The organism is Microbacterium sp. DMC48 (assembly GCF_056313825.1).
In genome coordinates this window covers 405,538-463,208 of the sequence record NZ_JBQUZN010000003.1, presented here as the reverse complement: position 1 = coordinate 463,208, position 57,671 = coordinate 405,538, and the positions used below count along the sequence as shown (strand labels likewise).

The window sequence follows — 57,671 nt, the reverse complement described above, 5'->3', positions numbered from 1 at the left end:
GCCCGTCACGCCCCGCTTCGTGAGGTCGGCGACGAGGGCGTCCCAGCGGCTCTGGGGTACGGCGATCGCCGGCCCGCTCGGGCCGATCGGTCCCGGTGTCGTCGTCTGCAGCGGCGGGCGCGTCGACGGGGAGACGCCCGGCAGCTCCGCAGCGGGATCGGTGCCGCCGGAGCTGCACGAGGTGAGGGCGAGCGCCGCCAGGGCGATCACGGTCAGGATCGGGGTTCTGCGCATGGGGGCCTCCTCGCGCCGACGGATGCGGTGTGCCGGATGAAGTGAGGGTAGGCCCTGCGCCTGCGAATGCGCGGAGAGAACGGGGAAGTCCTGCGTCGACGCGACGGCGGGAGTCGAACCCGCAACGCACCCGGTTATGAGCCGGTGCCCGGGTCCGCCCGGATCGCCGCGATGCCCCGGTGAGGGGACGCCCCCACGCTAACCCGCCGCGACCGCCGGGAACAGGTGTGTGACCTGTGGTTGCGATATGTGTCCGCGCGTGACGCGGGCGATCGTCGGGGTCACAGCGTCCGATCGAACGCGCCCTGGCGCGTGGAGACGATGTCTTTGCCGAGGGGCATGAGAGAGATCGGGATCATCTTGAAGTCCGCGATCGCCATCGGAATACCGATGATCGTGATGCACAGCGCGATGCCGCTGACCAGGTGTCCGAGCGCGAGCCACCACCCGGCGAGGATCACCCAGACGACGTTGCCGAGGAACGAGCCCACGCCCGCCGTCGGCTTCGGCACGATCGTGCGCCCGAACGGCCAGATGACGTAGCCCGCGGTGCGGAACGAGGCGATCGCCCAGGGGATCGTGATGATCGGAATGCACAGCACCACACCGGCGACCACGTAGCCGACGAACAACCAGAATCCGGCGAAGATGATCCAGACGATGTTGAGGATCGTGCGCATGCGTCCATTCTCCCGGCCGCGCGGGGCTACGCGCGACGCCGGGTCGCCGCGGCATCCCGCATGCGGTGTCAGAGCCGCGACCTAGACTTGACGGGTTATGAGCGACCCGATCAAGCCCGTCATCGTCGGCATGCCCACGGACGCCGCGCGCGGCTCGGGAGGCCGGGCCGACGAGGACCTCCTGGTCGGTCTCAACCCGCAGCAGCGAGAAGCGGTGACCTATCGCGGACAGGCGCTGCTGATCGTGGCCGGTGCGGGTTCGGGAAAGACGAGCGTGCTCACGCGCCGCATCGCATCGCTGCTGCGCGCACGCGAGGCATGGCCGAGTCAGATCCTCGCGATCACCTTCACCAACAAGGCCGCCGGCGAGATGCGCGAACGCGTGCAGCAGCTCATCGGCGACACCGCGCAGGGCATGTGGATCTCGACGTTCCACTCGGCATGCGTGCGCATCCTGCGCCGTGAGGCCGACCAGTTCGGCTTCACCAAGAGCTTCACGATCTACGACTCCGGCGACTCGCGCGCTCTCATCAAGCGACTCGTCAAGCAGTACGAGGCCGACGCGTTCGGGTTGACCCCGGCATCCGTCCAGGGGCGCATCTCGAAGCTGAAGAATGAGCTCGCGGATGCCGAGTCGTTCGCGCGCACGGCCAACATGAGCGACCCCGCCGAGCGCCTGTTCGCAGAGATCTTCGCCGACTATCAGCGTTCGCTTCAGCGCGCCAACGCGTTCGACTTCGACGACCTCATCGCGCAGACCGTCTACCTCTTCCGTGCGTTCCCGCACGTCGCCGACACCTACCGCCGACGCTTCCGCCACATCCTCGTCGACGAGTACCAGGACACCAACCACGCCCAGTACGCGCTGATCCACGAACTCACGCGGCCCATCGAAGACGTCCGTGCCCTGCTCGACGAGACCGACGGCGCGTCGCTGACCGTCGTCGGCGACTCCGACCAGTCGATCTACGCCTTCCGCGGCGCGGACATCCGCAACATCACCGAGTTCGAGCGCGACTACCCCGGCGCCAAGGTCGTGCTGCTCGAGCAGAACTACCGCTCGACGCAGAACATCCTGACCGCGGCCAACGCCGTCATCAGCAATAACTTCGACCGCAAGGACAAGAAGCTCTGGACCGACGTCGGCGCCGGAGACAAGATCGTCGGCTTCACCGGGTATTCGCAGCACGACGAGGCCCAGTTCGTCGCCGACGAGGTCGAGGCGCTCCACCGCGCCGGTCTGCCGTACGGCGAGATGGCCGTGTTCTACCGCACCAACTCGCAGTCCCGCGCGCTGGAGGAGATCTTCATCCGCGCCGCCGTGCCCTACAAGATCATGGGCGGCACGAAGTTCTACGAGCGCGCAGAGATCAAAGACGCGATGGCCTACCTCATCGCCGTCGCGAACCCCGCCGACGAGCTGAGCGTCCGCCGCATCCTGAACAAGCCCCGCCGCGGCATCGGCGACGTCACGGAGACCTCGATCGCCCGTTACGCCGCCGACCAGGACACCACCTTCCGCGATGCGCTCGCCAACGCGTCGGCGCTGGGAGTCGGCCCCAAGATCCAGGCCGCGATCGCCCAGCTCGACGCCGTGCTGGTCGAGGCGACGGCGATCATGCTGCCGGCCTCGGGCGAGGCGCCGCCGTCGACCGCCGTCGCCGAGGGTCTGACGCTGCTGCTGAACAAGAGCGGCTACCTCGATGCCCTCCGCATGTCGAAGGATCCGCAGGACGAGGCGCGTGTCGAGAACCTCGACGAGCTCGTCGCCGTCACCCGCGAGTTCGCCCGTAACAACCCCGACGGCACGATCCTCGACTTCCTTACGGAGGTGGCCCTCGTCTCGGATGCCGATGACCTCGCCGACGCCTCGGGCTCGGTATCGCTGATGACGATGCACACCGCGAAGGGCCTCGAGTACGACGCCGTGTTCGTCACCGGTGTCGAAGAAGACCTCATCCCGCATCGCATCTCCGCGGGAGAGCCGGGCGGCCCGCAAGAGGAACGCCGCCTGTTCTACGTCGCGCTCACGCGCGCCCGCAAGCGCCTGCACCTCTCGCTCGCCATGACCCGCGCCCAGTTCGGTGAGGTCTCGGTCGCGATGCCCTCACGCTTCCTGCAGGAGATCCCCCACGAGCTCATCGACTGGCGCCAGTCGCCGGGAGACATCAACGCGCGTGGTCAGGGAGGATCGCGAGCACTGAACGGACGGAGACCTGGCGGCTTCGGCGGTGGGGGCGCATCGGGCGGCTCTCGTTACGGCGACGACCTCGTTCCCCTGCCGCGGCGGGAGAAGCCCGCGGGCGACCTCGCGAAGTTCGCCAACCGCATTCCCGCGAAGGTACGCGACAACGGTGACATGGAGCTGGTGCCCGGCGATCGCATCCGCCACGAGGACTTCGGAGAGGGGCGTGTCGATCAGGTGACGGGCGAAGGCGCCAAGCGCGTGGCCCACGTGCGCTTCGACCGCGCCGGGCAGAAGAAGCTGCTCATCAAGATCGCCCCGATCGAGAAGCTGTAGTCCGGCGGTTCGCGCTGTCGAATCCGGCACGCGCGATGCGTGTTTCGGTAGCGCGAGACGGAAGGGAGCGCGCGAGGCGGATGCCGCCCCGCCGCGGGCCGGTGGCGGTCCCAGCTAGGCTCGGACCCATGGCACTCTTCTCGCGTCGCGACCGTTCCGACAAGGGCGACGGCGCCCCGGCATCCGAGGTCGAGTCCGTCGACACCGTCGCGGAGACGGACGAATCCGCCGAAGCGGCATCCGTTGCGGCCGAGGGGGTGCCGCAGGTCGGCATCTCGGTCTCCACCTTCGGCGCCGACCCGACGGCTCCGGCGCCCGCAGCGCCGACGCGCCCCGCGGCGACCGCACCGGCTCCGCGCGAGATCGTGCCCGGCCTGGTCGACAACGCCCTGCTGCAGGCGGCGCTGGCGGGCCTGTCGGCGGAGCCGCAGAACACAGAGATCATGAACGTGATGCGCCAGGCGCTGCAGGGGCAACTGTTCCTGCGGGCGCAGGGCGACGTTCAGGCGCTGATCGCTGCGGGCCAGCAGATCAACCTCGCGATCGCCTCCGTGGAGGGAGAGCGCTTCCTCCTCGCCTTCAGCGGCGGCGCCGCACTGCAGGCCAGCGTCGACTCCGAAGGCGGGGCGGCCACCTCGGTCATCGGGCAGCCCGCCATCGAGGTGCTGCGCAACGCGGTGGCCGGGGGATACGACGGCATCTACCTCGATCACGCCACCGCCGGCGCCCGCGTCATCCTGCCGAAGGAGCTCATCGCCCGCGCCGTCGAGGAGAGCGAGCCCACGTTCGAGATCAAGACGCTGCTGTCGGCGCCGCGCGATGAGAGCACGGCCGCACGCGTCGCCGACGCCCTCTCGCGCCTTCCCGTCTGGGTGGCCGGCAACAGCGACGCCGAGGGGCGCATGGGCCTCGCCGAGGCGCGCACCCCCGACGGTCAGCGCCGCATGGAGGTGTTCTCGCACCCGTTGGAGGTCGTGGCTCTCGGCCGTGGCGACAGCCCCCTGCCGGTGCAGCCCGAGCAGCTCGGCCGCGCCCTGGCATCCGAGCCCGGCCTCACCGGCGTCGTCGTCGACCCGGGCGGCCCCTGGATCGAGCTCGACCGCGACGCGCTGGCCGGTGTCATGGCGCTCGCCGGCTGACGCGCGGACTGATACTTGCGGACGGACACGCGCCGCAGGCCCCGCAGATTCGGATGAATGCAGCGGATTCGGATGCCGCGCGGCATCCGGTCCGCATCCGTTGCCGGCCACGGAATCTGTGGCGACCCGCGCGAGCGCGGGATCGCCCCCTTTCGCGACCGGCGCCCGGCCCGTAGGGTCGGGGCATGGCCTCGGAGCGCATCACCTTCGACGTCGCCGGGCGCGACGTCTCGCTCTCCAGCCCGCACCGCGTGATCTGGCCGGAGCTCGGCATCACGAAGCAGGAGCTCGCCGAGTACGTGATCGCCGTGTCCGAGCCGTTCCTGCGGGCCAACGGCCACCGCCCCGTCTCGCTCGAGCGCTTCCCCGACACCGTCGACGGCGAGCGCTTCTTCTCCAAGAACCCGCCACGCGGTGCCCCCGACTACGTCCATGAGGTGATGTGCACCTACAACAGCGGGCGCCGTCACCCTCAGGTGGTGCTCGACGAGGCCGCGGCCATCGTCTGGGCAGTGCAGATGAACACCGTCGTGTTCCACCCGTGGGCCTCGCTCGCCGCCGACACCGACAATCCCGTCGAACTGCGCATCGACCTCGACCCGCAGCCGGGCACCGACTTCGCGGATGCCGCCGCCGTCGCTCCAGTGCTGCGCGACGTGTTGCGCGAGGCCGGGCTCGAACCGTGGCTGAAGACCAGCGGCAATCGCGGCATCCACGTGTTCTGCCCCATCGAGCCGACGCACGAGTTCCTCGACGTCCGCCATGCCGTGATCGCGGCGGGGCGAGAGCTCGCACGACGGCTGCCGGATGCCGTGACGGTCGACTGGTGGAAGGAGGAGCGCGGTCGGCGCATCTTCGTCGACTTCAACCAGGCCAACCGCGATCGCACGATGGCCGGTGCCTACAGCCCGCGCGCTCTGCCGTCGGCGACGGTCGCGACGCCCATCACCTGGGCGGAGCTGGCCGAAGGCGTGGATCCGGCCGCGTTCACCGTGCGGACCGTGCCGCAGCGGCTCGCCGCGGTCGGGGATCCCTGGGAGGGACTGCAGGAGAACCCCGGACGCATCGATCTGCTGCTCGAGTGGTGGCAGCGCGACCTCGAAGCGGGTCTGGGCGAGCTGCCATTTCCCCCCGAGTTTCCCAAGATGCCGGGCGAGCCGCCGCGCGTCCAGCCCAGTCGCGCAAAGAAGGACTGATCGGGTTCACCAACCGGTCGCTCGGCGGCATCCCCTCCGTCACCGGCGACGGCTAGCGTCACCCGTGATCGCCGCTCGGGTGGCGGGACAGGAGAGCGCCGGCATGCGAACGAGGATGATCGCACGCGTCGTCGGTGCGTGCCTCGTCGTCGCCGCGGGCCTCGGCCCTATCGACATCGCGCGCGCGGCGGACGACGACTCGTCGGGCACGTCGCCGTCGAACGCGCAGATGGTGATCGCCGTCGTCGTTCCGCCGCATGAGCGCGGGCCCGCGACGCCTGCGCCCACCCCCTCCACCGTTGCGGGCGGCCCGGACGACGGTGCCGTCGACGGGCGTGCGCCCGGTGGTCGGCTCGCGCCGACGGGCGACCAGCTCGCCGGAGCGCTCGTGTTCGCCGCCGCCGCTGCCGCGCTGATCGGCGGCGGCGCTCTTCTTCGCCGCCGCGCCGCGCGCGACTGAAGCGCGTACGACGCGCTCCCGCCTCAGGCGCGCCCGTCGGAGACCGTGCGCAGCGTGGTCGTGCTCGGCGTCGCGCCGACGACCACGTCGCCGGCCGTGTCGTCGGGTGCGGGGGCCGGCTGGGCGCTCGCGAGGGCGTCGGCGACGGCGCGGGCGACCCGCTCATCCTCGTTGCGGCGTCGTGTCGCGCCGGCGCGACGCCGCCACCACAGCGCCGCCACGACGAGCGCGATCGCGATCATCGCGATGACCATCAGCAGCCACGGCACGGCGAAGCCGATCGCCTGCGTCGTGACCGGGGTGAGCCCCGTGGTGGATCCCGACGCGTCGACCACGATGGGGGTGATCGTCGCCGAGCCGATCAGGGCGAGCATGCCGGCGACACCGGGCACCGTGATCTGCACGTCGCGCGTCTCACCGGGAAGGATCTGCACCTCGGGGGCGACGTCGCCGGCATCGGTGGGAAACCAGCCGAGGGGCCCTGCGATCGTCGCGCTCTGCTGCGCGCCCATCGTCGTGTTGCCGGTGTTGTGCAGCGTGTAGCTGAGCGTGGCGGCGCCCGTGCCGAGCGACCACGTGCCACCCCAGGTCACCTGCGGGTTCTCGATCGCGAGCGAGGGTGCGAGTGCGCCCGAGACGCGCAGGCCGATGCGGATGCCGAGGCGGCGGTCGACCGAGATGCCCTGGTCGGCCGACGAGCCCAGCGAGGTCACGATGCCCCCGACGTAGTCGCCGGGGGTCGCCGTCGTGGGAACGGACACCACGAAGGGCACCGTCGTGGACTCGTTCGGCGCGACGGTGACGGTGGCCGCCGCCGCGTGCGTCCAGGCGCCGATGCCGGTGGAGCTCTCCGCGGGCGTCAGCAGGTCGAGCTGCCCGCCCGCTCCGGTGTAGCCGTCGGCGGCGTACACCGCCAGCTGCAGCGCGGCGGCGCCGTGGTTGGCGATCACGAGGGCATCGCTGACGCTCTGACCCGGGTCCACCGCATACGTGTAGGACGTGCGCTCCGCGCCGAATCCGTTCGACTCCGTGCGCACCGACCACGTCACGTCGTCCGCGCTTCCGGCGTCGTCGGCGGCGGCGTGGGCGGATGCCGCGGGAAGCGCGAGGGGCCACACCAGCGCCACCGCGGCGAGGGCCACGGCGGTCAGCGCGGAGCCGCGACGGAGTCGGAGAGAACGGAGCATCGGATTCCTTCGGAGGACGAGAGACGGGTGAGGCGCGAAAGGGGTGCGTCCCGGGACGCACCGACCGGGTGGGTCGACGCGTCCCGGGTCGCGGGACGAGCTGTTCAGTTGTCGGTGATCATCAGTTGCTGATCGCGGTGAGGGTGAGGGTGCCGCGGTAGCTGCCCTTGTCGACCTCGACCGGGATCTTCAGATCCAGGTCGGAGCCGAGCACGGCGGTGCCGCGGTCGTGGCCCTGGGCCGCCGAGCCCAGCGCCCGCGAGTCGGACAGGCCGGTGCCGCCGTCGTAGCCCGAGCCGACCGGCGCACCCGCGACCGCGCCGCCGCCGGCGGCGACGATCTTCGGGGTCCAGCCGAGGTACTTTCCGGAGAACGACTTGCTGCCGTCGGTGAAGTCGCCGACCTTCGCTGCGATCGACCAGGGGGCCACGGCGCGGCGGGTGTCGGTCACCGTGATCGGGTTGATCTGACCGGTCGCCTCGAAGTAGCTGTTGTTCTTCTCGGTGGCCGTGCCGAGGTCGACGAGGCCGTTGTGGCCGTTGATGGTCCAGCCGAACTCACCGGGAGCGGCGTCGGGCACGTCGACCTGGATGTCCTGGCCGTCGCCGTGGTTGGGGTGGATGGTCACCTCGTCCTGCACGGAGCCGACCGGCAGCGCCGCCTCGGTGCCGTTGGCGGGGCCGCACCAGACGACCTTGCGCAGCTCGACGGCGGCGTTCGGCGCGTCGCACGTGCCGGAGCGCACGTTCTGCACGACGAGGGCGTCCTTCTGCACCTGCACCTTGACGAAGGTGCGCACGTGCTCCTGGTTCTGCACCGAGTTGTACCAGTAGTTCGACGGGTTCAGCGGGTCGGCGCCGTTGCCCCGGCCAGAGGTGGCGTCGCCGGCGACGGGCGTCGTGAGGTCGTAGTACTTCGAGCCGGATGCCGAGTTCGCCGTGACGTAGACGACGCCGCCGGGACCTTCGAAGACCTCGTTCTGGCCGGGCTTCTCGTCGGCCTTGGCCTTCTCGCCGTTCTTGATCTCGTACGAGCGCGAGTAGCTGTGGTCGTGACCCTGGAGCACGAGGTCGACGCCGAGCTTGGAGAACGTGGTCGGGAAGTCGACGCGACGCGTCTTGTTGTCCTCATCCTGCGCGTGGTCGGCGGGGGAGTAGATGGCGTGGTGGTAGACGAGCACCGTGTACTTGGCCTGGGCGCCGTGCGCGTTGATGACGTCGGTCACGTACTGGATGTGCGCCGCGTCGCCGCCGCCTCCCGTGGAGGTCTTGTAGCTGTTCGAGTTGAGGTCGATGAACAGCACGTCCTTGTGGATGAACCAGTAGTCGCCGCCCGACGAGTTGGACGTCGGGTCGCCGTTGACGTAGTACTGACCGGAGCGGTCGGTGTTGGGCGTGAAGAAGTGCTGCTCGTAGGCCTTGCCGCCCACGTCGTGGTTGCCGATCGTCGCGACCCAGGGGTAGCTGCGCAGCTGCGCGGGCGCGAGGAAGCCGTCCCACTGCGCCTCGGTGTTGGCCTTGTCGACCTGGTCGCCGCCCGAGACGAGCAGCTCGGCGTTCGGGTTGGACTGCAGCGAGACGTTGACGGTGTCCACCCAGCCGGCGGTGTCCTTCGCGACGTCGCCCGACGAGCCGATCTGTGGGTCGCCGTAGAACAGGAAGTCGAAGTCGCCCTCGAAGGAGTGCGTCTGGAACGTCGTCGTGGTCGACCAGGCGCCCTCGGAGCCGACACGGTAGGAGTACTGCGTGTTCTCCTGCAGTCCCGTGATCGTCGCGTGCCGGTTGAAGCCGCCGCTGGTGGCGATGTTGGCGGTACCCGTGGCGGCGAAGGTGACGGCGGATGCCGGGAAGGCGTCACCCACGAGCGAGGCGGTGGGCGCGACCTGGACGACCTGGGCGGTGTCGGCGGAGGAGTACCAGCTCACGATGCGCTGGGTCTCGTCGGCGCCGACGCCCAGGATCACGCCGGTCAGCGTGGTCGGGGTGTCGGCGAGAGCGGGAGTCGCGACGACTCCCGCGAAAGCCGTCGCGCACAGCGTGGCGGCGGTGATCCAGGCGATCGTCCGGCGCGCAGGGCGGGGCGCTCGCGGTTCGGCGGAGTGCGGCATGGTCTGTCCGTTCGTGAAGGAGGGATGCGCGGCGAAGGCCGGTCGCAGGCGCCGCGGAGGGCGTCACCTGGACGATCCGCCTTCGCGGTGACAAGGCGGTGAACATCCCGCCCAGAAGCGGTGACGTCCCGGCGAAACTCTGAGGGTTCGCCCAGAGCCGGATCAGTCCCAGCCGAACACGCGCTGGACGAACCAGATGAGGCCGGCGAGGGTCACCGCGACGGCGAGTGCGCCGCTGGCCCACATCGCGACCCGGGGCGCGCGGCGGCGCAGCAGCACCAAGACGGGGAACACGATCGCGATCAGGCCGATCTGCACGGCCTCGATGCCGAGGTTGAACACGAGCAGCGACCACAGCAGCGTCCACGACCAGGGCTCGTCGATCCCGAGGGCGGAGGCGAAGCCGAGGCCGTGGATCAGGCCGAAGCAGAACACGACGAGCAGGCGCAGCCAGCCCGCCCGGTCGAGGCCGAGCGGGCCGGAGTCACGGGTCAGCTCCGTGGCTGCCTCGCCCTTGCGCCACAACCGGAACAGGTACCAGGCCGCGACGACCGAGATCGACAGGGCGATCGCCGGCTCGATGATGATGCTCGGAAGGCTCACCAGCTTCGTGGCGGCCAGGATGAAGGTCACCGAATGAGCGAGCGTGAACACGGTCGCCGCGAGGACGATCTCGCGGAGCTTTCGCGAGCCGGCGATGAGGGCGAGGAGGAACAGGATGTGGTCGATGCCGGTCAGGAGATGCTCCGCGCCCAGACGGAAGAACTCCACGAACCGGTCCCAGGTGCTCTGCGCCGTGGAGAACTCGGGCGCGGAGGCGTCGAGCGCGGCGGAGCCCGAGTGCAGGTCGATGTCGTAGGTCAGGATCGTCTTGGTTCCCGTGACGTAGCCCTCCTCGTCGGCGAACAGGGTGCTGCGCACGATGTGCGCCTCTCCGGCCGGGCAGGTGAGGGTGCGGGGGATGACGACGTAGGGAACACCCTCCTGCACCGTCATCGATACGGCATCCAGGGGGCTGAGCGTGCAGCCGGCGGCATCGCCGCCGCTGGTGCGGATCGTGAACCGCTCGTCGAGGTAGCGGGAGACCGTGTCGCGATGATCCGTGACCGCCTGCGCCATCGCGGTGTCGTCCCGGGCGTCGAAGGCGGCGGTGCCCGAACGGAAGAACGCATCGTCGTGCTGCGTGTCGGCTGCGGAGACCACGAGGAGGTCGTACTCCAGCTGCAGGGTCGCGACGGTTCGTCCCTGCTCGTCGCGGGAGAGGTCGGCGAACACGACCGAGCTGAAGCCGTGCGCGAGGGCGGCGGATGCCGAGGCCAAGGGGGAGAGGGCGGCGATCGCGACGGCGAGCAGGAGCACGGCGCGGAGGGAACGACGGTGAAGGGTCACGGCGTGAGCGTGCGCGTCGTCGGTGAACGGGGATTGACTCGCGCGTCAATCTTCGAGGAACGACGGTCGCCGCGTACCGCCGCCGCGGACCCGCGACGCGATGCTGGAGGAGTGCGTGTCGCCCGTTCCCGTCTCACCGTGGCCGTCGCGGTGTCCGCGGCGGTGATCGCTGCGGCATCCCTCGCCGGATGCGCTGCCGACTGGACCGCGCCACACCCCGCGCCCAGCCTGATCGCGGCCGCCGATGCCGGCTTCCTTCCGCCGACCCCCCTGGCTCCGGCGGCGACGATGACCCCGAGTCCGGGATCGTGGGTCGGGGCGCGCCCGACGGCGGGACTGCGCGTGGTCCTGCTCACGATGGGCGACGAGGCGGCGACCGTCACGATGACCGACGCGGTGCGCACGTGGGCGCGTGAGGTGGGTGCCGACCTGCGCGAGGTACGGGCCGGGAACGATCCGATTCCCGCGATCACGCAGGCCATCGACATGCACGCCGATGTCGTCATGTCGGCGGGTGACGCCCTCGTGGACCCCCTCGCGATCGTCACCGCGAGCCACCTCGACCAACCGTTCCTCGTCTTGGGCGGCGAACTGGCCGAGCCGACCCAGAACGTGCTGGCCGTCGACTGGGCCGGTGCCGGCTTCCGCGGTGAGGATCTCGGTCAGGCCGCCCACCACGATCCGGCGAGCTTCACGCCCGAGCGCTGCAGCAACGCCGTCGCCGCCGGGGTCGCCGCGCTGCTCAGCGGGCAGAACGGCGTCGTCGTCTGGATTCCCTGACGCCGTCCCTCAGACGCTGGCGATCGCCTCGCGGCGGTGCGGGCGGGCCCACCTCGCCGGGGTGTGCGGTCCGTCCCACACCTGCACGATCCCCCACGCGACCGCGGTGATCGGCACGGCGAGCACGGCCCCGACGATGCCGCCCAGCACGGTGCCGGCGGTCAGGGCGATGAGGATGACGAAGGCGTGCAGCTGCATGGAGCGTCCCATGAGCACCGGCTGCAGCAGGTTGCCCTCGAGCTGGTTGACGAGCACGACCACGCCCACCACGAGCAGCGCCACGACCCACCCGTTGGCCACGAGGGCGACCAGTGCGGCGAGGATGCCGGCGAGGGTCGCCCCGACGATCGGGATGAACGCGAGCAGGAACACCAGCACCGCCAGCGGCACGGCCAGCGGCACCTGCAGGATCAGCAGGCCGATCAGGATGCCGACGGCATCCACGGCGGCCACGGTCGCCGTGCCGCGCACGTACGAGCCGAGCACCGTCACCGTCTTGTCGCCGACGCGCAGGGCCCGCTCGTAGGGCTCACCGCGGAACGGCCGCAGCAGGAACGCCCACATCTGCGGGCCGTCCTTGAGGAAGAAGAAGAGCATCACGATCATCAGCACCAGGCCGGTGATGAAGTTGGCCACGGCGCTGACGCCGGCGAGAGCGCCGCTGCCGAACTGCGCGCTCGTCACGAAATCGGTGAGGGCTTTCAGCCACTCGTCGATCTGGGCGTGATCGATCTGGAAGGGCAGGGTGCCCGCCCAGGCCATCAGATCGGTGAAACCGCCCTGTGCCTGCGTCGCCAGCTCGTCCCACTGGTCGCGCACCGCCCAGACGATCAGCCAGCCCACCGCGGTGAGCACGAGGGCGATGGCGAACAGGGTGATCAGCGTCGCCACGAGGGAGGGGATGCCGCGCCCGCGCAGCCAGGCCATGAGCGGCGCGAACGCCGAGGCCAGGATCAGCGCGATCACGAGCGGGATCGTCACGACGGTCAGCTGGCGGATGCCCCAGATGATCCCCGCGGCGAGGGCCACGACCACGATGATCTGCACCGCCCGGATCGCGAGGGCGCCGAAGGTGTCGGCCCAGAGGCTCCACGGTCTGCCCACGGCGCGCACGTGGACGCCGTCCGTGCCGTGCTGGTCGATGCGGACGGTGCGGTCGCGGAACAGTCCCATGCCTCGACCGTAGACGACGCGTCGCCTCCGCGTCGGTCACCGGGCCGGACGCGACCACTCCCGCTCGGTGAGCACGCGCGCCACGGTCAGGCCGATCGCGAGCGCCACGACGACGAACAGCGCGGTCGTCGCATTCTGGATCGCCGCCACCGTGTCGCCGCCGATGACACCGGCGATCGAGCGGTATGCGGCCGCCCCCGGAACCATGATGAGAACGGCCGGTACGGTCAGGGTCACGCGCGCGGCGCGCAGCCGATCGCCGAACAGGTAGGCGCCCAGGCCCACGGCGAGGGCAGCGGCAGCCGCGGCGACGGCGGGATTGACGTGGGCGTCGACGAGCGCCAGGCGCCCGACGTTCGCCACGGCGCCCAGGCTCGATGCGGTCAGCGCGATCGCCCACGGCGTGCCGAACAGCAGGGCGAAGCCGAGCACGCCGACGAAGCCCGCGGCGAGTCGGACGAGCGACAGGAGAGGCTCGGCGAACTCGGGCGCGGCGACCTGGGTCACGGTCGCGTCGAAGACGGTCGCGACTCCCCAGACGGCGGTGCCCGTCGCCAGCAGCACCAGGACGGCATAGGTGACCCGGGCGATGCCGGCGTTCAGATCGAGGCGGGCGAGGTCGAGGGCGCCGGTCACGAGCGGGAAGCCGGGAACGAGGTAGAGCACGGCGCTGGTCAGTGCCGCGTCGTGCTGCCCGCCGGGCACGCCGAAGGCGACGAACACCTGCGCGGCGGCGAGGTAGACGAGCAGCGCCGTCATCGCCGAGGCGAACACCAGCAGGAACTCGTTCGTCCGGAGGCGATGGATGAGCATCCGCACCCACTGACCGGCCGCGGCGGCGATCCCGACGGCGACGAACTCCTGCCACCCGCCGTTGTTCAGCAGCGCGAAGGCTGCACACGCCAGCGCCGCCGCGAGCACGCGCGTCAGATCCGAGTAGCGCCGCGGCATGCGCTCGATCTCACGCAGCGCCCCCTGCAGCTGTACCGGGGTCGTCCCCGGTTGCAGACGCGCCGTCAGCCGTTTGAGCGCCGTCATGCGGTCGGCGTCGACGGTCGGACGGGGAACCTCCGCCACGCGCGTGCGAAACATCTGACCGCGCCCGGCCGTGAGCACGATGTCGGTCATGCCCACCCGGCAGTGCACGTCGTCGATGCCGACCGCCTCGGCGGCACGCACCATGCTGTCGCGTACCCGCGCGGACGACGCGCCCGCGCCGAGCATGAGCGAGCCCAGCCGCAGCACCGCGTCGGTACGCGCGATGAACTGCACCGGTTCGAGTGCGAGCTCCTGCGTCACCGTGGGTTCCGAGGGCTCGGACGGCGCAGCGGACGGCTCGTCGGGCGGGGCGGGGACCATGGTCCGATCCTCGCACCGGCGCCGCCGCAGGGCGAGGATCGCGAGCCGGAACAACGGATGCCGATATTCACGGTCGCCGACCGATCAGCGGTTCTTCGCGCGCCCGTAGGCTCGGCATCACGGAGGAGGGGAGAGCGCCCCTCACCATCCGCACCAACGGATCGCATGTCCGGCCGCCGGAACCCGGCGCCGATGCGAGCGTGGGCGGGAGAGCCGGATCCGGCCCGTGCGGTGCTGCGCGGGTCGGATCCGTGCGCCGCGGTTTCAGTCCAGGACGTCCGCCAGGTCGTATGCGCGCACCTGTTCCAGCTGGGCGAAGGTGCACGAGCGCGGGTCGCGGTCGGGCCGCCACCGCTCGAACTGCACCGTGTGGCGAAAGCGTGCGCCCTCGAGCTGGTCGTAGCGCACCTCGAGCACGCGCTCCGGCCGCAGCCGGACGAACGAGGTGTCCTTCGTCGCCGAGAAGCGCGAACGGTCGGTCTGTCCGGTCACGGCGGTGCCCTCGGCATCCGTGACGACGAGAGGCGCCAGCTCGTCGACGAGCTCCCGTCTGCGCACATCGCTGAAGGCCGACGCTCCGCCGACGTTGCGGAGATCGCCGTTCTCGTCGTACAGCCCCAGCAGCAGCGAGCCGACACCGTGGCCGCTCTTGTGCACGCGGTAGCCGAGCAGCACGACGTCGGCCGTGCGGGCGTGTTTGATCTTGAACATCGTCCGCTTTCCGGGCGCGTAGGGCAGGGCGAGCGGTTTGGCGATCACCCCGTCCAGCCCGGCGCCTTCGAAGCGGGCGAGCCACTGCGTCGCCAGGTCGTGGTCACCCGTCGTGCGCGTCACGTGCACCGGGGCGGGGACCGTCCGCAGGAGGTCTTCGAGTTCTGCGCGGCGCGTCGAGAACGGCTCCTGCTGGAGATCGCGCTCGCCGCGGGCGAGGAGGTCGAAGGCGATGAACATCGCGGGCGTCTCACTGCTCAGCAGGGCGATGCGGGAGGCGGCGGGGTGGATGCGCTGTGACAGCGCCTCCCATGACAGCCGCCGACGCCCGTCGGATCCGGCGAGCGCCACGACGATCTCCCCGTCGAGCAGGCATGGCTCGGGCAGCAGGGCGGTGCACGCGGCGACGAGTTCGGGGAAGTAGCGGGTGAGCGGCTTCGCGCCGCGCGAGCCGATCTCGACGTCGGTGCCGTCCCACGACAGCAGGGCGCGAAATCCGTCCCATTTCGGCTCGAACGCGAGGCCCCCGGGGGTGCGGGCGGGGTCGGGAACGGCGCTGACGGCCTTCGCCAGCATCGGTGCGGGGATGTCGAACGGCATGGCTCTCATCATGACGGCGGGGGCACGCGGGCGACAGGGGACATCCGACGACTCGCGATGAGACTGAGTATCACTTATGATGGTCCGCAGTCTCATTCGCATTCTTCATCGGGATCGATCACCGAGACGCCGCGAGCATCCGAGGAGTTCCCATGGCCGCTGAGTACCAGGCCCCCACCGCCGACTACGCCTTCCTGTTCGGCGAGGCGTTCGGTCTCGACATCGTCGCCCGGGCGACCGGCGGCGAGCTCACCGCCGCCGACGGCGCCGACGTGATCGCCGGAGCCGGTGAGTTCGCGGCATCCGTCCTCGCGCCGCTGCAGAGCATCGGCGATCGCGAGGGCGCTCGCCTCGTCGACGGCCAGGTGCGTCTGCCCGACGGGTTCGCCGAGGCCTACGCCGCGTTCGTGGAGGCGGGGTGGATCAGCGCCGAAGCACCGGTCTCGGCCGGCGGCGACGGACTCCCCGGGGCGATTCGGGCCGGCCTCGGCGAGATCTGGAACGCCTCGAACGCCGCGTTCGCGCTGTGCTGGCTGCTCACCGCGGGGCAGATCCACGCGCTGGATGCCGCGGCATCCGATGAGATCCGTGAGACGTACCTGACGAAGCTGGTCTCGGGCGAGTGGACGGGCACGATGAACCTCACCGAACCGGCGGCGGGCACCGACCTCGGCGCCATCCGCACGATCGCCACGCCCCGCGGCGACGGCACCTACGCCATCCGCGGTCAGAAGATCTTCATCACGTGGGGCGACCACGACGTCGCCGAGAACATCGTCCACCTCGTCCTCGCCCGCACTCCCGGTGCCCCCGAGGGAGCCAAGGGGCTGTCGCTCTTCGTGGCTCCGAAGCACCTCGTCAACCCGGACGGCTCGCTCGGCGAGCGCAACGCCGTCACCACCGTCGCGGTCGAGCACAAGCTCGGCATCCACGGCAGCCCCACGTGCGTGCTCTCCTACGAGGACGCCACCGGGTACCTCGTCGGCGAGGTCGGCGGGGGACTGGCCGGCATGTTCGTGATGATGAACTCCGCCCGCATCGCGATGGGGTTCCAGGCGACCGGAATCGCCGACAGGGCGCTGCAGCAGGCCACGGCCTATGCCGCCGATCGGGTACAGGGACGCGTCCTCGGCCGCGAGGGCACCGCCCCGATCGCGGAGCACCCCGACGTGCGCCGGCTGCTGCTGTCGATGCGCAGCGAGGTGTACGCGATGCGGGCGCTGGGCGTCTACGTCGCCGACCTCTTCGACCGTGCCGAGCAGACCGACGATGCCGCGGTACTCGCGATGGCCGAGTTCTTCGTGCCGATCCTGAAGGGCTGGTCGACGGAGGATGCCGTGGCGTTGACGAGCGACGCCATCCAGGTGCACGGGGGCATGGGCTTCATCGAGGAGACCGGTGCGGCTCAGCACTACCGCGACGCCCGCATCATGCCGATCTACGAAGGCACCACCGCGATCCAGTCCAACGACCTCATCGATCGCAAGGTCATCCGCAACCAGGGGGCCACCGCCGAGGCGCTCTTCGCCGACATCGAACGCACCGTCGAGGCCCTGCGCTCCGCCGGCGGCGAGGTCGCCGCGCGCACCGCCGACCGTCTCGAGCGAGCCCTGGCCGCCGCCCGCCGCGCCACCGCGGCGATGGTCGCGTTCGGCTCTTCGCCGCGCGACGCCCACGCCGTGAGCGTGCCCTACCTCATGCTCCTCGGCGTCCTGGCCGGTGGCTGGATGCACGCGCTCGCGGTGGTCGCCGTCGCGGCGCACGAGAGTGCGCACGAGGCGGATGCCGCGCGTCTCACGGCCGCCGACTTCTACGGAGCCCACCACCTGCCGCGCGTGCACGCGCTCGCCGAGACGGTGGCCTCCGGCGAGACCGTCTGAGCCGCCACCCGGCGCTTCGCCCTCCGGGCGTCGAGCGAGTGCAGCGAGTCGAAACGCCGCGCGCTCAGAGCTCGTCGCGCAGGCGCCGCACGACCTCGGCCATCGGCATCCGACGGGGGAAGGTCGCCACGACGACATCGTCGTTCTGCGCCTGCTCGCCGTCGGGGTGCACACCGAAGCGGTGCATGAGCTCGTCGTAGGCGTCGGTCAGCACCGACTCGGGGATGTCCTCGGTGCCCCGCAGCAGACGGCGCAGCACGTGGTTGTGCACCGCCGTCACGGCGGCAGAGAACGCCACGGCGTCGATCGGATCGAGACCCGGGAGGGCCGAGCGCAGGTAGTCGTCGAACAGCCGCTCGTACTGGAAGACCGTGACGATCTCGCGGTCGCGCAGCGCCGGGACCTGGCGCACCACGGCGTAGCGTCGACGGGCGAGTTCGGGCTCGGCGGCGAAGTGGCGGAACACGTCGACCGAGGCCGCACACGCCGCCGCCCACGGGTTTCGGCCCAGGCCATCGCCGCTCGTCAGCTTCTGGCGCAGGTGCGCGAGCAGCACGTCGTGATCGCTGAAGACGACGTCGTCCTTACCGCCGAACTGACGGAAGAAGGTCGATCGCGACACTCCCGCCGCCTGCGCGATCTGCTCCACCGACGTCGCTTCGAAGCCCTGAGCGGCGAAGAGATCCAGCGCAGCGGCGACGACGGCGTTGCGGGCGGAGGTGGGTGCGGCGTCGGTCATGCCCGTGAGCCTAACGCCCCGCCGAGCGCACGGCACCCCGCCCGCGCGCGGTCGGATCCGCACGGAGGGTCGACTAAGCTGGGGGATCGGTCGATCTCTCGATATCGAGATTGTTTCGGCACTTTTGTTCCGATACCGAGAACCCTTCGGCACGACACCCACTGACGCCCAGCGAAGGATTGCACGTGGATCTGTACGAGTACCAGGCACGAGACCTGTTCGAGAAGTACGAGGTGCCGGTGCTCCCCGGCATCATCGCCGACACACCTGAGGAGGCGAAGGCGGCGGCCGAGAAGCTCGGCGGCGTCGTGGTCGTCAAGGCTCAGGTCAAGACCGGGGGCCGCGGCAAGGCCGGCGGCGTCAAGGTCGCCAAGACTCCCGAAGACGCGTACGAGGCCGCGAAGGCCATCCTGGGCCTGGACATCAAGGGCCACGTCGTCAAGCGCGTCATGATCGCCGGCGGCGCCCAGATCGAGAAGGAGTTCTACTTCTCCGTGCTGCTGGATCGCGCGAACCGCTCGTACCTGAGCCTGTGCTCGGTCGAGGGCGGCATGGAGATCGAGCAGCTCGCGGTCGAGAAGCCCGAGGCGCTGGCCAAGGTCGAGGTCGACCCGCTGACCGGCATCGACACGGCCAAGGCGCTCGAGATCGCCAAGGCCGGTGGCTTCGACGACGAGCTGGCCCCCAAGGTCGCCGATGTGTTCGTCAAGCTCTACAACGTCTACACCGGTGAGGGCGCGACCCTCGTCGAGGTCAACCCCCTCATCCTGGATGCCGCGGGCAGCATCATCGCCCTCGACGGCAAGGTGTCGCTCGACGACAACGCCACCGAAGTGCGCCACCCCGAGCACGAGGAGCTCGAGGACAAGGACGCGGCCGACCCGCTCGAGGCGAAGGCGAAGGCGTCGGGCCTGAACTACGTCAAGCTCGACGGCCAGGTCGGCATCATCGGCAACGGCGCGGGCCTGGTCATGTCGACCCTCGACGTCGTCGCCTACGCCGGCGAGAACCACGGCGGTGTGAAGCCCGCCAACTTCCTCGACATCGGCGGCGGCGCCTCGGCCACCGTCATGGCGGCGGGCCTGGACGTCATCCTCGGTGACCCGCAGGTGAAGTCGGTGTTCGTCAACGTCTTCGGCGGCATCACCTCGTGCGTCGCCGTGGCGGAGGGCATCGTCAAGGCGCTCGAGATCCTGGGCGACACCGCCACCAAGCCGCTGGTCGTCCGCCTCGACGGCAACCAGGTCGAGGAGGGCCGCGCCATCCTCGCCGCCGCGAACAATCCGCTCGTGACCCTCGCCGCCGGTATGGACGAGGGCGCCGACAAGGCCGCCGAGCTGGCCAACGCCTGAGCCGACGAGAACAGGACTGCAGAGAAATGTCTATCTACCTCAACAAGGACTCCAAGGTCATCGTCCAGGGCATCACCGGCGGTGAGGGCACCAAGCACACCGCGCTGATGCTGAAGGCGGGCACCAACGTCGTCGGCGGTGTCAACGCGCGCAAGGCCGGCACCACCGTCTCGCACGTCGACAAGGACGGCAACCCCGTCGAGCTGCCCGTGTTCGCCTCGGTCGCCGAGGCCATCGCCGCCACCGGCGCCGATGTGTCGATCGCGTTCGTGCCGCCGGCGTTCACGAAGGACGCGATGGTCGAGGCCATCGACACCGAGATCCCGCTCCTGGTCGTCATCACCGAGGGCGTGCCCGTCGGCGACACCGCCGAGGCGTGGGCGTACGCGAAGAGCAAGGGCAACAAGACGCGCATCATCGGTCCGAACTGCCCCGGCATCATCACGCCCGGCGAGGCGCTCGTCGGCATCACGCCCGCGAACATCACCGGCAAGGGCCCCATCGGTCTCGTCTCGAAGTCGGGCACCCTGACGTACCAGATGATGTTCGAGCTGCGCGACCTGGGCTTCTCCACGGCCATCGGCATCGGCGGCGACCCCATCATCGGCACGACGCACATCGACGCGCTCGCCGCCTTCGAAGCCGACCCCGAGACCAAGGCGATCGTCATGATCGGCGAGATCGGCGGCGACGCCGAGGAGCGCGCGGCGGAGTTCATCAAGGCGAACGTCACCAAGCCGGTCGTCGGCTACGTGGCCGGCTTCACCGCCCCCGAGGGCAAGACGATGGGCCACGCCGGCGCGATCGTCTCCGGCTCGGCGGGCACCGCACAGGCCAAGAAGGAGGCCCTCGAGGCCGCCGGCGTCAAGGTCGGCAAGACCCCGTCCGAGACCGCCGCTCTCATGCGGGAGATCATCGAGACGCTCTGACGTCCGACGAGAGAGGGGGTGGATGCCGCGGCATCCACCCCCTCTCTCTGTCTCCGCCCCGTACGTAGCGGCTCGCGGGCGGGGGAGGGGAGGGGGTCAGCCTCCCAGGAGCATCTCGATCGGTCCGCGGGCGAAGTAGATGAGGAAGCCGGCGGCGACCACCCACAGCAGCGGGCTGATCTCCCTCGCCTTGCCGGAGAGCGAACGCACGACCACCCAGCTGATGAAGCCGGCGCCGATGCCGTTGGCGATCGAGTACGTCATCGGCATGACCGACACCGTCAGGAACACCGGCAGCAGCACGCTGAAGTCGCTGAGGTCGATGTGCTTGACCTGCGCCATCATCATGGCGCCGACGATCACGAGCGCCGCCGCGGCGACCTCCGTGGGAACGATCGAGGTGAGCGGTGTGAAGAACATCGCCAGCAGGAAGACCACGCCGGTCACGACGTTGGCGAGCCCCGTGCGGGCGCCCTCGCCGATGCCGGAGCCCGATTCGATGAACACCGTGGCCGACGATGAGGACGTCGCGCCTCCCACGACGGCGCCGACGCCTTCGACGACGAGCGCGGACTTGATGCGGGGGAAGTCGCCCTTCTCGTCGGCGAGCCCGGCCTCTTTCGCGAGTCCGGTCATGGTGCCCATCGCGTCGAAGAAGTTGGAGAACACGAGCGTGAACACGAGCATGATCAGCGCGACGATGCCGACTTTGCCGATGTCGAAGCCGAAGTCGACGGCGCCGAGCAGGCTCAGGTCGGGGATGCTGACCGGAGAGCCGGTGAGCGCGGGGATCGTGAGCCCCCATCCGCCCGGGTGATCGGTCGCCGAGCCGAGGTGCCAGATGGCCTCCACGATCACCGACACGACGGTGCCGCCGACGAGGCCGATCAGCATGCCGCCTTTCACCTTGCGGGCGACGAGCACCCCGGTCACCAGCAGCGTCAGGACGAACATGAGCGTCGGGATCGACGCGACCGAGCCGCCGATGCCGAGGCCGACCGGCGGTGAGTTCGATCCGGTCGCGGTCACGAAGCCGGAGTTGACGAACCCGATGAAGGCGATGAAGAGGCCGATCGCGACGGTGATGGCGAGCTTCAGCTGCACCGGCACGGCGTCGAAGATGAGCTTGCGCAGCCCCGTCGCCGCCAGCAGCACGATGATGATGCCGTTGATCATCACGAGGGCCATCGCCTCGGGCCAGGTGACCTCGTGGATGACGCTGAAGGCGAGGAACGCGTTGATGCCGAGTCCCGCCGCGAAGGCGAACGGCAGCCGCGTCACCAGGCCGAAGAGGATCGTCATGACCCCGGCGGTCAGCGCCGTCGCCGCCCCCACGGCGGAGAACGCCAGCTCGTTGCCGGCGATGTCCGCCTTGCCCGACAGGATGATCGGGTTGAGGATCACGATGTACGCCATCGTGACGAAGGTGACCAATCCGCCGCGGATCTCGCCCCCGATCGTCGAGCCGCGACGGCTGATCTCGAAGAAGCGGTCGAGCGCCCCGAGCGGGGCGTCGGCGGAACGGGTGGCGGACGTGGGTGTAGCGGGCATGGATCCTCCATCCAGAACCGTAGTGGATGCCGCGGCGTCGGCGCCCCGCGCGCCCCGCGCCCGCTCATCACCCGGGTAGGTAGGGTCGAACCCGCATGAACCGCCTGCTCGTCCTCCTCCTCGCCGCCGCCGATGCCCTCATCGCGGCGGCCGTCGGTGTCGCCGTGGTCCTCGCGCCCCTCACCCTCTTCTGGGTGATGGCGCTGGGAGGCACCGCCGACTGGGCCGCGCTGTGGCCCGCGGCCGTGCGCATCTGGCAGCTCGGCCAGTTCGTCCCGCTGCACATCACGCTCGGGGACGACTACCTCGTCGCCGCCGGCATCGCGCCGCAGGCGGCGTCGTTCGTCGTCTCGCTGGCTCCGCTGGCGCTCGCCGTCTTCACGGCCCTGTTTGCGGCACGTTCGGGCGCCCGCGCGGCCCGCTCCGGGGCCTGGGCGGTGGGAGTGGCCGCCGGCACGCTCGTGACGCTGCTGATCGCCGCCGGGCTCTGGGCGACCTCACGCACTCCCGTCGCCGCCGTCTACGGGTGGCAGGCGCTGCTGCTTCCCGCCGCGGTCTTCGGCATCCCCGCCCTGGTGGGCGCCGTCGTCGAGGCGTGGCGCATCGGAGACGACGGTCTCATCGACGCTCTTCGCGACCGGATCGACGGTGCAGATCCTCGGCGCGGCCACCCGTGGGTGAGCGCCGTCTCTGCCGCCGCCCGGGGACTCGCCGCCGCCGTCGCCGGCGTGGTCGGCGTCGGCGCGCTCGTCGTCGCGGCGGCCGCGGTACTGCGCGGCGGGCAGATCGTCGCACTCTTCGAGGCGGCGCACGTCGACGTGCTCGGCGGTGCCGTGCTCTCCCTCGGGCAGCTGGTGTACCTGCCGACCCTGATCGTCTGGGGCGCCTCCTTCGCCGCCGGACCGGGTTTCGCGATCGGCGCCGGCACCGCGGTGTCGCCGGCCGGCACGACTCTCGGGGTCCTTCCCGGCATCCCCGCTCTCGGCCTCATCCCCGACAACCCCTCACCGTGGCTGTTCGCACTCGTACTGGCGATCGTCGCGGTGGGTTTCCTCGCCGGCGCGATCGCCCGCACCCGCCTCGCGTCCGCCGGTGAGATGGATGCCGCGGCGACGTCGACCACGGCGGTGCGCCTCGTCGTCTTCGGCGCGATCGTCGTGCTCGCCGCCGCGGCCGCGGCGCTTCTCGCGGTCTGCGCGTCGGGCGCGGTCGGGCCGGGCCGCCTGGGCGCGGTCGGTCCGGCGGCCGGTCCGTTCGCGTTCTGCGTCGGCGTCGAACTGGCCGTCGGCGCCGCGATCGCGCTGTTCTCTCCGGCGCGCACCAGAGAGCCCGCCGCTGCGCCGGTAGACTGACCGGGTGCTGACGGTCGCCGTTCTCATCTCGGGCACCGGCTCCAATCTCCGAGCCCTCCTCGAGGCCGCCGCCGACCCCGATTTCCCGGCCCGCATCGTCGTCGTCGGCGCGGACCGCCAGGCAGACGGCTTCGCCCACGCCGAAGCGTTCGGCATCCCGACCTTCCTCGTGCCGTTCCGCGAGTTCGAGACCCGCGAGCAGTGGGGCGAGGAGCTCGACCGTCAGCTGCGAGTGTGGAATCCCGACCTCGTGGTGCTCAGCGGTCTCATGCGCCTGCTCCCGGCATCGGTCGTCGACGCCTGGGCGCCCCGCATCATCAACACCCACCCCGCCTATCTGCCCGAGTTCCCCGGCGCGCACGGCGTTCGCGACGCGCTCGCCGCCGGTGCGACCCAGACCGGGGCGAGTGTCATCGTCGTCGACAACGGTGTGGACTCCGGGCCGATCCTGGCCCAGGAGCGCGTCGCCGTGCTGTCCGACGACACCGAGCAGAGCCTGCATGAGCGCATCAAGCCGGTCGAACGTCGCCTGCTCATCGATGTCGTGCGCGCGGTGGCGTCCGGAGAGCTCGAGCTGTCCGCCGCCGCTTCCGACGCACCCGCGTCCTGAAGACCCGATCCACCTCGAACACTGGAGCCCCGCATGGCCGGTCCTGCCGTCGATCCCGCCCTCTACCGATCCCGTGACCTCGTGCCCGTGCGCCGGGCCCTCATCTCCGTGAGCGACAAGACCGACCTGCTGCCGCTCGCTCAGGCCCTGGATGCCGCGGGCGTCGAGATCGTGTCGACCGGCGGGTCCGCGGCGCTGCTGCGCGACGTCGGCCTCGCCGTCAAGGACGTCGCCGAGATCACCGGCTTTCCGGAGTCGCTGGGCGGGCGCGTGAAGACGCTGCATCCCAGCGTGCACGCGGGACTGCTGGCCGACCTCCGGCTCGAAGACCACGAGACCCAGCTCGATGCCCTCGGCATCCTGCCCTTCGAGCTCGTGGTCGTGAACCTCTATCCGTTCGTCGAGACCGTGGCCTCCGGCGCGGTGGGGGACGCGGTCGTGGAACAGATCGACATCGGCGGGCCGGCCATGGTGCGCGCCTCGGCCAAGAACTTCGCGAACGTCGCAATCGCCGTCTCGCCCGAGTCCTACCCCGCGATCATCGAGGCGCTCGGTGCCGGGGGCACCTCTCTGGCCCAGCGCCGCGAGCTCGCCGCCCGCGCCTTCGCGCACACGGCCGCCTACGACCGCGCCGTCGCCACCTGGTTCGCGGAGGAGACCCTCGAGGCGGAGGGCGATCTGCCCCAGCACCTCACCATCAAGGCCGAGCGGCTGAGCACGCTGCGCTACGGCGAGAACTCGCACCAGCGCGCCGCGATCTACACGCGCGCCGGCGCGCACGGCATCGCGCAGGCCGAGCAGCTCCAGGGCAAGGAGATGTCGTACAACAACTACGTCGACGCCGACGCGGCCCTGCGCGCAGCCTTCGACATGGTCAAGCCGGCGGTGGCGATCATCAAGCACGCCAACCCGTGCGGCATCGCGGTCGCAGCGCCCAACGCACTCGACCCCATCGCCTCGGCGCACCTGCGCGCGCACGAGTGCGACCCCGTTTCGGCGTTCGGCGGCGTGATCGCGGCCAACCGCACGGTCACCCTGAAGATGGCGGAGAACCTCCGCGACATCTTCACCGAGGTCATCGTCGCCCCTGACTTCGAGCCGGAGGCACTGGAAGTCTTCGCCCTGAAGAAGAACCTGCGTGTGCTCCGCCTTCCCGCCGACTGGCGGCAGGAGCCGATGGACGTGCGGCTGCTGTCCGGCGGGCTGCTGCTGCAGGACGCCGACCGCTTCCCCGACGACATCGAGTCTGTCGCCAAGAACTGGGAGCTCGTCTCCGGTGAGCGTCCGGACAGCCCCGAGGAGATGGAGAACCTCATCTTCGCGTGGAAGGCCTGCCGCGCCGTCAAGTCCAACGCGATCGTGCTCGCCCAGGGGCTTGCGACCGTCGGCATCGGCATGGGACAGGTCAATCGTGTCGACTCGTGCCGCCTGGCCGTCGAGCGCGCGGCCGAGCGCGCCGCCGGTTCGGTGGCCGCGTCCGACGCGTTCTTCCCCTTCGCCGACGGTCCGCAGGTGTTGATCGACGCCGGCATCCGCACGATCGTCCAGCCCGGAGGATCGGTGCGCGATCAGGAGGTCATCGACGCGGCACGCGCCGCCGGAGTGACGATGTTCTTCACCGGAGAGCGCCACTTCTTCCACTGAGAGGGTCTGCGGCATCCGGCGGACGACCGGCCCCGATAGAGTGAGCGCACTTGGGGAAGGGAAGCGGATGTCGGGTGCGAACGAGGGCACGGCGGGCAGCGTCCAGACGAGGCCGCGCTGGCGGTTGAGCATCCAATCGCGGCTGCTCGTGATGCTCTTGGCCGTCGGCATCGTCTCGGCGGGTGTGGTCGGCACGATCGGCTACGTCAGCGGACAGGAGTCGCTGCGCGACGCGATCGTCGACAAACTGACCGCCGCGCGCGAGCTGCGCACGGGCGAGGTGTCCGCGCTGGTCGGCGAGATCCAGCGCGAAGCCTCGCTCGCCACCGACAACTCCAGCGCACGCGAGGCCTCGGTCGCCTTGAACGCGGGGTGGGACGCGCTCGCCGGCGCGACGCTGTCTCCCGCTCAGAACTCCGCGCTGGAGGGGTTCTACCGCGACGAGTTCCTGCCGAAGCTCGAGAAGCAGACCGGGGAACGGTACGCCGACCGTGCGTTCGTGCCCGACAGCGCGGCGGGCGCGTACCTGCAGTACTGGTACACCCGGCAGAACGGGGGCAGCCCGGCATCCCTCACCCTGACCGATCCGGGTGATGGCAGCGCGTACAGCGCGGCTCACGCTGCGGCCCAGGGCTACTTCGCGAACCTGGTCGAGACCGTCGGCTACCAGGACGTGCTCGTCATGGACCTCGACGCCAACGTCGTCTTCAGCGCCTACAACACCCCGGCGCTCGGCACCAACCTCGACGACGGTCCCTTCCGCGACAGCAAGCTCGCCGACGGCTTCCGCTCGGCGATGACGACCAACTCGATCGACACCGTCGTGACGACCGACATGGAGACCTGGGCACCCTCGGCAGGGGCGGCGACCATGTGGGTCGTGTCGCCCATCGGCGACGCGGGCGGCATCACCGGGGCGATGGCGCTGCAGGTGCCGGTGTCGTGGATCAACGATGTGACGACCGGGTACGGGCAGTGGCAGGCGCAGGGCCTCGGCGACACCGGCGAGATCTACCTCGCCGGCACGGACGGGCTCATGCGGTCGAACTCGCGGCAGCTCATCGAAGACCCCGGCACCTACGCGCAGAGCGTCATCGACAACGGCACGACGGCGGCGGACGCCGACCGGATCGTGGCGGTGGGCGACAGTGCGATTCTGCAGAACGTCGACCAGGAGCCGGTCCGCCGCGCGCTGGCCGGCCAGTCCGGCACGATGACCTCGTCCCAGTACATCGGCAGCGAGAGCATCACGGCGTACGGCCCGGCCAACATTGAGGGCCTGGACTGGGTCGTGGTCGCGCGCATGGAGACGTCGGAGGCTTTCGCGCCGATCACCGACTTCACCCGCACGCTGCTGCTGTCGACCCTGGGGCTGGTGCTCGCGATCAGCGTGCTCTCGCTGCTGCTGTCGCAGGCGTTCACCGGGCCGATCCGCCGGCTGGCCGTGGCCGTGCGGCGGATCGCCGGGGGCGACTACAGCGTGCGCGTCGCAGCGGGCGGCTCCGACGAGATGGGCGAGCTGTCGCGTGATTTCAACGAGATGGCCGCCGGCCTGCAGATCAAGCAGGATCTCATCGACCGCCAGCGGGCGGAGAACGACCGGCTGCTGCGGACGCTCATGCCCGACAGTCTCGCCGCCCGCTATCGCGAGGGCGAGCAGACGATCGCGGAGCAGCACGAGGACGTGGCCGTCGTCTACGCCGAGCTGCTCGGCTTCGACGACTTCAGCCGCGCTCTCGACGGACAGCAGGAGACCCTCGCGCTCAACGAGCTCATGCGCGGCTTCGACGAGGCGGCGGAGCGCGCCGGGGTCGAGTCGGTGCGCACCCTGCGCGGCGGATACCTCGCCAGCTGCGGCCTCACGGTGCCACGCGTGGACAACGCCCGGCGTGCCGTCGACTTCGCACTGGGGATGCGCGCGCACGTGCAGCGCTTCAACGAGCGCACCGGCGCGGCGTTGGATCTGCGCGCGGGCGTGGACACGGGCGCGGTCACGAGCGGGCTGGTCGCCCGCGCGAGTCTCGCCTACGACCTGTGGGGCGACGCGGTCGATCTGGCCAGTCGCGTGCGACGGGCGGCGGATGCCGGGGGCGTCTACGTGAGCGATGCCGTGCACGATCGGGTGCACGGGCTCTGGGAGTTCACCGAGGTCGGCACCGTCGACGCCTCCGGCCACACGAGCACCGTCTGGCGGATCGACGCATGATGTCGGTGCTCGCAGAGGGGTGGGTCTGGTGGGTGGGGGCGCTCGCCATCGGCGTTCCCCTCGTCCTGGTGGTGCTCACGGAGATCATCGGCGCGCTCCGCCGCCGCCGCAGCCCGGCCGTCCGCCCTCTGCTGCTGCTGCGCAACGCGGTGGTTCCCGTTGCGGCACTGGTCGTGCTGCTCGCCTTCGCGACGCGGTCGGACCAGGACCTCGTCTGGGTGCGCATCGTGGGCACGGTGCTCGGGTTCCTGCTCATCCTGCTGGTGCTGAGCGGCGTCAACGTCGCCCTGTTCTCGACCGCGCGTGAGGGCACGTGGCGCGAGCGCGTGCCCACGATCTTCGTGGAGATCGTGCGGTTGCTGCTGGTCGTGGTGGGACTCGCCGTGCTGTTCCAGGTGGTCTGGAACGCCGACATCGAGGGGTTGGTCGCCACCCTCGGTGTGACGTCGATCATCATCGGTCTCGCCCTGCAGAACGCGGCCGGCGGCATCGTCTCGGGCCTGCTGGTGCTGTTCGAGCAGCCCTTCAAGCTCGGTGACTGGCTCGACACGGGCGATGCCGAGGGACGCATCGTCGAGGTCAACTGGCGTGCCGTGCACATCGACACCGGCTCAGGGCTGCAGGTGATTCCCAACGCGACCCTGGCGGGCGCGTCGTTCAGAAACCTCAGCCGGCCGGCGGGCCCGTTCGTCGTCTCGCTGCCGGTGGTGTTCGCGCCCAGCGATCCGCCGCACGAGGTGGCGACGCTCCTTCGCCAGGTGGCCGACGATCTGCCCATGCGTCTTCCCGAGTGCGCCTCCAGCGTCGAGTACGGTGGTGCGGGCGCGTATCAGGTCGGCATCCCCGTCGCCGCCCCCAGCCAGTCGGGCGAGACGACGGCAGCCTTCCTCGGACGCCTCTGGTACGCCGCGCGGCGTCGAGGCCTGTCTCTGGACAAGATCGCGCCGGACGTCGCCGGCGATCGTGAGCAGCGCGAGGTCGTGCTCGATCGGGTGGCGCGGGCGCTCCATCTCGACGGCGAGCTGCGCGCCACCGCGCAGGAACTGTGCCGTGTCGAGCAGTACGCGGTCGGCGAGTACCTCGATCGCGCGGGTGTCGTCCCCTCCGCCGTCGGCTACCTGGTCGACGGCGCGGCCCGCCTCTCCGTGCCCACGGTGCGCGGCGACGTCGCCTGCGGCGATCTGCGTGACGGCGAGTTCGTCGGAAGCGCCGCCGTCACGCGTGAGCCGTCGCTGCTCACCGCCGTGGCCGTGGTGCCCTCGACGGTGCTCGTGATTCCGGTCGCCGTGGTCGCGCAGATCATCCGCGCCCATCCGGTGTTCGCGACCGAGCTCGGCGCCGACCTCGAACTTCGACGGGGTCAAGCGGCGCGAGTGCTCGACACCCCCTCTCCGTCCCTCGCGCGCGACTGATCGCCGAGGGCACCCGCGGCATCCACGGGCACGGTCGGATGCCGCGCGCTGCCGTGTCCGAATTCCGCGAGCGTGCGCCGCGCAGCCGTGTCAGGCTGGACACATGCCACACGTCGACGCCCCCGCCGCGATGACGTTCGACGAGCGCTACCGCGCCATCGACGCGCGCGACGTGCGCTTCGACGGCCAGTTCGTCACGGCCGTCCGTTCGACCGGCATCTACTGCCGACCCAGCTGCCCCGCGCGCACCCCGAAGCCTTCCAACGTCACCTTCTACCCCACGTCGGCGGCGGCGCACGAGGCGGGCTACCGCGCCTGCAAGCGGTGCCTGCCCGAAGCCGCACCCGGCTCTCCCGCGTGGGACCTGCGCGGTGACATCGCCGGGCGCGCGATGCGGCTCATCGCGGACGGCATCGTCGAGCGCGAAGGCGTTCCCGGGCTTGCCCGTCGCCTCGGCTACTCCACCCGCCATCTGACGCGTCTGCTCACCGCAGAGCTCGGCGCGGGGCCCCTCGCCCTCGCCCGTGCCCAGCGGGCGCACACCGCGCGGATGCTCCTCGTCTCCACCGACCTGACGGCCGCCGACGTCGCCTTCTCGGCCGGATTCGCCAGCGTCCGCCAGTTCAACGACACGGTCCGTGAGGTGTTCGGCCTCACGCCGGGCGAGCTGCGTGCCCGCCGGCCGGCGGCGGCGCGCGCGGTGAGCGCCCCGGCCGCCGGGACGATCGATCTCGTCCTGCCCTACCGTGCGCCCTTCGACGCCGCCGGGTTGTTCGCCTGGATGCGTGCCCGCGCCGTCGCGGGCGTCGAGGATGCTGGTGCCGACTCCTTCGCCCGCGTCCTGCGTCTGCCCGGCGGTCCGGTGTGGTTCGCGATCCGGCTCGACGGGGCGGGGAAGCTGCGGCTGAACGCGCGCCTGACCCATCTCGGCGATCTCCCCGTGCTCGTCAGCCGGGTGCGGCGCCTGTTCGACCTCGACGCCGACCCGACGGCGGTGGATGCCGCGTTGTCGGCGCACCCTGCCCTCGCGCCGCTGGTCACGGCGGTCGGCGGCATCCGCGTGCCCGGCGCCGCCGACCCGCACGAGATGCTCATCCGCGCGATGATCGGTCAGCAGATCACGGTCGCCGCAGCACGTACGGCCCTGACCGCCCTGACCGACGCGCTGGGGGAGCGCGTGGCGTCGCACGACGGCCTGGACCGCCTGTTCCCCACGATGGCCGCCATCGCCGCGCACGGCGCCGAGGTGCTGCGCGGCCCTGCCGCGCGCATCCGTGCGGTCACCGGCGCGGCCGCGGCGCTCGCCTCCGGCGAGCTCGACCTGGGGCCGGGTGATGACAGTCTCGCGCAGCGCGCGGCCCTGCTGGCGCTGCCGGGTATCGGCCCCTGGACCGCCGACTACGTGCGCATGCGCGTGCTGGGCGACCCCGACATCACGCTGCCCGGCGACGTCGCCGTCCGCGCGGGAGCGGCAGCCGCCGGCATCCCCGCAGATCCGCGCGGGTACGAGGCCTGGGCCGTCCGCACCGCGCCGTGGCGCAGCTACCTCACCGCTCACCTCTGGCGCGCCGCGCCGTCCACCGTGTCCCGCGCGCCCCGCGCGCACACCGCACCCCGCGAACGGAGCCCCCGATGACCGCGACGATCCAGACGATCCCCACCCCCGACGGACCCTTCACCCTGCTCGTCGACGATCACGCTCGGGTGCTGGCAAGCGGATGGAGTGCCGATCCCGCGGCCATCGTCGGACGCATCGCTCTGGCGCCCGCGGACATCCGTGAAGGCGACACGGATGCCGCGTCCGCCGTGCACGCCTACTACGCAGGTGACCTGACGGCGATCGACACGGTCGCCGTCGCTCAGACCGGCACCGCGATGCAGCTCGAGGGCTGGGCGACGCTGCGCCGCATCGCTGCGGGACATCCCCTCACGTACGCCGAGTTCGCCACGGCGCTGGGGCGGCCCGCGGCCGTGCGGGCCGCGGCATCCATCTGCGCTCGAAACGCCCCGGCGCTGTTCGTGCCGTGCCATCGCGTGCTGCGCACCGGCGGCGCCCTCGGCGGATTCGCCTGGGGGCTCGAGGTCAAGCGCGCCCTGCTCGCGCGGGAGTCGGTCGCGCGCGCCTGACGCGCCACGGTGAAAAAACCCTTGCCCTGCGCGAAGCCAGCGGCATAGGCTGGAGGGCTGTCGCGCCCGTGTGAGAAACCGCGTGGGTCGCAGTCCCCGTTCACCGACTCCTTGGAGGAAGCCATGTCCACGGCCATCGTCATCACGAAGCCCGCCTTCCTCCGTCCGTCGAACGCCGCCCCGGCCGCGTTCGAGGCCGCCGGAATCGGTCGGGGATAACGCGCCGCGCGTCCTCCTTCGGCGGCATCGTCCCGCCGCGCGTTACCTCCGACAGGGCCTCTTCGTCCTGCCGCGCCTTCGTGCGCCCACCCGTCACCTCCGCCGGCCGCGTGACCCCGGCATCCGTTCCACCCCTCCGCAAGGATCATGACCTCCTCCTCAACGCCCTCCGAGCTCACCCCTCCCGTCGAGCGCCTGTCGACGGTGCGCGCGCTCGCGCGTCTCTACCCCTTCGCCCGGTCCGTCCTGCCCCGGCTCGTGCTGGGCGCCGTCAGCGCGCTCGTGGCCAGCCTGCTCGCTCTGTCCATCCCGCTCGTGCTCGAAGTGCTCGTGCAGGGCCCGATCGCCGCGGGCGCCAGCGCCGCGGGCGATCGCAGCCAGCTCGTGTGGGGCGCCGCCCTCATCCTCGTGCTCGGGCTTCTCGAAGCCGTCATGGTGTGGCTGCGGCGCTGGTTCGTGCTCGCACCGTCGACCAAGGTCGAATACGACCTGCGCACGAGCTTCTACGAGCGCCTTCAGCGCCTGCCGGTCGCGTTCCACGACCGCTGGCAGTCGGGCCAGCTGCTCTCGCGCATGATGCAGGACATCAGCATGCTGCGACGCTGGATGGCCTTCGGCATCGTGCTGCTCGTCGTCAACCTGCTGACGATCCTCGTCGGCATGGCGCTGCTGTTCCGCTGGCACTGGGCGCTCGGCGTCACCTTCCTGATCGTCTGCGCACCGCTCTGGTACGCCGGCTATCGGTTCGAGAAGACGTACGGCACGCTCGCGCGCCAGAGCCAGGACCAGGCCGGCGACCTCGCGACCAGCGTGGAGGAGAGCGTCCACGGCATCCGTGTGCTGAAGGCGTTCGGGCGCGGAAAGCACGCCCTGCTCAAGTTCACCCGTCAAGCCGAGACGCTCCGCGAGACCGAGCTGAGCAAGGCGCGCGCCGTCGGCTGGATCTGGTTCTGGCTCGTGCTGCTGCCCGAGATCGCGTTCGCCCTGTGTCTCGGTGTCGGCATCGTGCTGCAGCAGCTCGGCCAGCTCGGCATCGCCGAGCTCGTCGCGTTCTTCGCGATGGCCACCGTGCTGCGCTGGCCGATGGAGTCCATCGGCTTCCTCTTCTCGTTCCTGCTGGATGCCCGCACCGCCAGCGACCGCATCTTCGAGGTGTTCGACGAACAGAACACGATCACCGATCCCGCAGCGCCCGTCGCGCTGGGCAGCTCGCGCGGTGCACTCGCGTTCGAGGGTGTGCACTTCCGCTATCAGGATGCCGTGGATGGCGAACGGGATCTGCTCGACGGCATCGATCTGACGCTCGTCCCGGGCGAGACGATGGCGCTCGTCGGACTCACCGGATCGGGAAAGACGACCCTGACCACTCTGCCCGCACGTCTGTACGACGTCACCGCCGGGCGGGTGACGATCGATGGCGTGGACGTGCGCGACCTCACTCTGAAAGAGCTGCGCACCCACGTCGGCATGGCCTTCGAGGATTCGACGCTGTTCTCCCAGACGGTGCGCGAGAACGTGCTGCTCGGTCGCGAAGACCTGGTGCCGGGCAGCGCGCAGGCCGAGGGCGTGCTGCGTGAAGCGCTCGCCGTCGCACAGGCCGGCTTCGTCGACGACCTGCCCGACGGGGTCGATACGATCATCGGCGAAGAGGGGCTGTCGCTCTCGGGCGGTCAGCGCCAGCGTCTGGCGCTGGCGCGCGCGGTCGCGGCGCGCCCCGCCGTGCTCGTGCTCGACGACCCGCTGTCGGCGCTCGACGTCGACACCGAGGCGCTCGTGGAGGATGCCCTGCGCGAGGTGATGGCTGACACGACGACCCTCGTGATCGCGCACCGGCCCTCGACCGTCACGCTCGCCGACCGGGTGGCGCTGCTCGAAGAGGGGCGCATCACCGCCGTCGGCACCCACGCCGAGCTGCTGCGCACCAGCGAGCACTACCGGCACGTCATCTCGAGCCTCGAGGATGCCGAAGCTGAAGAGAACGCCCGCCTGCGGGAGACGGAGGTGAACCTGTGAGCACGGCATCCGTCGCCGGAACCACCGGTGAAGATCGCTCGGACTACACGCGCGACGAATCGCGCGCCATCCGCCAGCGTTCGCTGCGACTGCTGGGATCGCTCGTCGATCCGCGGCGGTGGCAGCTCGTGCTGGCCCTCGTCGTGCTCGTGGTCTCCACCGCGCTGCGCGTGGCCGGCCCTGCCCTGATCGCCTACGGACTGAACACCGCGTTGCCGCAGGCGATGCAGGACGCCGACTGGATGCCGACCATCGTCATCGTCGCCGTGTACCTCATCGCCGGCGTCGGCGGTGCCGCGCTCATCGGCTGGTACGCGGTGGTCGCCGCGCGCCTGACGCAGGCCGTCATGCTCGATCTGCGCACCCGGATCTTCCTGCACACGCAGCGACTCAGTCTCGAGTTCCACGAGTCGTACACCTCGGGGCGCATCATCTCGCGTCAGACGAGCGACCTCGACTCCATCCGAGAGCTGCTCGACGGAGGCCTGAACGAGCTCGTCTCCGGCGTGCTCTACGGGGCGTTCACCCTGATCGCGCTGCTGCTGCTGGACTGGCAGTCCGGCGTCATCCTCGCGATCGCCGGCATTCCGCTGTACCTGCTGATGCGCTGGTTCTATCGCAACTCGCAGCGCGCATACCGTGAGTCGCGGGTGGTCAGCGCCAAGGTCATCGTCAAGTTCGTCGAGACGATGACCGGCATCCGCGCCGTCAAGGCATTCCGCAAGGAGCCGCGCAACGACGAGGAGTTCGGTGATCTGTCGGGTCAGTACCGCGACGTCAACATGCGCTCGCTGCGTCTGTTCGGCACCTTCGAGCCGGGGATGATGGCGGTCTCGGCCTTCGCCGTGGCCGGTGTGCTGCTGTGGGGCGGGCTGCGTGTGGTCGACGGTGCGCTGCTGGTGGGAACGCTGCTCGCCGCCGTGCTGTACGTCCGCAACTTCTTCTCGCCCCTCCAGGAAGTCGCGATGTTCCTGAACTCGTACCAGTCGGCGACCGCCGCGCTGGAGAAGGTCTCGGGTGTGCTCGAGGAGCGGCCCACCGTGCCCGACCCGGCACGCCCGGTCGACCTGTGGAAGGCCGCGGGGCACGTCGAGTTCCGGGACGTCGTCTTCGGCTACTCCGACGAGCGCACGATTCTGCCGCACTTCTCGCTCGACATCCCCGCCGGTCAGACCATCGCCCTGGTGGGAACGACCGGGGCCGGCAAGTCGACACTCGCCAAGCTCGTGTCACGGTTCTACGACCCGTCGCGAGGCGCCGTGACACTCGATGGCGTCGATCTGCGGGAGCTGCACCCCAAGGACCTCCGCCGCGCCATCGTGATGGTCACGCAGGAGGCGTACCTGTTCAGCGGCACGGTCGCCGACAACATCGCGCTCGGAAAGCCCGACGCGACGTTCGAGGAGATCCGCGCGGCTGCCCGTGCCGTCGGCGCGGACACCTTCATCGAGCGGCTGCCGGACGGGTACGACACCGACGTGAACAAGCGCGGCGGTCGCGTGTCGGCGGGACAGCGCCAGCTGATCTCCTTCGCCCGTGCCTTCCTCGCCGACCCCGCCGTTCTCATCCTCGATGAGGCGACGGCGTCGCTGGACATCCCCAGCGAGCGGCAGATCCAGGCGGCGCTGCAGACGCTGCTCGCCGACCGCACCGCGATCATCATCGCGCACCGGCTGTCGACCGTGTCGATCGCCGACCGCGTGCTGGTGATGGAGCACGGTCGCATCATCGAGGACGACACCCCCGCCAGCCTCATCGCCGGAACGGGCAAGTTCGCGCAGCTGCACAGTGCGTGGAAGCAGTCGCTCGTCTGACGCCGCCAAGGGCCTTCCCCGCTCGCAGATTCGGAGATGAGCAACAGAATCGGATGCCGCGGCGCGCGGCATCCGATTCTGGTGACGTGCTCCGATTCTGGTGCGGGCTGGTGCGGGCTGGGCTGGAAGGGGCGCGGCTGCGTCAGCGCGCGAGGTGGAGGCACTGCGCGATCGCGCGGAGGATTGCCGCCTCGACGCGCGGCCACTGGTGCACGACCTCGGCGTACGTGAACCGGAGCACCGTGTAGCCGTGGGCGATCAGTTCCCGATCGTGGTGCAGGTCGCGGCCGCGGTCGGCGGCAGCGGAGTGGAAGGCGTAGCCGTCGAGCTGCGTGACGAGACGGTCTCCGATGAGGCCGTCGACGCGGTGTCCGAGCAGCAGCACCTGTTGGCGCACGGGCAGCCCGAACGCGCGGATCCGCGAGACGAACAGCGTCTCGATGCCCGAGTCGCTGAGGCCCGTGAGGTCGCCGACCAGCCGCCGCGCGGCGGGCGTCTTCCAGCGGTAGCGCTGCAGCACCGCCAGCGGCAGCCGCTCGAGTCGCACCGCCGACTCCCACACGACCAGCGCGTCCTCGTACGACAGGCATCCGGCGATGTGCGCGAGGGCATCGGGGACCGACTCGACGAGGGCGTGCGGGTGCGCCGGCACCATCGGTGCATCCCAGTGGAAGACCGGCGGGGCGATGTCACCGCTCGGCGGCGGCCGATGCGCGTGAGCGCGGACGTGCAGATGCGGGCGGCCGGTCGTGCCCGGCGGCATCCACCATCCCCGGTGCTGCGCCGCGGAGGCGCAGGCCAGCCGCGCGCTCACCTCGGCGGCGTGCACCAACGCGTCCGGGGCCGCGGACGTCGCGACCCAGTAGCGGCGCACGCGGCGGACCTCCCCGGCCGAGATCGCCGCCCGCAACGTGGCGGGGCGGATGCCGACATCGAGTACCGCCTGCCGATGCACGATGCCGCCACCCGCCTCCACCAACTCCCGGATCCCCACACGTCGAGTCTGTGTCCGCCCGCGCCGCCGAGGCCGGGCACCCCTCTGGAGTGAGGACAACTCGCCCGCACCCGCCACAGGGGAGGAGCCTGCGTCTCATGAACAGACGCGGAGGGTGTGAACGGATGCGGATGCCGCAGCGCGCGGCATCCGCATCCGTTGCTCATCTCCGCATCCGGTGAGGCGACGGTGGCCGCGCGCGCTTCGGCAGCGGTCAGTCGGACGGCGTGTCGAGATCGACCTCGAAGACCTCGCTGCGCCCGTCCGGCGTCGTCACGACCACCTCACGGGTGCCGGAGCCGCCGGGGAACACCCGCAGCTCGAGGCCCTCGAGGTAGTCGTAGTCGGGACGGTCGTGGCGGGCGCCCCACGGCAGCACCGCGCCGGGGCGCACGTACAGCGGCAGCGAATCGAAGCCGTGCGTCTCACGACGCCACCGTCCGCCCTCGACGTGCTCGCCGCTCAGCAGCGACGTCCACTCTCCGTCCGGCAGGTAGAACTCCGCCTCTCCGCTCGCGGACATCACCGGCGCGACCAGCAGCGACGGGCCGAGCATGTATTGCCGATCCAGGTAGGCGACGGCCGGGTCGTCCGGGAACTCCAGGGCCATCGGACGCAGCAGGGGGATGCCGGTGCGCGCGGCATCGACGCCGAGCTGATGCAGATAGGGCATGAGCCTCATCTTCAGGTGCGTGAAGCGGCGGGTCACCTCCACCGCCTCCTCGTCGAAGGCCCAGGGCACGCGGTAGGAGTCCGACCCGTGGAAGCGGGAGTGCGAACTGAGCAGCCCGAATGCCGTCCAGCGCTTGAACACCGCGGCATCCGGAGTCCCCTCGAAGCCGCCGATGTCGTGACTCCAGTAGGCGAACCCGCTCATGGCGAGGGACAGGCCGCCGCGCAGTGTCTCGGCCATCGAGGTGAAGGTCGAGGTCGAATCGCCGCCCCAGTGCACCGGCATGCTCTGGCCGCCCGCGGTCGCCGACCGGGCGAACAGCACGGCGTCGCCCTCGCCGCGGTCCGTGACCAGAACGTCATGGACGGCGCGGTTGTACAGCTCCGTGTAGAGGTTGTGCATGCGCTGCGGGTCGCTGCCGTCGGCCCACACGACGTCGGTGGGGATGCGTTCGCCGAAGTCGGTCTTGAAGCAGTCGACGCCCTGGGCGGTCAGCCCGCGCAGCTTCTCCTGGTACCACGCCGTCGCGTCGGGATTCGTGAAGTCGACCAGACCCATCCCCGCCTGCCACAGATCCCATTGCCAGATGGAGCCGTCAGCGCGCCGCACGAGGTACCCGGCATCCGCCGCCTCGCGAAACAGCGGCGAGCGCTGTGCGATGTATGGGTTGATCCAGACGCACACGCGCAGGTCGCGCTCATGCAGTCTCGCGAGCATCCCGTCGGGATCGGGGAACACGCGCGCATCCCACTCGAAGTCGCACCAGTTGAACTCGCGCATCCAGAAGCAGTCGAAGTGGAACACCGACACCGGTAGCTCTCGGGCCGCCATCTCGTCGATGAACGAGGTGATCGTGGCTTCGTCGTAGGCGGTCGTGAAGCTCGTCGACAGCCACAGACCATACGACCAGGCGGGCACCACGGGCGGGCGTCCCGTCAGTGCCGTGTAGCGGCGCAGCACGTCGGCCGGGGTGGGGCCGGCGATGACGAAGTACTCCAGCACCTCGCCGGGAACGGAGAACTGCACGCGCTCCACGGCTTCCGAGCCGACCTCGAACGAGACATGTCCCGGATCGTTCACCAGCACGCCGTAGCCGCGGTTGGTCAGGTAGAACGGCACGTTCTTGTACGCCTGCTCGCTCGAGGTGCCGCCGTCGGCGTTCCAGATGTCGACGGTCTGGCCGTTCTTGACCAGCGGGCCGAAGCGCTCGCCGAGGCCGTAGACGAGCTCGCCGACACCGAGATCGAGCTGCTCGTGCACGTACGCGGGCGCTGCGCTGGCGCGCTGTCCGGCGCGGGCGTTGCCGACGATACCGGTGTCGACCTGCGCGTCGGCCGCCACGCGCAGGTAGCCCTGCGACTTGTGCCCGCTGCCGGTGACCCGGCGTCCGTCGACCTCGAAGGCGAGATCCCAGGGGGCACCCGCGGCGACCCGCGCCGTGAGCAGGCCGGCGCGAACCGTGCCGCCGCTCGGGGTGATCTCGACGCCGTCGGCCGAGCCTCCCGCGCCGGGAAGCGCGAAGCCGCCGTGCCAGGGGGCGCCGGTGTGGTGCGCGATCCGTACGCGGATGACGCCGTCGGCGGGGGAGGAGAGGGTCGTGGTCAGCACGGGCCGGTTGAGCACGTCGCCGCGTCGTGCGATGACGGCCGTGGGGGCGGTGACCATCAGGCCGGGACCGTCGGCGGTGTCGGGGATCTGCCAGATGTCGTACGCCTCCTGTGCGTACAGGGCGGCGACACCGGGTCGCAGCTGCCAGAACCCGTCGGTGAACTTCATTACTTGACTGCTCCTGCCGTGATGCCTCGGGTGAGGGTGCGCTGGAAGATGAGGAAGAAGATGAGCGTCGGGATGATGCCCAGCAGTGCCGACGCGCTGGTCGTGGTGACATCCATGAGGCGGTCACCCTGCAGGACGCTGATGGCCACCGGCACCGTCTGATTCGCGTTCGATGCGAGGAACGTCAGCGGAATGAGGAACTCGTTCCACGTCCAGATGAAGAAGAAGATGAGCAGCACCGAGAGTGTCGGGCGGCTGATCGGGAAGACCACGCGCCAGAGGATCTTCCAGCGTCCGGCTCCGTCCAGGGATGCCGCCTCCAGCACTTCCTTGGGGAACGTGCCGTACACCGACGACAACAGGTAGGTGCCGAACGCGGCCTGCACGACGGTGAAGACGATGATCACCGACCACACGTTGTCGTAGAGGCCGACCGATTTGAACATGTAGTACAGCGGGTACAGCAGCGCCTCCTGCGGCAGCAGGTTCGCGAGCAGGAACAGCAGCACGATCCAGGTGCGTCCGCGTACGCGCCCGATGCCGATCGCGAAGGCGTTGAGCATCGAGATCAGCACGGCCAGCACGGCGACGATGCCCGAGATGAACACCGAGTTCCACATCTTCTGCGGAAAGTTGACGCGCTCCCAGAACGTGGTGATGCCGGTGAAGTCGAGGGCCTGCGGCAGAGCGAGTGGGCCGGAGGTGGCGTAGTCGGTGGGAGATTTGAACGAGTTCACCAGGACGAGGTAGAAGGGCGCGATCACGAGGAGCGCGCCGACGATGACGAGGGCGAGCAGGAGCCAGTCGACTCCGCGCTTGGTCACCATGCCGCCGCGCCCGCGTCGCCCGGAGGGCGCGCGGCGGGGGCGCGCCGTCGTGGTGAGTACGGTTCCGGCAGCCATCACAGGCCCGCCCTTTCTTTGCGCTCGAGAGAGTTCTGCACGCGGATGAACACGATCGACACGATGACGACGAGGATCGTGAGCACGGTGGCGATCGTCGCGCCGTAGCCGACGTCGCGCTTCGTGAAGAACTCCTGGTAGGCGTAGTACGAGGGAACGAGGGTCGCTCCGGCGGGTCCCCCGCGGGTGATGACGTAGACCGGGCCGAACACCTTGAGAGCGGCGATCGTGCAGGTGAGGGTCACGACGAAGATCTCCGGACGGATGATGCTGACCGTGATCGAGGCGAACCGCTGGAACCAGTTGGCTCCGTCGAGTTCCGCCGCCTCGTACAGCTCCGGATCGACGCGCTGCAGTGCCGCCATGAAGACCACCACCGGGTACCCGATCTGCACCCAGACCAGCACCACCATGAGCACGAGCAGGGCGGAGGGCATCTGACCCAGCCAGTCGTAGGGGGCGATGCCGATGCCGCCGAGCAGCTGATTGAGGGCGCCGTCGCTGCCGGGGCGCACGATCCAGCCGATCACGATGCCGGCCACGGCGACCGGGAGGATCTGCGGGAGGTAGTAGGTCGCCCGCAGGAAGCTGCCGACGCGGCCGCCGAACTTGCGTCCGACGACGTCGAACAGGAGAGCGGCGATGAGAAGGCCCACGATCGTGGGCACGATCACCATCGCGATGACCATCCACACCGAGTTGAGGAACGACGTCCAGAAGGCCTCGTCGCCCACGAGCTTGATCCAGTTGGCGGCCCCGATGAACGTGGGTGCGCGCACACCCTTCCAGCTGGTGAAGGTGAGATAGACGTTCCAGACGAGGGGAACGATGACGATGATCAGCAGCAGGAGGAAGCCCGGCAGCAGGTAGAGCCAGTAGGCTCCGCGCCCACGCCCGCGTTGCGGGATGGCGGGTTCATCGTCGATGACGCGGGTGCGGCGAGCACGTGCGGTGAGCGACATGGGGATGCTTTCCGTTCGGTGGTGGGGGCGGCCGTCAGCCGCCCCCACCGGATCTCACAGGGGCCTCAGCGGTAGTCCGCGGTGCCCTCGTCGTAGGCCGTGCCCAGGTTCGCGTTCGTCGTCGCGGCATCCTGCGTGCCCGTCACGAGGCCCTGCAGCTGCTGCACGATCACGTCGTAGAAGCCGGGCGCGGGCCAGTCCGGGTAGAAGGACAGTCCGTCCTGGCCGAGGATGCCGTTGAACGTCGAGATCAGGTCCTTGCTCTTGGCGTCGGTGATGTCTTTCGGATCGGCCGCAACGGGCAGACCGCCGTTGTTGCCGATGATGGCCTGGATCTCCGGTCGCATCGTGATGTCGATGAACTTGTAGGCGAGATCCTTGTTCTTCGCGTTCTGCGGCACCACCCAGAGGTTGCCCGAGGAGCCGAGCGAGAGCTTGGAGCCGGGGAAGGCCTGCATCGTCCAATCGAAGCCGGTTGCCTGCTCCGTGAAGCGCCCGTACCACCACGAGCCCGACACGAAGATGGGTGCGGTGCCGTTGATGAACGACACTCCCGCGTCCTCGGCCTTGATGGAGGAGACGTCCTTGGCGATGTAGCCCTTGGCGACGTAGTCCTTCAGGGTCTCGCTGGCGTAGCTCGTCTCGGCGCCCTGCCAGTCGACCGGGTTCTTGTAGAGCTGGTAGTCGTTGACCCAATCCCGGCTGCCCTTGGTCAGCGCCAGCTGGTACCAGAGCTGACCGAGCGGGTACTCCGCACCTGCTTCCGCGAGCGGCGTGATGCCCTTCGCCACGAACGCGTCGAGCACCTTGATGAACTCGTCGTAGGTGGTCGGAATCTGCAGGCCCGCCGCAGCGAACGCGTCCTTGTTGTAATAGACGCCGACGAACTCTCCGTAGTTCGGCACGCCGTACCAGGTGTCGCCGCCCATGACGCCCTTGTCGGTGTACTTCGCGGTGGTCTGCAGCGACGGTGCGAGCTTGTCGGCCCAGCCGTACTGTGCGACGGCGTCGGAGATATCGCTGATCAGCCCGGTCGAGGCGAGGAAGCCCGCGGTCGCGTTGCCCTTGTTGAACTCCATGACGTCGGGGGCGGCGTCGGTGTCGAGCACTTGGCTCGCCGTCTTCTGGATCTGTTCGAACGACTTCTCCTCGAACTCGACCTTCGCTCCGGTCTCCTTCTCGAAGACGTTGATGGCCTCGGCCCACGCCTTGCCCATCGCGCTGTCGGCGCCTTCGTAGTGCCAGAGCTTCAGGGTCTGGCCGGCCCCGTCGGTGCTGCCACCGCCGGTGTCGCCGGACGACGAGCAGGCGCTGACGCCCAGTGCGGCGGCGGTGAGAACGGCGGCGGCGGTCAGTACCCGCGCCCGCCCGGTGATTCGTGCCATCGTCGGCACTCCTTTCGGTGGGCCGTCATCGGCCCGGTCTGTGATTGCGGTGTTCAGTTGCGATCTTCAGTTGCGTGTGCTGCGGTGAGGTGGCTATCGAAGCGCTTCGATGATGAGCGAACGGAAGGGCTTCCGGTCGGAGGGTTCACACCGAGGGAGGGGCGGTCACCGACCCTGCGTCGCGGTAGACGGGGGCGAGGAGATGAATGCCGGTCGGGCGGTGCGGATCGTCGATCCTCGCCAGAGCGAGGTCGACGGCGAGATCGCACGAGGCCTCGGGGATCAGGGGGATGGTGTCGAGCTGGATCGGCAGCTTCGTGGTGTCGAAGGATGCCGCGATCGAGACGATCGAGATGTCGGACCCCACCCGGATCCCGCGCTCGGTCAGGGCGTCCAGAACCGCCGCGTGCATGTCGTCGACACCGTGCAGCAGCAGGGCGCTGGCACCGGCGTCGAGAGCGTCGCCGACGGCGGTGCGCACGGCATCCGCCTCGGTCACGACCTCTCCGGTCGTGGCGAACGTGTGCGCCAGCCCGCGCTCGTCGGCCCGGTCGGCGACGGCCCGGCGAACGCGCGGGGGGAAGTTGGAGAGCCGGTAGGTGCTCTCGGGCTGACCGATCAGGGCGATCCGGCGGTGCCCGGCATCGGCAACTCGATCGACCGCCAGGCGCGCGGCCGCCTCGAAGTCGAGGTCGACGCAGTCGATGCCCTCGTGATCGTCGGGGATGCCGATGAACACCGTCGGCGTCGTGATCGCTCGGGCGATCGCGACGCGCTCATCGTCGGGAGCGACGTCCAGGACGAGGATCGCGTCGACCAGTCCCGACGCGGTGACCCGGTGCATTCCTTCGGAAGCCTGCTGATCGGTCAGCAGGAGGATGTCGTAGTCGTGCCGACGTGCGGCCACGGCGGCGGCCAGCACGAAGGACATGTGGGTGGGGGCGTGGGTCTCGCGGCGCAGCGGCTCGGTCAGGGCGAAGATGTGCGTGACGCGTCCGGCCAGCATGCGTGCCCCCGCGTTCGGCGCGTAGCCGAGGCGATGTGCCGCATCGACGACCCGACGGCGCGTGTCGGGAGAGATCGGGCGTTTGCCGCTCAGCGCATAGGAGACGGTGCTGATCGACACGCCGGCGGCCGCGGCCACCTCATCGATGCGTGCCATGCCGACTCCTCTGTCGTATCGAAGCGCTTCGAGCGAAGCTGGTGATCACGATAGAGCGCGCGGCGTCATCGACGCAAGAGTTTTGTGGAGATTGGCAACAAACAGGATCATCGGGCGGTTCCCTGGCGCCCGGCTCGGCTGCTCCTACAGACGGACTTCGGCGACGACCTCGCCGAACTCGGTCTCGCCGACGGGGGTGAACCCGACCCTGCGGAAGAACGCATCGGGGCCGCCCTGCCCCTCCTCGTAGATCACGTGCACGTGGTCCATGCCGCGGCTGCGGGCCTCTTCCAGGAGCTGCTCGACGGCGAACCGGCCGACCCCGCGGCCCTGGTCGTCGGCGTCGACGTTGATGCGCCAGAGCACGGAGCGGAAGTGCTCGCTCGGCGCCTCGGGATCGAAGTTCGCGCTCACGAAACCGACGACCTCGTCACCGTCGAGCACCACGCGCTGCCACGCGGTGCTGGGGTTTGCCACCGTGCCGGCGACGGCATAGCTGGTGGGGGCGAGATACTGCTCCTGCCCCGGTTTGAGCGACATCGTGTTGACGGCGACGATCGTCGCGGCGGACAGTTCCTCGAGGCGCAGCTCGGTCATGCCCTCAGGCTACCCCGGGCGAAAGCGCGGGCGGCACCCTCCGAATGGTGAGAAAACCCCCAGCGCTGCGCGTGCGCAAGAGGATGCCGAGGAGCGGGGCGCGAATTATCTTGACGTCAAGATAGTTTCCGTCGATGCGATAGCCTGGAGGCGACCCCGCGACGCTCACCACGACGCCCACGACGACGCTCACGACGGAGAGATCACACGTGCCCGAGTCCACCATCATCTACACCCACACCGACGAAGCGCCGGCCCTGGCGACGGCATCGTTCCTGCCGATCGTGAAGGCCTTCGCCGGGCAGGCGGGCGTCGAGATCGACACCCGCGACATCTCGCTGGCCGGCCGCATCCTCGCCGCTTTCCCGCAGCGCCTCGCGCCCGAGCAGCAGGTCGGCGACGCCCTGGCCGAGCTCGGTGGACTCGCTACCCTTCCCGAGGCCAACATCATCAAGCTGCCGAACATCTCGGCATCCATCCCGCAGCTGAAGGCCGCGATCGCGGAACTGCAGTCGCAGGGCTACGACATCCCCGACTATCCCGACGACGCGTCCACGGTCGAGGAGAAGGACATCCGCGCCCGCTACGACCGCATCAAGGGCTCCGCGGTGAACCCCGTGCTGCGCGAGGGCAACAGCGACCGCCGCGCGCCGCTCGCGGTCAAGAACTACGCCAAGAAGCACCCGCACCGCAACAAGCCCTTCGCGGCCGGGTCCAAGACCCGCGTCGCCACCATGGGGCACGACGACTTCAAGAGCAACGAGAAGAGCTGGATCGCCGCGCACGACGACGTCCTGAGCATCCGTCACACCGCCACGGACGGGACGGTCAGGGTTCTCAAGGAAGGGCTGAAGGTGCTGCCGCGCGAGGTCGTGGACGCCACGTTCCTCTCCGCGAAGGCTCTCGACGCCTTCCTCGCCGACACGATCGCGCAGGCCAAGGCCGAGAACGTCCTGTACTCCGTGCACCTGAAGGCCACGATGATGAAGGTCAGCGACCCGATCATCTTCGGCCACGTCGTCCGCGCGTTCTTCGCCGACGTCTTCGACGCGTACGGAGAGCAGCTCGCCGCGGCGGGCCTCAACGGCAACAACGGACTCGGCTCGATCCTCGCCGGTCTCGGCGAGCTCGCCGACGGTGAGGCGATCTCGGCCCGCATCGCGCAGGACCTCGAGACCGGCCCGCGGCTCAGCTACGTTAACAGCGACAAGGGCATCACCAACCTGCACGTGCCCTCCGACGTCATCGTCGATGCGTCGATGCCCGCTCTCGTGCGCAACGGCGGCAAGCTGTGGGGCGTCGACGGCGCCGAGGACGACACCATCGCGGTCATTCCCGACTCGTCGTACGCCGGCGTCTACCAGGCCGTGATCGACGACGTCATCGCCAACGGCCCCCTCGACCCGGCGACGATCGGTACCGTGCCGAACGTCGGCCTCATGGCGCAGGCCGCCGAAGAGTACGGCAGCCACGACAAGACCTTCGAGATCCCCGCCGACGGTGTCGTCGAGGTGCTGGACTCCGCCGGCACCGTGCTCATCGAGCACCACGTCGAGAAGGGCGACATCTGGCGCGCGACCCAGGCCAAGCACATCGCGATCATGGACTGGGTGCGCCTGGCCGTCACCCGCGCGCGGGCCACCGGCGTTCCCGCCGTCTTCTGGCTCGACGTCAACCGCGCCCACGACGCGCAGCTCATCGGCAAGGTGCACCAGGCGCTCGCGACGCTGGACACCGGCGACATCACCATCGTGATCCTGCCTCCGGAGGAAGCGACACGCTACACGCTCGCGCGCCTGCGCAAGGGCGAGGACACGATCTCGGTGACCGGCAACGTGCTGCGCGACTACCTCACCGACCTGTTCCCGATCCTCGAGGTCGGCACATCGGCCAAGATGCTCTCGATCGTCCCGCTGCTGGCGGGCGGCGGCCTGTTCGAGACGGGCGCGGGCGGCTCGGCTCCCAAGCACGTGCAGCAGCTGCTGGAGGAGGACTACCTGCGGTGGGACTCGCTCGGTGAGTTCTTCGCGCTGGCGGCGTCCTTCGAGCATCTCGCCGAGTTCACCGGCAACGCGAAGGCGAAGACCCTCGCCGACACGCTGGATGCCGCCACCGGCACCTTCCTCGAGGAAGACCGTTCGCCGGGCCGTTCGCTCGGGACGATCGACAACCGCGGCAGCCACTTCTACCTCGGCCTGTACTGGGCTCAGGAGCTGGCCCGTCAGACCGCGGATGCGCAGCTCGCCGCGGCATTCGCGCCCGTCGCCGAGAAGCTCGCCGCGGCGGAGCAGCAGATCGTTGCCGAGCTGAACGGGGTGCAGGGCCACCCGGTCGACATCGGCGGCTACTACCACCCCGACGAGGCGAAGGTCTCCGCGGTGATGCGCCCCTCCGAGACGCTCAACGCGGTCATCGACGCGCTCTGACCCACAGGCGGATACGAGAGAACGGCCCGGGGTGATACCCGGGCCGTTCTCGTTGCGGCGTGCGCGGCGAGCCGAAACGCGTCGCGAGCGTCAGTCGTGGATCCAGACGTCGACTCCCGTCGGCGACCAGTCGTAGATCTGCTTTGCGCGGTAGTTCGGCATGCCCACGCAGCCGTGGCTCTGCGGCGTGCCGAAGTTGTTGTGCCAGTAGACGCCGTGGAACGCCTCATCGCCGTTGAAGTACATGACCCACTCGACGTTGGGCACGTCGTAGTTCCAGTACGGGTTGTTCGGATCGGTGCTCGTCATCGTCTGCGAGCGGATGTGGCTGTTGATGCGGAAATGGCCCGTGTACGTCGGAGACTGCGCGACGCCGCTGGAGATCGGCCACGAGTCGACGACGGCGCCGTTCTCCTTGAGATAGAGCATCTGTTCGCTGAGGTTGACCTCGAGAAGGCGCTGCAGCGTGACGGTGGATGCCGGGGTCAGCGTCACCGGCAGCGCGAAGGCGGCCTTGCCCGCGTCGAGCTGCGCGGCGAACTCCTTCGCCACCGCGCTCGTGTCCCCGAGCGTGCGGCCATCGGCTCCGGGGACGCTGGTTTCCAGCACCGTTCCATCGGAGTTGGTGATCACGGTGCCGTTGGCGGGAGCGCGGTTGACGGCCGCGGGCAGTGCATCGACGGCAGCCTGGATCTTCGCGGCATCCGCCGTGATCGAGAACGCCCCGGACGCATCGGGAGTGACCGTCAGCCACGACGCTGCGGTTGCGGGGTCGATCGGTACGGTGCGCTCGTCGCCGACATAGAAGCCGATCGTCTGCAGCATGCCGTTGAGCTGATCGGCTGCCGACTGGGCTCGTTCGCTCGTCGCGGGCGCGGCGACCGGCACGCTCGCGGCCGAGACCGTGACGGTGCTCTTTCCCGCGACGAAGGCGTCGTGCACCGCGGCGGCGATCGCGTCGAGGTCGAGTCCGGTGCCGGCCACCGCCGGCGTCACGGTGTACGCGGTGCCGGTGAACGACACCTGCGCGGGCACGGGGGCGGTGAAGGCCGAGGGCAATGCCGCACGCAGGGCGGCCTCTGCGCGGTCGGCGTCCAGCGTGACGGGGGCGTCGAGCCCGTCGCCGAACCACTGGGTCACGTTCCACATCGGCCGCGCAGCGAACGCGCGGTCCGCGAGGCCGTGGGCATCGACGGTGGCGCCCAGCTGTGCGGCCGTGACGGTCGGTCCTCCTTCGCCGAGAACCACGGTGGTCGCGCCCAGCCGCTGAGAGATCGCGTCGGTGGCCGCTCCCGCCGTGAGGAAGCCGACGGGAACGCCCGCGATCGCGGTGCCGGGGGCGATGAGGACGAGTGAGGCCGTGACGGCGCCTGCGGCGACGACGGCCGCGGGAACGCCGATCCACAGCCAGAGGCGCTTCTTCTTGCGCGGCGGTTCCGCGGGTGCCCACTGCAGCGGCGGGACCTGCGCGGGGGGAACGGCGGCGCCGTCGATCGTCTCGATCGGGCCGTCGAGCACGGCGGTCGCGGCGGTCGGGGGGCTCGCGGAGGAGGCGTCGGGCGAACCCTCTGCCTCTCGTCCCGTTGCAGGATCGGTCACCTAAACACCCCCGTGTTCTGCGCGGCCGCGCCCTCCCATGGTACGGGATGCACCTCGTTCGCCGTCAGAGGCCTCCATCGGGGTGCGCCCGCGCTCCTGTCGAGGATCAGGAAGCGGGACAGGCGGCGGCGAACGCGCTCAGTGCCGACTGTATCTGCGCGGCAGCGCTCTGCAGCGACTCGAGGCGCGAGAGGTCGCCGCCCGCGATGGCGGACAGGTCGGCGGATGCCGACGTGAACCCCGATCGCAGCGGCGGCAGCAGATCGGCGATGCTGCGGTTGCCCACCGCTCGCGCGGCGTCGTCGAGGCGGGCGGCAACCGCGGTGAACGCGCTGACTGCCGCCGACGGGTCGCCGGCGTCGAGGCGCTGCACCTGGTCGGCGGCGTCCTGGACGCTGGCGCGCACCGTCTCGCACGCCTGGCTCGTCGTCTGCGTATCGCCGCCCGAGGGAGTGGGGCCCGCCCCGCCGTCTGGTGCGCACCCGACGAGGCCGGCCATCGCGGTGACGGTCAGCAAGATCGCGGCGATGCGGCCGATCCGTGTCGTGGCGGTCAAGAAGCTCTCTCCTCCGGTCGGGGCTCGCGCAATGTAACAGTTTTGTAAATCGTCCTTCCGAATCCGCGCCGACGCTTGCGGATGCGGCTTTCGTAAGGTCTACTAACAAACATGTCCGGATCTGATCTCCCGCGTGGCGCCGTCGATGCGGCACCGCCGGCCCGCTCCGTCGTGCCGGGCCGCGCGTTGCGCCATGCGGCGAAGGTGCTGCCGGAGCATGCGCGGGCGCACAATCGCGCCCTCGTGCTGCAGACCCTCTTCCACCAGGGTGCCATGAGTCGTGCGGACCTTTCCCGCGAGACCGGTCTGACGCGGGTGACGATCTCCGATCTGGTGGCCGAACTCATCGACGACGGCTATGTCGCCGAGCGCGGGATGCGCGAGGTGACGGGGCCCGGAAAGCCCGCGATCCTCGTCGACCTCGATCGGGAGGGCCACCGCATCGTCGGGCTGGACCTCTCGGGCACCGACCGATTCCTCGGCGCGATCCTCACGCTCGACGGAGAGATCGTCGCGCGTCGGGACGTGACGGTACCGGCGGACCCCGCCGACATCCTCGGCGCCGTCATGGAGCTCGCGCGTGGCCTCGTGGCCGACGCGCACGCGCCGGTCCTCGGCGTCGGCGTCGGCAGCCCCGGCATCGTGGACGATCGCGGCGTCGTTCTCACGGCGCCGAACTTCGGATGGCAGGGCGTCGATCTGGAAGGCGCTCTGCGTGCCGACCTGGGGCTGCCGGTGCTCGTCGCCAACGACGCCAATGCGGCCGTGCTGGCGGAGTACACCTTCGGCGGAGCCGCCGACGACGTGCTGCTGGTCCGCGTGGGCCGAGGCGTCGGGTCGGGCCTGCTCGCGGGTGGTCAGCCCATGGCCGGCAGTCGGTTCGCCGCCGGAGAGATCGGTCACGTCACCGTCGGCACCGACGGCGGCCCGCGATGCGTGTGCGGAAAGGTCGGCTGCCTCGAGGCGTGGCTGTCGGTTCCGGCGCTGGAGGCGCGCGTGGCCGAACCCGGCGCCGACCGCGACGCGGTGCTGCGCGATGCCGGGGCTCGTCTCGGCATCGCCCTCGCCCCGATCGTGGGCGTCCTCGATCTGTCGGAGATCGTCCTCTCCGGCCGGCCCGATCTTCTCGACGGAACTCTCGCGACCGCGACCGTCGAGACCCTGCGCGCCCGGACGCTCGCCTCGTTCCACGACGGCGTCCAGGTGCGGATGACGGCGCAGGGGGAGGACATCGTCCTCCGCGGCGCGGCCGTCATGGTCCTCTCCGGACAACTCGGGGTGTCCTGACCCCATCACCGCGGGGCACAGCGCCCCGACACCACCAAGAGAGACAAAGGAAGACACCATGAACAAGAAGCTCGGCGCCCTCGCGCTCCTCGGCGCTTCGGCTGTCGTTCTCGCCGGCTGCGCGGCCGGAGACACGGGCGGCAACGACGCCTCCGGCACTCCGGCGCCGGCCCAGCTGCGCGTGTGGCTGAACGGCACCGACACGCCGCAGGATGCCCGCGACTATCTCGTGAAGACCTTCGAAGCCCAGAACCCGGGCTCGACGCTCGTCATCGAGGAGCAGCAGTGGACGGGCCTGGTCGACAAGCTCACCACGAGCCTGTCGTCCAACGACACACCCGACATCGTCGAGATGGGCAACACCCAGTCGCCGGCGTTCACCTCGAGCGGGGCGCTGCTGGACATCTCCGACATCAAGAACGCCATCGGCGGCGACGACCTGCTGCCCGGCTTCGTGGAGGCGGGCTCGTGGGACGGCAAGCTCTACGCCGCGCCGTACTACTCCGGCGCCCGCATCGTGTTCTACAACACGGCCCAGTACGCCACCGCCGGCGTGCAGGTGCCCACGACCCTCGACGAGTACGTGGCCAACGGCGAGAAGCTCGCGCAGGCCCTTCCGGGGGTCTCGGGGGTCTACTTCCCGGGCAAGGACTGGTACAACGCGCTGCCCTTCATCTGGGAGAACGGCGGCGAGATCGCCGTGCAGAAGGACGGCAAGTGGGAGGCGCAGATGTCCAGCGATGCCTCGGTGAAGGGCATCGAGCAGGTGCAGCAGCTGATGACCAAGGCATCGCTCGCCCCGAAGGACGGCGATGAGACCGAGGCCTGGGTTCCGTTCCGCACCGAGAAGGCGGCTACCCTCTCGGCGCCCAGCTGGGCGTACTGGTCGATCGTCGCCGACGAGAACAAGGCCGACACGGCGCTCACCAAGACGGTCGGCTACTACGCGCTCCCGGGCAAGAGCGGCGGCGCCGCGCAGGTGTTCGCCGGCGGATCCAACATCGGCATCTCGGCGAAGTCGGCCCATCCCGAGCTCGCGAAGAGCGCGCTGGAGATCATGCTCAGCGACGACTACCAGACGCTGCTGGCCAAGGCCGGCCTCGTGCCCGCCAAGAAGGCCCTCGGCAGCCAGGTCGCTGCGGCTACTCCGGAGCTCGCGAAGATCATCTCGGATGCCGCTGCGAATGCGAAGCTGACGCCGGCCTCGCCGAAGTGGGCGGACGTGGAGGCGAAGGGCCTGCTGCAGGACTTCTTCGTCCAGGTCGCGGCCGGCGGTGACGTCAAGACGCTCGCCACGGCTCTCGACGAGCAGATCGATTCCATCCTCAACGGCTGAGTCCGTTCGACTCGTCTGCGTTTCGACTCGTCGCTGCGCTCCTCGCTCAACGACCGGCGGTGGTATCGCCTCCCCGGTCGTTGAGCGGGCGCCGCGAGTCGAGATGCCCCCGACACCCACGAAAGGAGAGCCGGCATGACCACCGCTCACGCGCCCGCGGCATCTCCGCGTCGGCGGCGCCGCGACCGCACGCCGCTGGTCCTGTTGCTGCCCGCCCTGGCGATGCTGCTGGTCTTCATCGGCTGGCCTCTGGTGCAGCTGATCGTCATGTCGTTCCAGAAGTACGGGCGCGAGCAGATCTTCGGCAAGCCGCCCACCTTCGTCTGGTTCGACAACTACGTGCGTGTGCTGACCGACTCCGAGTTCTGGGTCGTCCTGGCCCGCAGCTTCGGGCTGATGGTGGTCTGCGCCGCCGCGACGATGGTGCTCGGGGTCGCGATCGCCCTGATGATGAAGTCCCTCGGACGCGTGATGCGCACCGTCGTCTCGGTCGGGCTGCTGCTGGCGTGGGCGATGCCCGCGCTCACCGGCACCATCGTGTGGGGCTGGATCTTCGACACCTCCTACGGCCTCGTCAACTACGCGCTGACGCACATCACGGGGCAGAACTGGATCGGCCACAGCTGGCTGTCCGACCCCCTCAGCTTCTTCGGTGTCGCGGCGATCATCATCACCTGGGGCGCGATCCCGTTCGTCGCGTTCTCCACCTATGCCGGGCTCTCGCAGGTGCCTGACGAGGTGCTCGAGGCGGCATCCCTCGACGGCTCGGGCGCGTGGCAGCGGTTCCGCTTCATCGTCGTGCCCTACATCCGTTCGATCCTGGTCGTGCTGCTCATCCTGCAGGTGATCTGGGACCTCCGCGTGTTCGCCCAGATCTATGCGCTGCAGACCGTCGGCGGCATCCGTGCCGACACCAACACCATCGGCGTCTACATCTACAGCGTCTCGATGGCCACCGGCGACCTCGGTTCGGGAGGGGCGATCTCGGTGATCCTCGTCGTCGTGCTGCTCGCCATCTCCGCTTACTACATCCGCACCATGCTGACCTCGGAGGACGACTGATGAGCGCCCGCACGAGACGCGCCACCGGGCGTGTGCTTCTCAACCTCGCCGCCGTCGTCGTCTTCGTCTGCTCGGTCTTCCCGGTCTACTGGATGGTCAATACCTCCTTCCTGCCCGGCTCGGCCGTCAAGAGCGAGACGCCGCACTTCTGGCCCGACCAGTTCACGCTGCAGAGCTTCCGTGCGGCCTGGGACGGCGGGTTCATGCCGGCGCTGTGGATCTCGCTGGCCGTCACCGTGCTCACCGTCGCCGCGGCCCTGGTCTTCGCCTTCCTCGCCGCCATCGCCATCTCGCGGTACCGCTTCCGTTCCCGCAAGAGCTTCATCGTCGCGATCCTCGTGATCCAGATGATCCCGGCCGAGGCGATGATCATCTCGACCTTCCGCGTGCTCGACGGCTGGCACCTGCTGAACACCGTGATCGGACTGTCGGCGGTGTACATCGCCATGGTGCTGCCCTTCACGATCTGGACGCTGCGCGGTTTCGTCGGCGGCATCCCCGCCGATCTCGAGGAGGCGGCCATGATCGACGGGTGCAGCAGGGGACAGGCCTTCTGGCGTGTGACCTTCCCGCTGCTCGCGCCGGGACTGGTCTCCACCGGGATCTTCGCGTTCATCCAAGCGTGGAACGAGTTCATCTTCGCCCTCGTGATCATGACCCGTCCCGAGGCCCAGACGCTGCCCATCTGGCTGCGCAGCTTCGTCCAGGCGACGAAGGCGACCGACTGGGCCGTCGTCATGGCCGGCTCGACCCTCATGGCGATTCCGGTGATCGTCTTCTTCCTGATCGTGCAGGGCAAGATGACCAGCGGCCTCGTGTCGGGAGCGGTGAAGGGCTGATGCGTCTCGGATTCGACGTCGGGGGCACCAAGACCGACGCCGTGGTCGTCGCGCCCTCCGACCGGGGCGGCGCCGACGCGGCGCACCAGCGGATCCTCGCCCGCGTGCGCCGGGCGACCGGGTGGGGTCCGGATGCCGTGCTCACGACGATCCTCGACGCCGTGGACGAGCTGGCGGCCGCCGTCGGCGTGCACCCCTCGGCCTTCACCTCGCTCGGCGTCGGGATGCCGGGGCAGGTCGCTCCGGGAGGCGCGGTGGTCGCTCATGCGGTGAACCTCGGCATCGACGAGCTCGATCTGGCCCTCGCACTCGGGCCGCGCCTGGGCATTCCGGTGCGTGCCGAGAACGACGTGAAGGCTGCCGCCGTCGGTGCCGCCGCCCTGCGTGGCGCGGACGCGCTGCCGTCGATGGCGTATCTCAACCTCGGCACCGGCATCGCCGCCGGGTTCGTGCACCGCGGCCGACTCTGGCGGGGCGCCCGGGGCGCCGCGGGAGAGGTCGGACACATCTCGGTCGACCCGGCGGGACCCGTCTGCCGCTGCGGGCAGCGCGGTTGCATCGAAGCCTTCAGCGGCGGTGCGGCCGTCGCCGAGCGATGGGGCCGGAGCGCGGCGCTGCCCGTGCGCGACGTGTTCGACGCCGCCGACGCCGGCGATCCGCTCGCGGTGGAGCTGCGCCGCGGGCTCGCATACGGCGTCGCGTCGGCGGTCCGGGTGATCGTGCTGTCCACCGATGTCGATGTCGTCGTGCTGGGGGGAGGCGTCACGGCACTGGGCGACCGTATGCTGAGGCCCGTGCTCGCCGAACTGGACTCCAGCGCCGCGGCATCCCCGTTCCTGCGGTCGCTGCGGCTCAGCGAGCGCGTCGATCTGCTGCCGCCGGGATCGCCCGCGGCGGCACTGGGCGCCGCCATCCTCGGCGCCGAATCAGAGCAGGAGGCTGTTTTCCATGGCTGAAGTCGTCATCGTCCCCTCGGCCGCCGACGCCGGGGCGCTCGTCGCCGATGAGATCGTCCGTCTCATCGCGGCACGCCCGGACGCGGTGCTGGGGCTTGCGACCGGATCGACCCCGCTGCCCGTCTACGAGGCGCTGCGGCCCCGGCTCACCGGCGTCGACGTCTCGCGCGTGCGCGGATTCGCCCTGGACGAGTACGTGGGCATCGACCCGCGGCATCCGCAGAGCTACCGCTCCGTCATCACGACGGAGGTGGTCGAGCCGCTCGGCCTCGATCCCCAGCGCATCCACACGCCGAACGGCGATCTGGCGACCATCGCGCACGCCGGCGACGACTACGAGCGGGCCATCGCCGACGCGGGCGGCATCGACCTGCAGATCCTCGGGATCGGCACCTCCGGTCACATCGGCTTCAACGAGCCCGGGTCCTCCTTCGCGTCGCGGACGCGCGTGAAGACGCTCATCGAGCAGACCCGACGCGACAACGCCCGCTTCTTCGACTCGATCGACGACGTGCCGATGCACTGCATCACGCAGGGGCTCGGAACGATCCTGTCGGCCCGTCACCTGTTCCTCCTCGCCTTCGGCGAAGGCAAGGCCGCGGCCGTCGCGGGCGCCGTCGAAGGCCCCGTGACGTCGTCGCTGCCGGGGTCGGCGATCCAGCTGCACCCCCACGTGACCGTGGTGGTCGACGAGGCCGCGGCGTCGCGCCTGGAGCATGCCGACTACTATCGCTACGCCTACGCCAACAAGCCGGCCTGGCAGGGCCTCTGACGCGTTCGTCCGTCCCCTCCTGTCGCTTCGCCGCGCCGACAGCGACCTGACGGGACGGACGAGCCGGGGTAGGGTCGGGGCCATGACGGATGCCGAGGTCCGAAAGCCCGTTCCCGCATGGATCTGGGGCGGTGCGCTGCTGGCCGCCAGTGCGGTGGTGCCGACGGGGGTGCGGGCTGTGGCGCCGGGCGGTCTCGGGTCGGGTGTCGCGATCGTGGCCATCGTGCTGTTCGCGGCATCCCTTGTCGTCTTCGCCTTCGGGCTGCGAGGGCGGGGGTCGATCGTCGCACGCCGCCCGTCGGGCGTGGCCGCGCTGCTGGTGCTCGCGATCCTCCCCCCGCTCGTGGGCCTCGCGATCGCCGCCCTCTCGAACGAGCAGGACATCCCGCGCCTGCAGATCCTCTCGGCCGTGCACCTCGCCGTCACCGCCGCCGCGGCTCTCGTCGCCGTCGTCGCGATCGGCCGCGCCGCCGTGATTCCCCGACCGTGGCACTGGGCTCCCGCGTGGGGATTCGCGGCCATGGCGGTCACGTTCGCGCTGCCCCAGATCGCGGCGGTCTCCGCGTCGGGCACGGGTCTCGACGATCTGATGGGACTCTTCGTGCTCGGATCGCTCGTGGCCCTGGCGATGCCGCTGGCACTCGGCATCCTCGCGATGGTGCTGGGTGCGCGGGGCCTGACGGTCGCGAGCGCGCAGATCTATCCTCCGGCCGCCTGATCGCGCGGGCTCAGTCGGTGAAGACCTTGCCCGGATTCAGGATGCCGAGGGGGTCGAACACCCGGGTGATCTGGCGCTGCAGCTGCCACTGGTCCTCGCCGAGCTCGTCGACGAGCCAGCGACGTTTGAGGACGCCGACCCCGTGCTCGCCGGTGAGGGTGCCACCGAGCCGCAGGGCCGAGCGGAACAGCTCATCGGCCGCGCGCCAGACGATCTCGGGCACCTCGTCGCCCTCGAAGACGAAGTTGGGGTGCAGGTTGCCGTCGCCCGCATGGCAGACGGTCGGGATCACGAGGCCGTAGGCGCGCTCGATGCGCGCGATCTCGTCGAACATCGCCGGCAGGGCGCTGCGGGGAACCGACACGTCCTCGATCAGCGTGGTTCCCATCGTCTCCATGGCGGGGTGCATCGAGCGGCGTATCGTCCACAGCAGCTCGGCCTCGGCGTCGTCCCGTGCGGCACGCACGGTGCCTCCGGCCGCCTCGAGGACGGCACCGATCGCCTCGGCGTCCACGGATGCCGACGGCCCGTCGGTCTGCACGGTCAGCTGTGCCGCGCCGACCGGAGGAGCGGGCAGCTCGAGCAGGCGGTGCACGGCCGCGAGGCACGCGGCATCCATCAGCTCCATGATCGCGGGCTGCGCGTCCGAGGCGGTCACGGCGGCCGCCGCGGAGGCGCCGGCGCGGACATCGGGGAAGAGGGCCGTGAGGGTGCGTGCCTGCCCCGGGACGAGGCGCCGCAGCTTCAGCGTCGCACCGACCACGACGCCCAGCGTGCCCTCCGAGCCGATGACCAGCGCCGTCAGATCGAGACCGGTCACGCCTTTGACGCTGCGGTGTCCGAGGTGCAGCAGCCGGCCGTCGGAGAGCACGAGGTCGATCCCGAGGACGGCGTCGCGGACGACACCGTACTTCGCGCACAGCAGGCCCCCGGCGCCGGTGGCGATGTTGCCGCCGACCGTCGAGATGGCGCGACTGGCGGGGTCGGGCGCCCACCACAGACCGTGGGCGGCGAGGGCGTCGTTGAGGTCGGCGTTGAGGATGCCGGGCTCGACCACCGCCAGCAGGTCGTCGGCCCGCACCTCCAGGATCCGGTCCATTCCGCGCATCGACAGCACGATCTCGCCGGCACCGGCGTTCGCGCCGCCCGCGAGGCCCGTGCCCGCCCCGCGCACGACGACGGGCGTGCGCGTCGCCGTCGCGATGCGCATCGTCGCCTGGACGTCGGCGACGGATGCCGCGTGCACGATCGCCACCGGACGTCCCGCGGCCGCGTGGCCGGACTTGTCGGCGCGGGCGGCGTCGAGGGCGGCGGGATTCGTGTCGATGCGGTCGGCGAGCTCGGCGGTGAGCAGGTCGAGGACGGCGCTCATGATCGGGCGCGCCTCACGCGGCGAGTCGGCGTCGACCCGAGACCAGTCCGACGGTCACGGCGACCACCGCATACGCCAGGCCGATCCACGCGTTGCCGCTCGTCCACCAGACGATCGTCGCGGAGGCGTAGACGAGCAGTTCGACGAGCGCCCGCACGAACGGGTGCACGACGAACACGGCGCGAGGTGAGACGAACAGGGCCCAGAGCAGGATGGCGATCACCGGAGCACCGATCCCGGCGACGATGTTCCACGGGAACGGCCAGGCGGTGAAGCCCCAGACCGCCAGGGTGACGAAGGCGAACAGTTCGCAGAGGAAGGCGAGGACATCCACCGCATCCAGCGCAGGGCGCACGCCGGCCGGACGTGCGGCGGCACCGTCGGTCGATCGCGGGGCCTCGGGGGCGGCGGGACGGACGTGCGGCAGCTCGGACATTCCGCCAGTTTACGCGGCGGGGCGCGGGCTCAGAGCCCCGGGATGTAGAGCCAGAGCCAGACTCCCGTGCCGACGGGCACACCATCCACCAGGTAGCGTGCCAGCGCATTGTGCGTGTTGTACTCAGACCACGGGACCGAGAACAACACCGTACCTCGCCCGTCTTCCGCGAGCGTGACGCGTGCGACTTCGCGTTCACCTGTGGACACGCTGGTCGACACGACGGACACGGTTTGGCCCGGCGTGCCGACCAGCGTCGCGATCGTGACGACGGGGTTGCTCGTCTCAGTGACGATCGGGTCGCTCGCTAGCGTGAGGTCAACAAGTGGGGTCGGTGTCGGAGTCGGTGTCGGTGTCGGGGTGGGCGTGGGTGTCGGCGTTGGAGTGGGTGTCGGGGTGGGCGTGGGAGTCGGCGTCGGAGTGGGAGTCGGCGTCGGGGTCGGGGTGGGAACGAGCGTCGGCTGCGGCGCCGTCGTC

At 70.2% G+C, this 57,671-nt stretch carries 47 protein-coding genes and 1 tRNA gene (2 of these 48 only partly in view); 25 read left to right on the top strand and 23 right to left on the bottom strand.

Features of this window, described 5'->3' with window-relative positions:
- The 3 genes from ACT53O_RS02165 to ACT53O_RS02155 all read right to left on the bottom strand — a co-directional run.
- On the bottom strand, positions 1-234 hold the 5' portion of the coding sequence (locus ACT53O_RS02165; RefSeq protein WP_112932477.1) for a hypothetical protein. 180 nt of this gene lie to the left of the window's left edge; only the first 234 of its 414 coding nucleotides appear in the window; the start codon lies at positions 232-234; the stop codon falls past the left edge of the window.
- 98 nt (positions 235-332) lie between these two features.
- Positions 333-405, bottom strand: a tRNA-Met gene (locus ACT53O_RS02160).
- A 110-nt stretch (positions 406-515) separates the two neighbouring features.
- Entirely contained in the window at positions 516-914 is a 399-nt protein-coding gene (locus tag ACT53O_RS02155; RefSeq protein ID WP_016463491.1) for a YccF domain-containing protein, read from the bottom strand.
- A gap of 97 nt (positions 915-1,011) precedes the next feature.
- Here ACT53O_RS02155 and ACT53O_RS02150 point away from each other — a divergent pair, with 97 nt between their 5' ends.
- The 4 genes from ACT53O_RS02150 (at position 1,012) to ACT53O_RS02135 (ending at position 6,230) form a co-directional block, all read left to right on the top strand.
- Entirely contained in the window at positions 1,012-3,435 is a 2,424-nt protein-coding gene (locus tag ACT53O_RS02150; RefSeq protein WP_476151187.1) for an ATP-dependent helicase, read from the top strand.
- A gap of 128 nt (positions 3,436-3,563) precedes the next feature.
- Complete coding sequence (locus tag ACT53O_RS02145; protein ID WP_476151186.1) at positions 3,564-4,574, top strand: SseB family protein; 1,011 nt, start codon at positions 3,564-3,566, stop codon at positions 4,572-4,574.
- A gap of 185 nt (positions 4,575-4,759) precedes the next feature.
- Positions 4,760-5,770, top strand: a complete 1,011-nt coding sequence (ligD, locus tag ACT53O_RS02140; RefSeq protein ID WP_476151185.1) for a non-homologous end-joining DNA ligase — start codon at positions 4,760-4,762, stop codon at positions 5,768-5,770.
- 64 nt (positions 5,771-5,834) lie between these two features.
- Positions 5,835-6,230, top strand: coding sequence for a hypothetical protein (locus ACT53O_RS02135; RefSeq protein WP_476151183.1), 396 nt, complete (start codon positions 5,835-5,837; stop codon positions 6,228-6,230).
- Between the two features lie 23 nt (positions 6,231-6,253).
- Here ACT53O_RS02135 and ACT53O_RS02130 read toward each other — a convergent pair whose 3' ends face one another.
- From ACT53O_RS02130 to ACT53O_RS02120, 3 genes are all read right to left on the bottom strand, one after another.
- On the bottom strand, positions 6,254-7,417 hold the full coding sequence (locus tag ACT53O_RS02130) for a WxL protein peptidoglycan domain-containing protein (RefSeq protein ID WP_476151181.1): 1,164 nt from the start codon (positions 7,415-7,417) through the stop codon (positions 6,254-6,256).
- 121 nt (positions 7,418-7,538) lie between these two features.
- Positions 7,539-9,524 (bottom strand): purple acid phosphatase family protein, encoded by a 1,986-nt coding sequence (locus ACT53O_RS02125; protein ID WP_476151179.1) that lies wholly within the window; start codon positions 9,522-9,524, stop codon positions 7,539-7,541.
- A gap of 162 nt (positions 9,525-9,686) precedes the next feature.
- Positions 9,687-10,913, bottom strand: coding sequence for a HupE/UreJ family protein (locus ACT53O_RS02120; protein WP_433720450.1), 1,227 nt, complete (start codon positions 10,911-10,913; stop codon positions 9,687-9,689).
- 111 nt (positions 10,914-11,024) lie between these two features.
- Here ACT53O_RS02120 and ACT53O_RS02115 point away from each other — a divergent pair, with 111 nt between their 5' ends.
- Positions 11,025-11,693: a hypothetical protein gene (locus ACT53O_RS02115; RefSeq protein ID WP_294979366.1), complete on the top strand. Its 669-nt coding sequence runs from the start codon at positions 11,025-11,027 to the stop codon at positions 11,691-11,693.
- Between the two features lie 9 nt (positions 11,694-11,702).
- On the opposite strand, the gene ACT53O_RS02110 is transcribed toward ACT53O_RS02115, so the two are convergent.
- From ACT53O_RS02110 to ACT53O_RS02100, 3 genes are all read right to left on the bottom strand, one after another.
- Positions 11,703-12,866: an AI-2E family transporter gene (locus ACT53O_RS02110; RefSeq protein WP_433720454.1), complete on the bottom strand. Its 1,164-nt coding sequence runs from the start codon at positions 12,864-12,866 to the stop codon at positions 11,703-11,705.
- Positions 12,867-12,902: 36 nt separating this feature from the next.
- Positions 12,903-14,225, bottom strand: a complete 1,323-nt coding sequence (locus tag ACT53O_RS02105; protein ID WP_135948516.1) for a threonine/serine exporter family protein — start codon at positions 14,223-14,225, stop codon at positions 12,903-12,905.
- Positions 14,226-14,489: 264 nt separating this feature from the next.
- Complete coding sequence (locus ACT53O_RS02100) at positions 14,490-15,536, bottom strand: ATP-dependent DNA ligase (protein WP_036316332.1); 1,047 nt, start codon at positions 15,534-15,536, stop codon at positions 14,490-14,492.
- 152 nt (positions 15,537-15,688) lie between these two features.
- Here ACT53O_RS02100 and ACT53O_RS02095 point away from each other — a divergent pair, with 152 nt between their 5' ends.
- Positions 15,689-17,416, top strand: coding sequence for an acyl-CoA dehydrogenase (locus ACT53O_RS02095; protein ID WP_476151177.1), 1,728 nt, complete (start codon positions 15,689-15,691; stop codon positions 17,414-17,416).
- Positions 17,417-17,480: 64 nt separating this feature from the next.
- Here the strand turns inward: ACT53O_RS02095 and ACT53O_RS02090 are convergent, their stop codons facing one another.
- The gene (locus ACT53O_RS02090) at positions 17,481-18,155 is read right to left on the bottom strand and encodes a TetR/AcrR family transcriptional regulator (protein WP_036316337.1); all 675 of its coding nucleotides are present in this window, start codon (positions 18,153-18,155) and stop codon (positions 17,481-17,483) included.
- 185 nt (positions 18,156-18,340) lie between these two features.
- Between ACT53O_RS02090 and sucC the strand changes: the two genes are divergently transcribed.
- Both sucC and sucD read left to right on the top strand, forming a co-directional pair.
- Positions 18,341-19,507, top strand: a complete 1,167-nt coding sequence (gene sucC / locus ACT53O_RS02085; RefSeq protein WP_036316339.1) for an ADP-forming succinate--CoA ligase subunit beta — start codon at positions 18,341-18,343, stop codon at positions 19,505-19,507.
- Between the two features lie 26 nt (positions 19,508-19,533).
- Positions 19,534-20,436 carry a succinate--CoA ligase subunit alpha gene (gene sucD, locus ACT53O_RS02080; RefSeq protein ID WP_039414217.1) on the top strand — a complete coding sequence of 301 codons (903 nt, stop codon included), beginning with the start codon at positions 19,534-19,536 and terminating at the stop codon, positions 20,434-20,436.
- 96 nt (positions 20,437-20,532) lie between these two features.
- On the opposite strand, the gene ACT53O_RS02075 is transcribed toward sucD, so the two are convergent.
- Positions 20,533-21,987, bottom strand: coding sequence for an NCS2 family permease (locus ACT53O_RS02075; protein ID WP_036316341.1), 1,455 nt, complete (start codon positions 21,985-21,987; stop codon positions 20,533-20,535).
- Positions 21,988-22,082: 95 nt separating this feature from the next.
- Between ACT53O_RS02075 and ACT53O_RS02070 the strand changes: the two genes are divergently transcribed.
- The 9 genes from ACT53O_RS02070 (at position 22,083) to ACT53O_RS02030 (ending at position 35,384) form a co-directional block, all read left to right on the top strand.
- Positions 22,083-23,339 carry a cell division protein PerM gene (locus ACT53O_RS02070; RefSeq protein ID WP_476151174.1) on the top strand — a complete coding sequence of 419 codons (1,257 nt, stop codon included), beginning with the start codon at positions 22,083-22,085 and terminating at the stop codon, positions 23,337-23,339.
- Positions 23,340-23,343: 4 nt separating this feature from the next.
- Entirely contained in the window at positions 23,344-23,949 is a 606-nt protein-coding gene (purN, locus tag ACT53O_RS02065; protein WP_036316345.1) for a phosphoribosylglycinamide formyltransferase, read from the top strand.
- A 33-nt stretch (positions 23,950-23,982) separates the two neighbouring features.
- A complete protein-coding gene (purH, locus tag ACT53O_RS02060; protein WP_476151172.1) occupies positions 23,983-25,593 on the top strand; it encodes a bifunctional phosphoribosylaminoimidazolecarboxamide formyltransferase/IMP cyclohydrolase in 1,611 nt (536 codons plus the stop codon).
- A 67-nt stretch (positions 25,594-25,660) separates the two neighbouring features.
- Positions 25,661-27,799, top strand: a complete 2,139-nt coding sequence (locus ACT53O_RS02055) for an adenylate/guanylate cyclase domain-containing protein (protein WP_112932497.1) — start codon at positions 25,661-25,663, stop codon at positions 27,797-27,799.
- Entirely contained in the window at positions 27,796-29,211 is a 1,416-nt protein-coding gene (locus tag ACT53O_RS02050) for a mechanosensitive ion channel family protein (RefSeq protein WP_112932498.1), read from the top strand. Before ACT53O_RS02055 ends, ACT53O_RS02050 begins: the two co-directional genes overlap by 4 nt.
- A gap of 103 nt (positions 29,212-29,314) precedes the next feature.
- Positions 29,315-30,847 (top strand): DNA-3-methyladenine glycosylase 2 family protein, encoded by a 1,533-nt coding sequence (locus ACT53O_RS02045; RefSeq protein ID WP_295774286.1) that lies wholly within the window; start codon positions 29,315-29,317, stop codon positions 30,845-30,847.
- The gene (locus tag ACT53O_RS02040) at positions 30,844-31,338 is read left to right on the top strand and encodes a methylated-DNA--[protein]-cysteine S-methyltransferase (protein WP_036315664.1); all 495 of its coding nucleotides are present in this window, start codon (positions 30,844-30,846) and stop codon (positions 31,336-31,338) included. Before ACT53O_RS02045 ends, ACT53O_RS02040 begins: the two co-directional genes overlap by 4 nt.
- Positions 31,339-31,704: 366 nt before the next feature.
- On the top strand, positions 31,705-33,570 hold the full coding sequence (locus tag ACT53O_RS02035; RefSeq protein WP_476151169.1) for an ABC transporter ATP-binding protein: 1,866 nt from the start codon (positions 31,705-31,707) through the stop codon (positions 33,568-33,570).
- On the top strand, positions 33,567-35,384 hold the full coding sequence (locus ACT53O_RS02030) for an ABC transporter ATP-binding protein (protein WP_476151168.1): 1,818 nt from the start codon (positions 33,567-33,569) through the stop codon (positions 35,382-35,384). Before ACT53O_RS02035 ends, ACT53O_RS02030 begins: the two co-directional genes overlap by 4 nt.
- 142 nt (positions 35,385-35,526) lie before the next feature.
- On the opposite strand, the gene ACT53O_RS02025 is transcribed toward ACT53O_RS02030, so the two are convergent.
- The 7 genes from ACT53O_RS02025 to ACT53O_RS01995 all read right to left on the bottom strand — a co-directional run bounded on the left by ACT53O_RS02025 (position 35,527) and on the right by ACT53O_RS01995 (position 43,835).
- Positions 35,527-36,378 carry an endonuclease domain-containing protein gene (locus tag ACT53O_RS02025; protein WP_294946889.1) on the bottom strand — a complete coding sequence of 284 codons (852 nt, stop codon included), beginning with the start codon at positions 36,376-36,378 and terminating at the stop codon, positions 35,527-35,529.
- A 214-nt stretch (positions 36,379-36,592) separates the two neighbouring features.
- Positions 36,593-38,827 carry an alpha-xylosidase gene (gene yicI / locus ACT53O_RS02020; protein ID WP_476151166.1) on the bottom strand — a complete coding sequence of 745 codons (2,235 nt, stop codon included), beginning with the start codon at positions 38,825-38,827 and terminating at the stop codon, positions 36,593-36,595.
- Positions 38,827-39,729, bottom strand: a complete 903-nt coding sequence (locus tag ACT53O_RS02015) for a carbohydrate ABC transporter permease (RefSeq protein ID WP_476151164.1) — start codon at positions 39,727-39,729, stop codon at positions 38,827-38,829. The genes yicI and ACT53O_RS02015 overlap by 1 nt, the downstream gene beginning before the upstream one ends.
- Positions 39,729-40,691, bottom strand: a complete 963-nt coding sequence (locus ACT53O_RS02010; protein WP_135948503.1) for a carbohydrate ABC transporter permease — start codon at positions 40,689-40,691, stop codon at positions 39,729-39,731. Before ACT53O_RS02010 ends, ACT53O_RS02015 begins: the two co-directional genes overlap by 1 nt.
- Positions 40,692-40,756: 65 nt before the next feature.
- Entirely contained in the window at positions 40,757-42,076 is a 1,320-nt protein-coding gene (locus ACT53O_RS02005; RefSeq protein ID WP_294980513.1) for an ABC transporter substrate-binding protein, read from the bottom strand.
- Between the two features lie 145 nt (positions 42,077-42,221).
- A complete protein-coding gene (locus ACT53O_RS02000) occupies positions 42,222-43,238 on the bottom strand; it encodes a LacI family DNA-binding transcriptional regulator (protein ID WP_476151162.1) in 1,017 nt (338 codons plus the stop codon).
- A 144-nt stretch (positions 43,239-43,382) separates the two neighbouring features.
- Positions 43,383-43,835, bottom strand: a complete 453-nt coding sequence (locus ACT53O_RS01995) for a GNAT family N-acetyltransferase (RefSeq protein WP_036318311.1) — start codon at positions 43,833-43,835, stop codon at positions 43,383-43,385.
- A gap of 209 nt (positions 43,836-44,044) precedes the next feature.
- On the opposite strand from ACT53O_RS01995, the gene ACT53O_RS01990 reads away from it, so the two are divergent.
- Entirely contained in the window at positions 44,045-46,261 is a 2,217-nt protein-coding gene (locus ACT53O_RS01990) for an NADP-dependent isocitrate dehydrogenase (protein ID WP_433720475.1), read from the top strand.
- A 90-nt stretch (positions 46,262-46,351) separates the two neighbouring features.
- Here the strand turns inward: ACT53O_RS01990 and ACT53O_RS01985 are convergent, their stop codons facing one another.
- Both ACT53O_RS01985 and ACT53O_RS01980 read right to left on the bottom strand, forming a co-directional pair.
- Positions 46,352-47,860 carry a L,D-transpeptidase family protein gene (locus tag ACT53O_RS01985; RefSeq protein WP_347418394.1) on the bottom strand — a complete coding sequence of 503 codons (1,509 nt, stop codon included), beginning with the start codon at positions 47,858-47,860 and terminating at the stop codon, positions 46,352-46,354.
- Positions 47,861-47,966: 106 nt separating this feature from the next.
- A complete protein-coding gene (locus tag ACT53O_RS01980) occupies positions 47,967-48,416 on the bottom strand; it encodes a hypothetical protein (protein ID WP_476151159.1) in 450 nt (149 codons plus the stop codon).
- Positions 48,417-48,527: 111 nt separating this feature from the next.
- Between ACT53O_RS01980 and ACT53O_RS01975 the strand changes: the two genes are divergently transcribed.
- From ACT53O_RS01975 to ACT53O_RS01945, 7 genes are all read left to right on the top strand, one after another.
- Complete coding sequence (locus ACT53O_RS01975) at positions 48,528-49,703, top strand: ROK family transcriptional regulator (protein WP_112932511.1); 1,176 nt, start codon at positions 48,528-48,530, stop codon at positions 49,701-49,703.
- Positions 49,704-49,761: 58 nt separating this feature from the next.
- Complete coding sequence (locus ACT53O_RS01970) at positions 49,762-51,039, top strand: extracellular solute-binding protein (RefSeq protein ID WP_295774265.1); 1,278 nt, start codon at positions 49,762-49,764, stop codon at positions 51,037-51,039.
- 135 nt (positions 51,040-51,174) lie between these two features.
- Positions 51,175-52,101 carry a carbohydrate ABC transporter permease gene (locus tag ACT53O_RS01965; RefSeq protein ID WP_036317937.1) on the top strand — a complete coding sequence of 309 codons (927 nt, stop codon included), beginning with the start codon at positions 51,175-51,177 and terminating at the stop codon, positions 52,099-52,101.
- Positions 52,101-52,940 carry a carbohydrate ABC transporter permease gene (locus ACT53O_RS01960; RefSeq protein ID WP_036317939.1) on the top strand — a complete coding sequence of 280 codons (840 nt, stop codon included), beginning with the start codon at positions 52,101-52,103 and terminating at the stop codon, positions 52,938-52,940. The genes ACT53O_RS01965 and ACT53O_RS01960 overlap by 1 nt, the downstream gene beginning before the upstream one ends.
- Complete coding sequence (locus ACT53O_RS01955) at positions 52,940-53,896, top strand: ROK family protein (protein ID WP_294947563.1); 957 nt, start codon at positions 52,940-52,942, stop codon at positions 53,894-53,896. The genes ACT53O_RS01960 and ACT53O_RS01955 overlap by 1 nt, the downstream gene beginning before the upstream one ends.
- A complete protein-coding gene (locus tag ACT53O_RS01950; RefSeq protein WP_112932515.1) occupies positions 53,889-54,668 on the top strand; it encodes a glucosamine-6-phosphate deaminase in 780 nt (259 codons plus the stop codon). The genes ACT53O_RS01955 and ACT53O_RS01950 overlap by 8 nt, the downstream gene beginning before the upstream one ends.
- Positions 54,669-54,750: 82 nt before the next feature.
- Positions 54,751-55,386 carry a hypothetical protein gene (locus ACT53O_RS01945; protein ID WP_476151156.1) on the top strand — a complete coding sequence of 212 codons (636 nt, stop codon included), beginning with the start codon at positions 54,751-54,753 and terminating at the stop codon, positions 55,384-55,386.
- A 10-nt stretch (positions 55,387-55,396) separates the two neighbouring features.
- On the opposite strand, the gene ACT53O_RS01940 is transcribed toward ACT53O_RS01945, so the two are convergent.
- The 3 genes in view from ACT53O_RS01940 to ACT53O_RS01930 are tightly spaced (at most 29 nt apart) and all read right to left on the bottom strand, a layout consistent with a single transcriptional unit that may run on beyond the window.
- On the bottom strand, positions 55,397-56,758 hold the full coding sequence (locus tag ACT53O_RS01940) for an FAD-binding oxidoreductase (RefSeq protein WP_476151155.1): 1,362 nt from the start codon (positions 56,756-56,758) through the stop codon (positions 55,397-55,399).
- 13 nt (positions 56,759-56,771) lie between these two features.
- A complete protein-coding gene (locus ACT53O_RS01935; RefSeq protein WP_476151153.1) occupies positions 56,772-57,194 on the bottom strand; it encodes a YrdB family protein in 423 nt (140 codons plus the stop codon).
- A gap of 29 nt (positions 57,195-57,223) precedes the next feature.
- A protein-coding gene (locus tag ACT53O_RS01930) for a sigma-70 family RNA polymerase sigma factor (RefSeq protein WP_476151151.1) crosses the window boundary here: on the bottom strand, positions 57,224-57,671 show its 3' end. It continues 1,322 nt past the right edge of the window; only the last 448 of its 1,770 coding nucleotides appear in the window; the start codon falls outside the window, past its right edge — the gene reads right to left on this strand; its stop codon occupies positions 57,224-57,226.

Coding starts and splice junctions, on each gene's coding strand:
- ACT53O_RS02155 (WP_016463491.1), bottom strand. CDS start 914: ATGCGCACGATCCTCAACATCGTCTGGATCATCTTCGCCGGATTCTGG.
- ACT53O_RS02150 (WP_476151187.1), top strand. CDS start 1,012: ATGAGCGACCCGATCAAGCCCGTCATCGTCGGCATGCCCACGGACGCC.
- ACT53O_RS02145 (WP_476151186.1), top strand. CDS start 3,564: ATGGCACTCTTCTCGCGTCGCGACCGTTCCGACAAGGGCGACGGCGCC.
- ligD (WP_476151185.1), top strand. CDS start 4,760: ATGGCCTCGGAGCGCATCACCTTCGACGTCGCCGGGCGCGACGTCTCG.
- ACT53O_RS02130 (WP_476151181.1), bottom strand. CDS start 7,417: ATGCTCCGTTCTCTCCGACTCCGTCGCGGCTCCGCGCTGACCGCCGTG.
- ACT53O_RS02125 (WP_476151179.1), bottom strand. CDS start 9,524: ATGCCGCACTCCGCCGAACCGCGAGCGCCCCGCCCTGCGCGCCGGACG.
- ACT53O_RS02110 (WP_433720454.1), bottom strand. CDS start 12,866: ATGGGACTGTTCCGCGACCGCACCGTCCGCATCGACCAGCACGGCACG.
- ACT53O_RS02105 (WP_135948516.1), bottom strand. CDS start 14,225: ATGGTCCCCGCCCCGCCCGACGAGCCGTCCGCTGCGCCGTCCGAGCCC.
- ACT53O_RS02100 (WP_036316332.1), bottom strand. CDS start 15,536: ATGCCGTTCGACATCCCCGCACCGATGCTGGCGAAGGCCGTCAGCGCC.
- ACT53O_RS02095 (WP_476151177.1), top strand. CDS start 15,689: ATGGCCGCTGAGTACCAGGCCCCCACCGCCGACTACGCCTTCCTGTTC.
- ACT53O_RS02090 (WP_036316337.1), bottom strand. CDS start 18,155: ATGACCGACGCCGCACCCACCTCCGCCCGCAACGCCGTCGTCGCCGCT.
- sucD (WP_039414217.1), top strand. CDS start 19,534: ATGTCTATCTACCTCAACAAGGACTCCAAGGTCATCGTCCAGGGCATC.
- ACT53O_RS02075 (WP_036316341.1), bottom strand. CDS start 21,987: ATGCCCGCTACACCCACGTCCGCCACCCGTTCCGCCGACGCCCCGCTC.
- ACT53O_RS02070 (WP_476151174.1), top strand. CDS start 22,083: ATGAACCGCCTGCTCGTCCTCCTCCTCGCCGCCGCCGATGCCCTCATC.
- purH (WP_476151172.1), top strand. CDS start 23,983: ATGGCCGGTCCTGCCGTCGATCCCGCCCTCTACCGATCCCGTGACCTC.
- ACT53O_RS02055 (WP_112932497.1), top strand. CDS start 25,661: ATGTCGGGTGCGAACGAGGGCACGGCGGGCAGCGTCCAGACGAGGCCG.
- ACT53O_RS02050 (WP_112932498.1), top strand. CDS start 27,796: ATGATGTCGGTGCTCGCAGAGGGGTGGGTCTGGTGGGTGGGGGCGCTC.
- ACT53O_RS02045 (WP_295774286.1), top strand. CDS start 29,315: ATGCCACACGTCGACGCCCCCGCCGCGATGACGTTCGACGAGCGCTAC.
- ACT53O_RS02040 (WP_036315664.1), top strand. CDS start 30,844: ATGACCGCGACGATCCAGACGATCCCCACCCCCGACGGACCCTTCACC.
- ACT53O_RS02035 (WP_476151169.1), top strand. CDS start 31,705: ATGACCTCCTCCTCAACGCCCTCCGAGCTCACCCCTCCCGTCGAGCGC.
- yicI (WP_476151166.1), bottom strand. CDS start 38,827: ATGAAGTTCACCGACGGGTTCTGGCAGCTGCGACCCGGTGTCGCCGCC.
- ACT53O_RS02015 (WP_476151164.1), bottom strand. CDS start 39,729: ATGGCTGCCGGAACCGTACTCACCACGACGGCGCGCCCCCGCCGCGCG.
- ACT53O_RS02010 (WP_135948503.1), bottom strand. CDS start 40,691: ATGTCGCTCACCGCACGTGCTCGCCGCACCCGCGTCATCGACGATGAA.
- ACT53O_RS02005 (WP_294980513.1), bottom strand. CDS start 42,076: ATGGCACGAATCACCGGGCGGGCGCGGGTACTGACCGCCGCCGCCGTT.
- ACT53O_RS02000 (WP_476151162.1), bottom strand. CDS start 43,238: ATGGCACGCATCGATGAGGTGGCCGCGGCCGCCGGCGTGTCGATCAGC.
- ACT53O_RS01995 (WP_036318311.1), bottom strand. CDS start 43,835: ATGACCGAGCTGCGCCTCGAGGAACTGTCCGCCGCGACGATCGTCGCC.
- ACT53O_RS01975 (WP_112932511.1), top strand. CDS start 48,528: ATGTCCGGATCTGATCTCCCGCGTGGCGCCGTCGATGCGGCACCGCCG.
- ACT53O_RS01970 (WP_295774265.1), top strand. CDS start 49,762: ATGAACAAGAAGCTCGGCGCCCTCGCGCTCCTCGGCGCTTCGGCTGTC.
- ACT53O_RS01965 (WP_036317937.1), top strand. CDS start 51,175: ATGACCACCGCTCACGCGCCCGCGGCATCTCCGCGTCGGCGGCGCCGC.
- ACT53O_RS01960 (WP_036317939.1), top strand. CDS start 52,101: ATGAGCGCCCGCACGAGACGCGCCACCGGGCGTGTGCTTCTCAACCTC.
- ACT53O_RS01955 (WP_294947563.1), top strand. CDS start 52,940: ATGCGTCTCGGATTCGACGTCGGGGGCACCAAGACCGACGCCGTGGTC.
- ACT53O_RS01950 (WP_112932515.1), top strand. CDS start 53,889: ATGGCTGAAGTCGTCATCGTCCCCTCGGCCGCCGACGCCGGGGCGCTC.
- ACT53O_RS01945 (WP_476151156.1), top strand. CDS start 54,751: ATGACGGATGCCGAGGTCCGAAAGCCCGTTCCCGCATGGATCTGGGGC.
- ACT53O_RS01940 (WP_476151155.1), bottom strand. CDS start 56,758: ATGAGCGCCGTCCTCGACCTGCTCACCGCCGAGCTCGCCGACCGCATC.
- ACT53O_RS01935 (WP_476151153.1), bottom strand. CDS start 57,194: ATGTCCGAGCTGCCGCACGTCCGTCCCGCCGCCCCCGAGGCCCCGCGA.